The organism is Saccharopolyspora sp. NPDC002578 (assembly GCF_053592695.1).
The window spans coordinates 1-57,153 of record NZ_JBSFWJ010000041.1 but is presented as its reverse complement, the minus strand read 5'-3'; the positions used below and the strand labels follow the sequence as shown (position 1 = coordinate 57,153).

The 57,153-nt window shown below is 71.2% G+C and carries 48 protein-coding genes, 1 rRNA gene and 2 pseudogenes; 39 read left to right on the top strand and 12 right to left on the bottom strand.

Annotation, left to right across the window (positions count from 1 at the left end; translation table 11 throughout):
• From rrf to ACWD38_RS19605, 12 genes are all read left to right on the top strand, one after another.
• Positions 1-86, top strand: a 5S ribosomal RNA gene (gene rrf / locus ACWD38_RS19660); the annotation flags it as partial.
• A gap of 179 nt (positions 87-265) precedes the next feature.
• On the top strand, positions 266-2,347 hold the full coding sequence (locus ACWD38_RS19655) for a hypothetical protein (RefSeq protein WP_450124618.1): 2,082 nt from the start codon (positions 266-268) through the stop codon (positions 2,345-2,347).
• Positions 2,344-3,372 (top strand): HAD-IIA family hydrolase, encoded by a 1,029-nt coding sequence (locus tag ACWD38_RS19650; protein ID WP_184480550.1) that lies wholly within the window; start codon positions 2,344-2,346, stop codon positions 3,370-3,372. Before ACWD38_RS19655 ends, ACWD38_RS19650 begins: the two co-directional genes overlap by 4 nt.
• A 96-nt stretch (positions 3,373-3,468) precedes the next feature.
• On the top strand, positions 3,469-3,705 hold the full coding sequence (locus ACWD38_RS19645) for a hypothetical protein (RefSeq protein ID WP_343071485.1): 237 nt from the start codon (positions 3,469-3,471) through the stop codon (positions 3,703-3,705).
• Positions 3,706-3,710: 5 nt separating this feature from the next.
• On the top strand, positions 3,711-4,598 hold the full coding sequence (locus ACWD38_RS19640) for a TlyA family RNA methyltransferase (protein WP_184480548.1): 888 nt from the start codon (positions 3,711-3,713) through the stop codon (positions 4,596-4,598).
• A complete protein-coding gene (locus ACWD38_RS19635) occupies positions 4,595-5,488 on the top strand; it encodes an NAD kinase (RefSeq protein ID WP_184480546.1) in 894 nt (297 codons plus the stop codon). The genes ACWD38_RS19640 and ACWD38_RS19635 overlap by 4 nt, the downstream gene beginning before the upstream one ends.
• A 114-nt stretch (positions 5,489-5,602) precedes the next feature.
• Entirely contained in the window at positions 5,603-7,411 is a 1,809-nt protein-coding gene (recN, locus tag ACWD38_RS19630) for a DNA repair protein RecN (RefSeq protein ID WP_184480544.1), read from the top strand.
• A gap of 99 nt (positions 7,412-7,510) precedes the next feature.
• Positions 7,511-8,695 (top strand): putative cytokinetic ring protein SteA, encoded by a 1,185-nt coding sequence (steA, locus tag ACWD38_RS19625; RefSeq protein WP_184480542.1) that lies wholly within the window; start codon positions 7,511-7,513, stop codon positions 8,693-8,695.
• Complete coding sequence (locus tag ACWD38_RS19620; protein ID WP_450124617.1) at positions 8,692-9,630, top strand: copper transporter; 939 nt, start codon at positions 8,692-8,694, stop codon at positions 9,628-9,630. Before steA ends, ACWD38_RS19620 begins: the two co-directional genes overlap by 4 nt.
• Positions 9,631-9,877: 247 nt before the next feature.
• Entirely contained in the window at positions 9,878-10,864 is a 987-nt protein-coding gene (locus ACWD38_RS19615; RefSeq protein WP_450124616.1) for a helix-turn-helix domain-containing protein, read from the top strand.
• 215 nt (positions 10,865-11,079) lie between these two features.
• Complete coding sequence (locus ACWD38_RS19610) at positions 11,080-12,777, top strand: CTP synthase (protein WP_416309482.1); 1,698 nt, start codon at positions 11,080-11,082, stop codon at positions 12,775-12,777.
• Positions 12,778-12,799: 22 nt separating this feature from the next.
• Positions 12,800-13,465 (top strand): NUDIX domain-containing protein, encoded by a 666-nt coding sequence (locus tag ACWD38_RS19605; RefSeq protein WP_425503565.1) that lies wholly within the window; start codon positions 12,800-12,802, stop codon positions 13,463-13,465.
• Between the two features lie 102 nt (positions 13,466-13,567).
• Here ACWD38_RS19605 and ACWD38_RS19600 read toward each other — a convergent pair whose 3' ends face one another.
• Positions 13,568-14,089, bottom strand: a complete 522-nt coding sequence (locus ACWD38_RS19600; RefSeq protein ID WP_184480535.1) for a DUF1707 domain-containing protein — start codon at positions 14,087-14,089, stop codon at positions 13,568-13,570.
• A gap of 211 nt (positions 14,090-14,300) precedes the next feature.
• Here ACWD38_RS19600 and xerD point away from each other — a divergent pair, with 211 nt between their 5' ends.
• From xerD to ACWD38_RS19570, 6 genes are all read left to right on the top strand, one after another.
• Complete coding sequence (gene xerD / locus ACWD38_RS19595) at positions 14,301-15,251, top strand: site-specific tyrosine recombinase XerD (protein WP_343071484.1); 951 nt, start codon at positions 14,301-14,303, stop codon at positions 15,249-15,251.
• A gap of 128 nt (positions 15,252-15,379) precedes the next feature.
• Positions 15,380-16,321 (top strand): ParA family protein, encoded by a 942-nt coding sequence (locus tag ACWD38_RS19590; RefSeq protein ID WP_184480532.1) that lies wholly within the window; start codon positions 15,380-15,382, stop codon positions 16,319-16,321.
• Positions 16,322-16,355: 34 nt separating this feature from the next.
• Complete coding sequence (locus tag ACWD38_RS19585; protein WP_184480530.1) at positions 16,356-16,697, top strand: hypothetical protein; 342 nt, start codon at positions 16,356-16,358, stop codon at positions 16,695-16,697.
• Positions 16,698-16,732: 35 nt separating this feature from the next.
• Positions 16,733-17,608 carry a segregation and condensation protein A gene (locus tag ACWD38_RS19580; RefSeq protein ID WP_184485486.1) on the top strand — a complete coding sequence of 292 codons (876 nt, stop codon included), beginning with the start codon at positions 16,733-16,735 and terminating at the stop codon, positions 17,606-17,608.
• Positions 17,605-18,333: an SMC-Scp complex subunit ScpB gene (scpB, locus tag ACWD38_RS19575; protein WP_425503564.1), complete on the top strand. Its 729-nt coding sequence runs from the start codon at positions 17,605-17,607 to the stop codon at positions 18,331-18,333. Before ACWD38_RS19580 ends, scpB begins: the two co-directional genes overlap by 4 nt.
• Complete coding sequence (locus ACWD38_RS19570) at positions 18,326-19,099, top strand: pseudouridine synthase (RefSeq protein WP_184480528.1); 774 nt, start codon at positions 18,326-18,328, stop codon at positions 19,097-19,099. Before scpB ends, ACWD38_RS19570 begins: the two co-directional genes overlap by 8 nt.
• 212 nt (positions 19,100-19,311) lie before the next feature.
• Here the strand turns inward: ACWD38_RS19570 and ACWD38_RS19565 are convergent, their stop codons facing one another.
• A complete protein-coding gene (locus ACWD38_RS19565) occupies positions 19,312-20,490 on the bottom strand; it encodes a cation:proton antiporter domain-containing protein (RefSeq protein ID WP_184480526.1) in 1,179 nt (392 codons plus the stop codon).
• A gap of 135 nt (positions 20,491-20,625) precedes the next feature.
• Positions 20,626-21,108 (bottom strand): cation:proton antiporter regulatory subunit, encoded by a 483-nt coding sequence (locus ACWD38_RS19560; RefSeq protein ID WP_450124615.1) that lies wholly within the window; start codon positions 21,106-21,108, stop codon positions 20,626-20,628.
• A gap of 211 nt (positions 21,109-21,319) precedes the next feature.
• Here ACWD38_RS19560 and cmk point away from each other — a divergent pair, with 211 nt between their 5' ends.
• The 5 genes from cmk (at position 21,320) to ACWD38_RS19535 (ending at position 26,082) form a co-directional block, all read left to right on the top strand.
• Complete coding sequence (gene cmk / locus ACWD38_RS19555) at positions 21,320-22,042, top strand: (d)CMP kinase (RefSeq protein ID WP_184480522.1); 723 nt, start codon at positions 21,320-21,322, stop codon at positions 22,040-22,042.
• Positions 22,039-22,716: a lysophospholipid acyltransferase family protein gene (locus ACWD38_RS19550; protein ID WP_184480520.1), complete on the top strand. Its 678-nt coding sequence runs from the start codon at positions 22,039-22,041 to the stop codon at positions 22,714-22,716. Before cmk ends, ACWD38_RS19550 begins: the two co-directional genes overlap by 4 nt.
• The gene (gene der / locus ACWD38_RS19545) at positions 22,713-24,179 is read left to right on the top strand and encodes a ribosome biogenesis GTPase Der (RefSeq protein WP_343071482.1); all 1,467 of its coding nucleotides are present in this window, start codon (positions 22,713-22,715) and stop codon (positions 24,177-24,179) included. The genes ACWD38_RS19550 and der overlap by 4 nt, the downstream gene beginning before the upstream one ends.
• A gap of 89 nt (positions 24,180-24,268) precedes the next feature.
• A complete protein-coding gene (locus tag ACWD38_RS19540; RefSeq protein WP_184480518.1) occupies positions 24,269-24,967 on the top strand; it encodes a response regulator in 699 nt (232 codons plus the stop codon).
• On the top strand, positions 24,964-26,082 hold the full coding sequence (locus tag ACWD38_RS19535; protein WP_184480516.1) for a sensor histidine kinase: 1,119 nt from the start codon (positions 24,964-24,966) through the stop codon (positions 26,080-26,082). Before ACWD38_RS19540 ends, ACWD38_RS19535 begins: the two co-directional genes overlap by 4 nt.
• 368 nt (positions 26,083-26,450) lie before the next feature.
• On the opposite strand, the gene ACWD38_RS19530 is transcribed toward ACWD38_RS19535, so the two are convergent.
• The gene (locus ACWD38_RS19530; protein WP_184480514.1) at positions 26,451-28,550 is read right to left on the bottom strand and encodes a S9 family peptidase; all 2,100 of its coding nucleotides are present in this window, start codon (positions 28,548-28,550) and stop codon (positions 26,451-26,453) included.
• A gap of 151 nt (positions 28,551-28,701) precedes the next feature.
• Between ACWD38_RS19530 and ACWD38_RS19525 the strand changes: the two genes are divergently transcribed.
• From ACWD38_RS19525 to ACWD38_RS19505, 5 genes and pseudogenes are all read left to right on the top strand, one after another.
• Positions 28,702-30,768 (top strand): glycoside hydrolase family 43 protein, encoded by a 2,067-nt coding sequence (locus tag ACWD38_RS19525; protein ID WP_450124614.1) that lies wholly within the window; start codon positions 28,702-28,704, stop codon positions 30,766-30,768.
• A 214-nt stretch (positions 30,769-30,982) separates the two neighbouring features.
• A complete protein-coding gene (locus ACWD38_RS19520; protein WP_184480510.1) occupies positions 30,983-31,948 on the top strand; it encodes a glycosyltransferase family 2 protein in 966 nt (321 codons plus the stop codon).
• A 3-nt stretch (positions 31,949-31,951) separates the two neighbouring features.
• Positions 31,952-32,353 (top strand): GtrA family protein, encoded by a 402-nt coding sequence (locus ACWD38_RS19515; protein WP_246456972.1) that lies wholly within the window; start codon positions 31,952-31,954, stop codon positions 32,351-32,353.
• A complete protein-coding gene (locus ACWD38_RS19510; RefSeq protein WP_450124613.1) occupies positions 32,350-34,476 on the top strand; it encodes a GtrA family protein in 2,127 nt (708 codons plus the stop codon). The genes ACWD38_RS19515 and ACWD38_RS19510 overlap by 4 nt, the downstream gene beginning before the upstream one ends.
• Positions 34,476-35,147, top strand: a pseudogene (locus ACWD38_RS19505) (PIG-L family deacetylase); the annotation flags it as partial. The gene ACWD38_RS19510 and the pseudogene ACWD38_RS19505, both read left to right, overlap by 1 nt.
• 1,356 nt (positions 35,148-36,503) lie before the next feature.
• Here ACWD38_RS19505 and ACWD38_RS19500 read toward each other — a convergent pair.
• The gene (locus tag ACWD38_RS19500) at positions 36,504-37,292 is read right to left on the bottom strand and encodes a DeoR/GlpR family DNA-binding transcription regulator (RefSeq protein WP_450124620.1); all 789 of its coding nucleotides are present in this window, start codon (positions 37,290-37,292) and stop codon (positions 36,504-36,506) included.
• A gap of 135 nt (positions 37,293-37,427) precedes the next feature.
• Here ACWD38_RS19500 and ACWD38_RS19495 point away from each other — a divergent pair, with 135 nt between their 5' ends.
• From ACWD38_RS19495 to ACWD38_RS19470, 6 genes are read left to right on the top strand one after another with little or no spacing between them, the layout of a single operon-like run.
• On the top strand, positions 37,428-38,126 hold the full coding sequence (locus ACWD38_RS19495; protein ID WP_450124619.1) for an HAD family hydrolase: 699 nt from the start codon (positions 37,428-37,430) through the stop codon (positions 38,124-38,126).
• Between the two features lie 24 nt (positions 38,127-38,150).
• Positions 38,151-39,209, top strand: coding sequence for a 2-hydroxyacid dehydrogenase (locus ACWD38_RS19490; protein WP_450124612.1), 1,059 nt, complete (start codon positions 38,151-38,153; stop codon positions 39,207-39,209).
• Positions 39,206-40,672 (top strand): FGGY-family carbohydrate kinase, encoded by a 1,467-nt coding sequence (locus ACWD38_RS19485; protein WP_184480507.1) that lies wholly within the window; start codon positions 39,206-39,208, stop codon positions 40,670-40,672. Before ACWD38_RS19490 ends, ACWD38_RS19485 begins: the two co-directional genes overlap by 4 nt.
• Positions 40,669-42,420 carry a dihydroxyacetone kinase family protein gene (locus tag ACWD38_RS19480; RefSeq protein ID WP_184480505.1) on the top strand — a complete coding sequence of 584 codons (1,752 nt, stop codon included), beginning with the start codon at positions 40,669-40,671 and terminating at the stop codon, positions 42,418-42,420. The genes ACWD38_RS19485 and ACWD38_RS19480 overlap by 4 nt, the downstream gene beginning before the upstream one ends.
• A 5-nt stretch (positions 42,421-42,425) precedes the next feature.
• Positions 42,426-42,914 carry a ribose-5-phosphate isomerase gene (locus ACWD38_RS19475; RefSeq protein WP_184485476.1) on the top strand — a complete coding sequence of 163 codons (489 nt, stop codon included), beginning with the start codon at positions 42,426-42,428 and terminating at the stop codon, positions 42,912-42,914.
• The gene (locus ACWD38_RS19470; RefSeq protein ID WP_281398630.1) at positions 42,911-43,549 is read left to right on the top strand and encodes a class II aldolase/adducin family protein; all 639 of its coding nucleotides are present in this window, start codon (positions 42,911-42,913) and stop codon (positions 43,547-43,549) included. The genes ACWD38_RS19475 and ACWD38_RS19470 overlap by 4 nt, the downstream gene beginning before the upstream one ends.
• Before the next feature lie 379 nt (positions 43,550-43,928).
• Here ACWD38_RS19470 and ACWD38_RS19465 read toward each other — a convergent pair.
• Positions 43,929-44,846, bottom strand: a pseudogene (locus ACWD38_RS19465) (NAD(P)-dependent oxidoreductase); the annotation flags it as partial.
• A 304-nt stretch (positions 44,847-45,150) separates the two neighbouring features.
• Here ACWD38_RS19465 and ACWD38_RS19460 point away from each other — a divergent pair.
• Positions 45,151-45,981, top strand: coding sequence for an alpha/beta fold hydrolase (locus ACWD38_RS19460; RefSeq protein ID WP_450124611.1), 831 nt, complete (start codon positions 45,151-45,153; stop codon positions 45,979-45,981).
• 179 nt (positions 45,982-46,160) lie between these two features.
• On the opposite strand, the gene ACWD38_RS19455 is transcribed toward ACWD38_RS19460, so the two are convergent.
• Positions 46,161-47,204: a GlxA family transcriptional regulator gene (locus tag ACWD38_RS19455; protein ID WP_450124610.1), complete on the bottom strand. Its 1,044-nt coding sequence runs from the start codon at positions 47,202-47,204 to the stop codon at positions 46,161-46,163.
• Positions 47,205-47,319: 115 nt separating this feature from the next.
• Between ACWD38_RS19455 and ACWD38_RS19450 the strand changes: the two genes are divergently transcribed.
• Together ACWD38_RS19450 and ACWD38_RS19445 are read left to right on the top strand one after the other, a co-directional pair.
• Entirely contained in the window at positions 47,320-48,636 is a 1,317-nt protein-coding gene (locus tag ACWD38_RS19450; protein ID WP_450124609.1) for a GNAT family N-acetyltransferase, read from the top strand.
• Positions 48,637-48,682: 46 nt separating this feature from the next.
• Positions 48,683-49,015: a glyoxalase superfamily protein gene (locus tag ACWD38_RS19445; protein WP_184480493.1), complete on the top strand. Its 333-nt coding sequence runs from the start codon at positions 48,683-48,685 to the stop codon at positions 49,013-49,015.
• Positions 49,016-49,036: 21 nt separating this feature from the next.
• On the opposite strand, the gene ACWD38_RS19440 is transcribed toward ACWD38_RS19445, so the two are convergent.
• Both ACWD38_RS19440 and ACWD38_RS19435 read right to left on the bottom strand, forming a co-directional pair.
• Positions 49,037-50,143 carry a polyprenyl synthetase family protein gene (locus ACWD38_RS19440; protein ID WP_450124608.1) on the bottom strand — a complete coding sequence of 369 codons (1,107 nt, stop codon included), beginning with the start codon at positions 50,141-50,143 and terminating at the stop codon, positions 49,037-49,039.
• Positions 50,144-50,299: 156 nt separating this feature from the next.
• Positions 50,300-51,016 carry a TetR/AcrR family transcriptional regulator gene (locus ACWD38_RS19435; RefSeq protein ID WP_184480489.1) on the bottom strand — a complete coding sequence of 239 codons (717 nt, stop codon included), beginning with the start codon at positions 51,014-51,016 and terminating at the stop codon, positions 50,300-50,302.
• Positions 51,017-51,094: 78 nt separating this feature from the next.
• Here ACWD38_RS19435 and ACWD38_RS19430 point away from each other — a divergent pair, with 78 nt between their 5' ends.
• Positions 51,095-52,591, top strand: coding sequence for an FAD-dependent monooxygenase (locus tag ACWD38_RS19430; RefSeq protein ID WP_450124607.1), 1,497 nt, complete (start codon positions 51,095-51,097; stop codon positions 52,589-52,591).
• A gap of 54 nt (positions 52,592-52,645) precedes the next feature.
• Here the strand turns inward: ACWD38_RS19430 and ACWD38_RS19425 are convergent, their stop codons facing one another.
• The 3 genes from ACWD38_RS19425 to ACWD38_RS19415 all read right to left on the bottom strand — a co-directional run bounded on the left by ACWD38_RS19425 (position 52,646) and on the right by ACWD38_RS19415 (position 55,463).
• Entirely contained in the window at positions 52,646-54,019 is a 1,374-nt protein-coding gene (locus ACWD38_RS19425; protein WP_450124606.1) for a NupC/NupG family nucleoside CNT transporter, read from the bottom strand.
• 206 nt (positions 54,020-54,225) lie between these two features.
• Positions 54,226-55,047: an SAM-dependent methyltransferase gene (locus ACWD38_RS19420; RefSeq protein WP_246456969.1), complete on the bottom strand. Its 822-nt coding sequence runs from the start codon at positions 55,045-55,047 to the stop codon at positions 54,226-54,228.
• Between the two features lie 95 nt (positions 55,048-55,142).
• The gene (locus tag ACWD38_RS19415) at positions 55,143-55,463 is read right to left on the bottom strand and encodes a hypothetical protein (protein ID WP_184480483.1); all 321 of its coding nucleotides are present in this window, start codon (positions 55,461-55,463) and stop codon (positions 55,143-55,145) included.
• 164 nt (positions 55,464-55,627) lie between these two features.
• On the opposite strand from ACWD38_RS19415, the gene ACWD38_RS19410 reads away from it, so the two are divergent.
• Positions 55,628-56,830, top strand: a complete 1,203-nt coding sequence (locus ACWD38_RS19410; RefSeq protein WP_343071479.1) for a helix-turn-helix domain-containing protein — start codon at positions 55,628-55,630, stop codon at positions 56,828-56,830.
• The last annotated feature ends 323 nt before the right edge of the window (positions 56,831-57,153 follow it).

Here is a 57,153-nt window from a genome sequence, read left to right as displayed (position 1 = left end):
GTCCCATTCCGAACCCGGAAGCTAAGCCCTCCAGCGCCGATGGTACTGCACTCGATAGGGTGTGGGAGAGTAGGACACCGCCGACAATACTCATCAGAAGGGGCCGACCGGGCCCGTCCAACGGGACGGACCGGTCGGCCCCTTTTTTTCGTGCCGAGGACTGGTTCTGATCCGTCCCGCAGCGCACGCAGGCGCTCCCGACTGAGCGGGTGGCGCTGAGGTCTACGCTGGTAGTTAACCGAGTTGTACGTTTCCAGGAGGTCTGGTGTCCGGGTCCGACGACACACGTGGCGGCGGCGACCGCCGCGGAGCCGATTCCGGCCGTAGCGGCCAGGCCGGCAGGAACGGGTCGGCCGGACGCGGGTTCGGCGGCGCTAAGAACGACCGCGGCCGCGACGGTGGGTCCCGCGGCTCGGCGAACGATCGCGGACGCCAGGGTCGTGGTGGCGGCGACCGGTTCGGGAACAAGGATCGACGGGACGACCGTCGCAGCGGTCCTCGCATCGAGGATCGTCGTGCCGATGGTGGTCACCGCCAGCGCGCGTTCGGCCAAGGCCGCGATGAGCAGACCTGGGGCAGCCCTGGTGGCAAGGACGATTCGAAGTACCGCAAGGACGGCAAGGGCCGTCCTGGCGACAAGGGCGGATTCCGCCGGGACTCGAAGTTCGACGACCGCAAGGGCGGACGTCCGTCCGACCAGCGGCGTAGTGGTCCCCGCGACGACCGGCGCAACGACGGTGGCCGGGGTGCCGGTGGCGGTCCGCGCCGCTTCGACCGGCAGGACGACCGCGGCGGTCGGTTCGACCGCGATGACCGTCCGAGCCGGCCCCAGCGCGACGACCGCGGGCGGGACGACCGCACTCGCGGCGAGTTCCGCGGCGGTGACCGCAGGGACAAGCCCCGGTTCGATGACCGGCGGGACCGGCCCAACTCGAACTTCAAGCGCGACGACCGCCGACCGGACAACGGGCGCGACGACGACCGGCGTGGCGGCGGCCGCCCGGACGACAACCGGCAGGGTGGCAACCGCTACCAGGGCGGTGGACAGCGCCCTGACGATCGGCGACGCGACGACCGGCCGAGGACGGACCGTTCGTGGAACGACCGCAAGAACGAGGGTCGCGACCGCAATGACCGCCCTTGGGCGGACAAGCGTCGCGACGACCGCGGCGGGAATCGGCGGTACAACGACGACCGGCGCGACGACCGTGGTGGCCGCCCGCCGAACGACCGGCAGCGCGACGACCGCCGGAGTGCCCCTCGGCCGCAAGGCAAGCGCGAACGCTTCGACAACGACCGGCCGCGCCGGGACGACCGGCAGCGTCCGAATTCGAACGACCGCGGGCGGGGTGGTCCGCGGCGGGACGATCGCGGGGGCAACCCCCGGCAGGGGACGTCGGCGAACGAAGCCGTGGATGCGAAGCCGGTGGAGGTGGCTCCCGAACTGCCGGAGGACGTCGACGCTTCCGAACTGCACGGCGAGATCCGTCGCGACATGCGTTCGCTGCCGAAGGGCCTCGCGGACAAGGTCGCGGCCCACCTGGTCGCGGCCGGCAAGCTGATGGACACCGACCCGGAACAGGCCTTGGTGCACGCCCGCTACGCCCGGCACCGCGCGTCGCGGATCGGTGCGGCACGTGAAGCGAACGGTCTGTGCGCCTACCAGATGGGTGAGTGGACCGAGGCGCTGTCCGAGCTGCGCGCCGCCCGCCGCATGGGCGGCGGTCCCGGCCACATCGCGATCATGGCGGACTGCGAGCGCGCACTGGGCCGCCCGCAGCGCGCCCTCGAGCTGAGCCGGAGCGCCGAGGCGGCCGAACTGGTCGGCGGGGAAGCCGTTGAGCTGCGGATCGTTGCGGCCGGTGCCCGCCGGGATCTCGGTGAGATCGAGGCGTCGGTGGTGAGCCTGCAGATCCCCGAACTCGACCCGAAGCAGCAGGAGCCTTGGAGCGCCCGGCTGTTCTACGCGTACGCGGACAACCTGCTCGCGGCCGACCGGGTTCAGGAGTCGTTCACGTGGTTCGTGCATGCGGCCCACGCGGACGACGACGGTGACACCGACGCGCCGGAGCGTCTGGACGAACTGGTCGCCCAGCTCGGTGGTGACGTCGATGCGGAAGAGCTCGTGGCAGAGGCGACGGCAGCGGGTCCGGCCGCCGTCGTGGAGTCCGCTGAGATCGACGATGCCGAGGAGGACGACCAGCACCTCGATGAGACGCCCGCAGCGGTCGTCGACGATGAAGCGGACATTCCGGCCGCCGAGGTGTCGAAGGACGCCGATGACGAGGCGGCGCAGACCGACCGTGCAGTGAAGGCGAGTGACCCGCGAGGGGACGAATCGCAGTGACCGGCACCTTGCTCGATCACCACGACGTGGTGCTGCTCGATCTCGACGGCACCGTGTACCGCGGTGGGCAGCTCGCTCCCGGCGCTGACGAAGCCATCGCGGAGGTCCGTGCTCGAGGCGTTCTGGTCCGCTACGTGACCAACAACGCCTCGAAGCCGGCGCAGGCCGTGTCCGAGCACTTGAACTCGCTCGGCTTGAGCGCCACTCCCGACGAGGTGAGCACCAGTTCGCAAGCAGGTGCGGCACTGCTCGCCGAGCAGTTGCCCGCCGGGGCGAAGGTGCTGGTGGTCGGGTCGGCGGCGTTGGCGGACGAGGTCGCGCAGGTCGGGCTCACCCCGGTCCGGGAGAACGCGGACGAGCCGGTCGCGGTGGTGCAGGGGCATTCGCCCGACACCGGCTGGTGGAACCTCGCGGAGGCGTGCTTGGCGATCCGGGACGGGGCGCTGTGGGTCGCGTGCAATGCCGACGCCACCTTGCCGACCGAACGCGGCGAGCTGCCGGGCAACGGTTCGATGGTCGCTGCGCTTCGTGCGGCGACCAAGCAGGAGCCGCAGGTCGCGGGCAAACCGGAACGGCCGTTGCTGGCCCGCGCCGTGTCCTCGGCGCAGGCGAGCCGTCCGCTGATGGTGGGCGATCGACTGGACACCGACATCGGCGGAGCCGTCCGCTCGGGGATGCCGTCCCTGATGGTGCTGACCGGCGTCGGCACGGCCGCCGACGTGTTGTTCGCCCCCGTCGAGGAGCGTCCGGACCACGTCGCGGACGATCTGCGCGGGCTGAACCTGCCGCCGTCGGCCACGGTGGTCGGTGAACAGGCGGGCTGGAAGGTTCGCGTCGGCGAAGGAGTGCTGGAGCTGTCGGCGGACACCGCGCCGCAGCCGGACTCCGGCGAGGCACGGGTCGCCGCTCTCGGTGCGCTCCGCGCGTTGTGCGCGGCCTGGTGGCCGCTCGGTTCCGGCCCCGTCGAGGTTCGTGCGCAGGACGCCGCGTCCAGCGATGCGTTGCGCGAGTTGGCCCTGGGCTGAAGCGGCCAGGGTCCGCACACCGGTCGTCTTGGTCGGATAGCGTTGATGTAGTCGTCGTGACACGTCCGGCGACGTGGGCAACAGAAGCGGGAGACGATGACCTCTCCAGGACAGGGCGGCTCTCACGCCCCGAACCCGTCGATGTTGGCGAGACCGTCGGACGACGGGTCGGCGGCCGAGCACGCGATCGGTGAGGCCCTCGCACGGCTCGACGAGGTGCGCGAGCTGCCGGTGGCAGACCACGTCGAACGATTCGAAGCCGTGCACACGGCGCTGTCGGACGCGCTGAGCAAAGCCGAGAACATGCTGTCCGGCTCGACCGGCGGTGGGTGATCAGGATGCCGCGCAAGGCGCGTTTGGACGCTGAACTCGTACGACGTGGGCAGGCCAGGTCCCGCGAGCACGCCGCGGAACTGATCGCCGCGGGCCGGGTGACGGTGCGGGGCATGCTCGCCCGGAAATCCGCCACCGCCGTCGAGATCGACGCTCCGGTGGTCGTGACCGAAGACGTCGAAGATCCGCGGTGGGCCTCCCGCGGCGCGCACAAGCTGCTGGGTGCGCTGGACGTGTTCGGGGAGTCGGGCCTGTCCGTCGAAGGGCGTCGTTGCCTCGATGCCGGGGCGTCGACAGGTGGATTCACCGACGTCCTGCTGCGCCGAGGGGCACGTGAGGTCGTGGCCGTGGACGTGGGGTACGGCCAGCTGGTGTGGGCGCTGCAGACCGATGAGCGGGTTCGGATCCACGACCGCACCAACGTCCGCGCGCTCGAGCCGACCGACATCGACGGTCCGGTGGACCTCGTGGTCGCCGATCTGTCGTTCATCTCGCTGAAGTTGGTGCTGCCCGCGTTGCTGGCGTGCTCGAAGCCGGGCGCCGATCTGGTTCCGATGGTCAAACCGCAGTTCGAGGTGGGCAAGCAGCGGTTGGGGTCCGGCGGTGTGGTGCGCGATCCTGAATTGCGCGCCGAGGCCGTGCTCGATGTCGTGCGCTTCGCCGCCGACGCCGGGATGGGTGTGCAGGGCGTCGAAGCCAGTCCCCTGCCGGGTCCGTCGGGCAACGTCGAGTTCTTCGTCTGGCTGCGGGCGGGGGCGAGCACGGAACCAGCCGTGGCCTCGGAACTCGTCGAGGACGCGGTGCGCCGAGGCCCGCAGACGACGGGGAAGAACGGCGGAGCCGGGGAGGCTCCAGCCGGAACGACCGAGCACCGACAAGGGAGCCGGAGTTGACCCGAGAGGTGCTGCTGGTGGTCCACACCGGTAAACAGCACAATCTGCGCACGGCGGAGAAGGTCGCCGGGCAGCTGGTCGGAGCCGGGGTGCGCGTTCGGGTGCTGGAGGACGAGGCGCGCGACCTCAGCCCCGGCTGCTACACCCAGGCCGTGTCCTCCGGGCCGCACGCGGCCGCGGGAACGGAGTTGGTGTTCGTCCTCGGCGGTGACGGCACGCTGCTGCGCGCCGCCGAGCTCGCCCGGTTGCCCGGAGTCCCGGTTTTCGGGGTCAACCTCGGGCGCGTCGGGTTCCTCGCCGGAGCCGACTCCGACGCGCTCGACCAAGCGGTGCTCGCGGTCGTCGAGGGGCGCTACCACGTCGAAGAACGCATGACCATCGACATCACCGCGATGCTCGACGGGCGGGTGCTGGCCACCACGTGGGCGTTGAACGAGGCCAGCGTCGAGAAGAGCAGCCGGGAGCGCATCCTCGACGTGGTCGTCGAGGTCGACGGTCATCCTGTGTCGGCGTTCGGATGCGACGGAGTGCTCTGCTCGACCCCGACCGGATCCACCGCCTACGCGTTCTCGGCGGGTGGCCCGGTCGTCTGGCCCGAGGTGGAGGCTCTGCTGGTGGTGCCGAGCAACGCGCACGCGTTGTTCGCCCGCCCGTTGGTCGTGTCGCGGAATTCGACGGTCGCGCTGGAGATCGACCACGGTGGCCACGACGCGGTGCTGTGCTGCGACGGGCAACGGCACTTCGACCTGCCCGCGGGCGCCAGGGTCGAGGTCATCGCCGGGGCGAACCCGTTGCGGCTGGTTCGGTTGTACGACGCGTCCTTCACCGACCGTCTGGTGCGGAAGTTCGAATTGCCGGTGCAAGGGTGGCGCGGCCCGGCAGCCGACTGACCGGCCATGATCGGCCTGCCGGAGCGTCCGGGAGGCACGTCCCCGCTCGGATCGGTGGCATTGATCGGGCTGGCGGGGCTCGGGCGGTCGGGGCCGACCGCTAGGGTGCTTGATGTGTTGGCTGAGATGCGCATCCAAGGATTGGGAGTCATCGACGATGCCACGCTGGAGCTGCACCCTGGCCTGACCGTGGTGACCGGTGAGACCGGAGCTGGCAAGACGATGGTGGTCACGGGGCTGCATCTGCTCAGCGGTGGGCGCGCCGATGCTTCGCGAGTCCGATCCGATAGTCCTCGGGCTCTGGTGGAAGGGCGGTTCGAGGTCGCCCCTGAGACGGGGGCGGCGAAGGTCGCCAGGGACGCCGGTGCCGAACCGGACGATGACGGCAGCCTCATCGCGCTGCGCAGCGTGAACAACGATGGTCGTTCCCGCGCGCACCTGGGCGGTCGGGCGGTGCCGAACGCGGTGCTCTCCGAGCTGTCCGAGCAGCTGCTGGCGGTGCACGGGCAGAACGATCAGCTCCGGCTGCTGCGCGCCGGTGAGCAGCGGGCGGTGCTGGACCGGTTCGCCGGAGATCCGGTGGCCGACGTGCTCGCCCAGTACCAGCGGGTGCGTGCCGAATGGGCTGACGCGGTGCGGGAGCTGACCGAACGCACCGAGCGCGCTCGCGAATGGGCTCGTGAGGCCGAGATGCTCCGGCACGGAGTGGACGAGATCGAGGCCGTCGCCCCCGAGCAGGGCGAGGACACCGCCTTGGTCGATGAGGCGCGCCGGCTCTCCGACGTGGACCAGTTGCGCGAGATCGCCGCGGGCGCTCAGCACGCGGTGAGCGGAGCGGCGGACGGCGATCCTGAGTCTCCCGGCGCGATGGGATTGCTCGGTGATGCGCGCCGTCGGCTCGGCGGAGCCGAGGACCCCGTGCTGCGCGAGCTGGACTCGAGGGTCGCGGAAGCCACCGCGGTGCTGGCCGATGTCGGCGCCGAGCTCGGCGGTTACCTGGACCGGTTGGACGCCGATCCGGGGCGGCTGGAGCAGGTGCTGGCTCGGCAGGCCGAGTTGAAGAACTTGACCAAGAAGTACGCCGCCGACGTCGACGGCGTCCTCGCATGGGCGGCCGACGCGCGTGAACGCCTGGCGGGGATGGACACTTCGGACGAGGCGCTCGCCGCGCTCGCGCAGCGCCGCGATGAGCTCGCAGTCGAACTCGCCGAGCACGCCCAGGTGCTGTCCAAGGAGCGGCAGGAAGCCGCCGTTGGACTCGCGGCGGCGGTGTCCGAGGAGCTCACCGGACTGGCCATGGCGCAGGCCCGGTTGGAGGTCGTGGTCGAGCCCAAGGAGATCGACGAGTCCGACTCGTCCGCCCTGCGGGTGGGCGACCGGACCCTGGCCGCGGGCCCGGAAGGGACCGACGAGGTCGAGCTCCGCCTGATCGCGCATTCCGGAGCGCCGTCGCTGCCGATCCACAAGGGAGCTTCGGGCGGTGAGCTCTCGCGGGTGATGCTCGGGCTGGAAGTGGTGCTGGCGGACGCCGACACGGTGCCGACGCTGGTGTTCGACGAGGTCGATGCCGGGGTGGGTGGACGCGCGGCCGTCGAGATCGGTCGTCGGCTGGCGCGGCTGGCCCGCACCCACCAGGTCGTGGTGGTGACCCACCTCGCCCAGGTCGCCGCGTACGCCGACCGGCACCTGGTGGTCGACAAGGGATCGAACGACACCGGGCTGACCCGTAGCGACGTGCGCACGGTCGCCGCCGGGAAGCGGGTCGCCGAGCTGGCCCGAATGCTGGCCGGTTTGGACTCCACGGCCACGGGGCGCGCCCATGCCGAGGAATTGTTGGCGACCGCCGCCTCCCACAAGTCGATGGCCGAGCCCGGCCGCGGGCAGGGCCGCGGCAAGAAGAAGGACGCCGCTGGACGCCACTGACCGGATTGGTCCATTTGGATCAATTAAGATGGACTGATCGGACCTACGGCTACGGCGTGGCGGCCGCTCGGACGGTGATCCCTTTGTCACCATCGGTCCATGAAGCTCAGTGGTCTGCTCGCACGCCAGGAGGAAGTTCGGCCGGGAGTGACCGGAACGGCGCGCGTTCCACGTCGTTCCGGCGAGCTGCCGCAGCGGCTCGGCCCCGGTGACATCGTTCTGCTGGATCAGGTCGACCTCGATCGTCGGACGGCGGACGCCTTGGTGGCGGCCGGTGTCGTCGCCGTGGTCAACGCCGCGCCGTCGATCTCGGGCCGGTTCCCCAACTTGGGGCCGGAAGTGTTGTCCGCCGCCGGGGTCACCTTGATCGACCGCGTCGGGAGGGATCCGATGCGAATGATCAAGGACGGAGCTCGGCTGCGGCTGCACGAGGGGCGGGTGTACTCCGGTGACCGCGAGCTCGCGTCCGGAACCGACCAGGACGCCGACTCGATCGCGGACCAGCTGATCGAGGCGAAGACCGGGATGACCGCTCAGCTCGAAGCGTTCTCGGCCGACACCATCGAGTTCCTGCGCACCGAGCGGATGCTCATCCTCGACGGCGTGGGCGTCCCCGCGGTCACGGTGCCGATCGAGGGGCGCCACGTGCTGGTGCTGGTGCCCGGTTACGGGCACGCCGACGACCTGAAGCGCCTCAAGCGCTACATCAAGCACTACCGGCCGGTGCTGATCGGCGTGGACGCTGGGGCCGACACGCTGCTGCGCGCCGGCTACCACCCCGACGTGATCGTCGGTGACCCCAGCGGCATCGCGACCGACACGCTGAAGCGGGCGACGGAGGTGGTCGTGCCCGCCCACCTCGACGGCCATGCGCCGGGGATCGAGCGCATCCAAGATCTCGGCATCGGTGCGCTGACGTTCCCCGCCTCCGGGAATCCGGAGGACCTCGCCTTGCTGATCGCTGATGCTCACAACGCCCGCCTCGTGGTGACGGTCGGGTTCCAGGCGACGTTGCACGAATTCCTCGATCGCGGTCGGTCCGGCTCGAACCCGTCCACCTTCCTGACGCGGTTGCGGCTGGGCAGCAGGCTCGTCGACGGTGCGGCGGTCGCGTCGTTGCAGCGGGCCGCGGGATCGAACGGTGCGCTCGCCATGCTCCTGGTGGCCGCGCTCGTGGTGTTGGGCGTGGCGTTGGCGGTGTCCGGCTTCGGCGCCTCCTTCCTCGCGGTGCTCGTCGACTTCGCCCGTTCGGCCTTCGGTCGGCTGGGGGAGTGGTTCGCATGATCTCGCTGCGGCACCACGTGATCTCCCTGATCGCGGTTTTGCTGGCGCTGGCCGTGGGCATCGTGCTCGGGTCGACGTCGCTGAGCGAACGGCTGCTTTCGCACGTCGGACAGGAACGCGACTCCCTGGGACGCCAGGTGGAGGAGCTGGAGGCCGACCGGGCCGCGTTGCGCGGGGAACTCGACGGCGCGCACCGGTTCAGCGCGGCGACCGCGCCGCTGGCCGTGCAGGGTCGGCTCGCGGACCGCGGCGTCGTCCTCTTCAGCTCCTGGGACGTGCCGGAACAGGACAGGGCGGCGATGCGCGGGATGGTCGAAGCCTCTGGCGCGCAAGTCACCGGCGAGGTGCGCCTGTCCGAGACCGTGGCGGATCCGGACCGCTCCGACCAGGTACGCCGATTGGTGACCCGGCTGCTGCCCGCAGGGGTGCAGCTGCCCACCGCTACCGACGTCGGCACGCTCACCGGTGGGCTGCTCGGGCCGCTGACCCTGGTCGACCAGCGGACGGGTGCACCCCAGGTCTCCCCGGAGGAACGCGCGGCCGCGATGTCCGGGCTGACCGAGGGGGGCTTCGCCACGGCGGTGGGTGATGTGCGTTCCGCGCCGCTCGCGCTCGTGCTGACCGGCCAAGGGCGTGGTGGAGCCGGCGCCGCGGATCGGGCGGCGTTCTTGGCCCGCTTCGCGTCCCAGCTGGACCGCTCCGGTGGTGGTGCGGTGCTCGCAGGTGGCCGCGGGTCCGCGGCCGGTGACGGGCCGGTCGGGTTCGCGCGGGCCGACACGGCGGTCTCGTCGGCGCTGTCGACGGTGGACAACGCCGACACACCCCAGGGCGAGGTCGCCGCGGTGCTGGCGCTGCGGGAACAGCTCGACCGCCGGGCCGGGCATTACGGCACGGCCAGCAGCGCAGAGGGCATGGTGCCCGGTACGCGCGACTGAGCAGAGCCGTGCCCGGCCCGGCGGTGCGGCCGCGCCGGGCGGCGCATACGCGAGTGCGCCGCCCGGCTGGGCGGCCCGGCGCTCCGGCCGCGTCCGGGGGAGGGGCAGGACGCGGACGGAGGGGGCGGCGCCGGGCCGGGTGGTGAGGTCCATGCCATCGATGATGTTCGAGAATTATTCGATTCGCGATAATTCGATGGAGTGACGTTCCTGGACCGCGCGGTGCGGCGTGATCAGACTTGAGTCCATGAGCGAGACGCGATCCACCCAGCACGGCCGTGCCGACGACTTCGGCTCCGGTCGGTCCGCGTCGGACGACGGCAGGGACGTTCCAGCCGGAATCCGGCGGGAAGACCTCGGTCGGGACCTCGAAAGCCCACCAGGTCACGCGTCGGGCAGTCCGATGGTCCGCCGCCACCTGCTCGCCGGAGAGCTGCGGAGGTTGCGGCATGCGGCCCGGCTGACCCACGCCGACGTCGCCGCCCGGCTGGACTGGCCCCAAGCGAAGATCAGCAAGATCGAGGGGGCTCGGCAGCACGTCGGGGTCGACGCGGTCATCGCGCTCGCGGACATCTGCCACGCCGCCGCGGAGCACCGAGATCGGCTGGTGGCCCTGGCGCACTCCGCTCGGCGTCGCGGGTGGTGGGAGTCCTACCGGGACGTGCTGCCCCCGGATGCGCGCCAGCACATCGGGTTCGAGGCGGAGGCCGCGGCGGTGCAGGTGTTCGCCACCGAGTCGGTGCCTGAGCTGGTGCAGACCGCCGAGTACGCGGCGGCCGTCAAGGCGGTGCGGCTGGCGGACCGGTCCGCGGCGGAGGTCGAACGGTCGCTCGAAGTGCTCCGCCGCCGCCAGCAGCGGGTGGAATCCGGTGAGCTCCGGCTGGACTTGACGCTCGCCGAATCATCGTTGCGCCGCGAGGTCGGTGGGCGAGGCGTGCTGGAGCGGCAGCTCGGACGGTTGCGAGAGCTGGCGCAGCGGGAGGCCGTGACGGTCCGGGTGCTGCCGTTCAGCGCGGGAGCGTTGGCGGCCGATGAACCGTTCTCACTGCTGTCGTTCGACTTGGAGCTGCCCGAAGCGGTGGTGAGCACGTTCGGTTCGAGTACCAGCCTGATCGACGATCCGGTGGCGGTGCAGAACCACCGCGAGCTGGTGGAGCGGATGCGGGCGGCCGCGCTGCCGCCCGAGGACTCGGTTCGCTGGCTCGAGGTGGCGGGAACGCCACCGGTCCGGTGACGCGAGAGGCGGGTGGGGCGGTGGTGATCAGAGTGACGCGTGCACCAACGGCGGTTGACCTGGAGCTCCGCATCGTGTTCCAAGCCATGCGGGTCGCCGTGTACCGGCGGTTCATCGTGCGTTAGGCTGAAATCCCGTGGGAGAGACGGAATCAGCCGTCCTGCCAGCGCAGATTCACTAGCCCGGCGACGGCTTGACCACGGGGAGCCTTCTTGGTGCCGCAAGCACGCACGATCAAGCACGTGTTCGTCACGGGAGGTGTCGCCTCCTCACTCGGCAAAGGCCTGACCGCGTCGAGTCTCGGCGAACTCCTGACCTCCCGCGGCCTGCGGGTGACGATGCAGAAGCTCGATCCTTACCTCAACGTCGACCCCGGAACGATGAACCCGTTCCAACACGGCGAGGTCTTCGTCACCGAGGACGGGGCGGAAACCGACCTCGACATCGGACACTACGAACGGTTCCTTGACCGGGACCTCACCAAGAACGCGAACGTGACGACCGGCCAGGTCTACTCGGCGGTCATCGCGAAGGAGCGTCGCGGCGAGTACCTGGGCGACACCGTCCAGGTCATCCCGCACATCACCGACCAGATCATCGCTCGCATCCGTGCGATGTCCGAGCCGGACGAGGACGGCCGGACGCCGGACGTGGTCATCACCGAGGTCGGTGGCACGGTCGGCGACATCGAATCCCTGCCGTTCCTGGAGGCCTGCCGCCAGATGCGGCACGACGTCGGCCGGGACAACTGCTTCTTCCTGCACGTGTCGCTGGTGCCGTACCTGGCTCCGTCGGGCGAGCTGAAGACGAAGCCCACCCAGCACTCGGTGGCGGCGCTGCGCAACATCGGCATCCAGCCCGACGCGCTGGTGTGCCGTGCCGACCGGGACCTCCCGGAGGACCTCAAGCGCAAGATCGCGCTGATGTGCGATGTGGACTCCGACGGGGTCGTCGCCTGCCCGGACGCCCCGTCGATCTACGACATCCCGCGGGTGCTGCACGGCGAAGGGCTGGACGCCTACCTGGTCCGGCGCCTCGGACTGCCGTTCCGGGACGTCGACTGGACGGTGTGGGGCGACCTGCTGGACCGGGTGCACAAGCCGACCGAGCGGGTGCGGATCGCACTGGTCGGCAAGTACGTGGACCTGCCCGACGCCTACCTGTCGGTCACCGAGGCGCTGCGCGCCGGTGGCTTCGCGCATCGCGCGAAGGTCGAGATCGCGTGGGTCCCGTCCGATGAATGCGAGACGGACGCGGGCGCCGCGCACGCTCTCGCCGGCATGGACGGCGTGCTGATTCCCGGTGGCTTCGGGGTTCGCGGGATCGAAGGGAAGCTGGGGGCGATCCGGTACACCCGGACCCACGGCATCCCCACCTTGGGCCTCTGCCTGGGCCTGCAGTGCATGGTGATCGAGGTGGCCCGCTCGCTGGCCGAGCTCAAGCGGGCGAATTCGGCGGAGTTCGAAGAACCCTGCCAGCACCCGGTGATCAGCACCATGGCGGACCAGCGCGACGTGCTCTCCGGGGATCGGGACATGGGCGGCACGATGCGGCTCGGTTCGTACCCGGCGAAGCTGGTCGAAGGGTCGGTGGTCGCCGAGGCGTACGGCACGACCGAGGTCGCCGAACGGCACCGGCACCGCTACGAGGTGAACAACGCCTACCGGGACCGGTTGGCCAAGGCGGGTCTGGTGTTCTCGGGCACCTCGCCCGACGACCGCCTGGTCGAGTTCGTGGAGCTCTCGACCGAGCAGCACCCGTTCTTCGTCGGGACCCAGGCGCACCCCGAGCTCAAGAGCCGTCCGACCCGTCCGCACCCGCTGTTCGCCGCCTTCGTCCGGGCCGCCGTCGACTACCGCGCGGCGGAACGGCTCCCGGTCGAGTTGACGGACAACGTGCAGGCAGGGGTCTGATCTCCACCCGTAGGGTGGCTCCGTGAGCGCAGACAACACGCACGACGGCGAGATCGAACGGACCGACGGCACGCACCGGTTCGCCACCGTCACGTCCCAGGACGTCTACGTCGGGAAGATCCTCGCGTTGCGGGCCGATGAGGTCGCGATGCCAGGTGGCGGCCAGGCCCGCCGCGAGGTCGTCGAGCACCTCGGCGCCGTGTCGGTGGTGGCGCTCGACGCGGACGATCAGGTGGTCCTGATCCACCAGTACCGCTACCCGGTGGGGCGGCGACTCTGGGAGCTCCCCGCGGGGCTGCTCGACATCGCAGGTGAGGACCCGCTGCGGACGGCGCAGCGGGAACTCGCCGAAGAAGTCGGCCTGGCCGCGGGAACCTGGTCGGTGCTGGCGGACATCGCCTCTTCACCGGGGTTCACCGATCAGAGCGAGCGCGTGTTCTTGGCGCGCGAGCTCACCGAGGTGGGGCGGCCGGCGGCGACCGGTGACGAAGAGGCCGACCTGGTCATCCGCCGGTTCCCGTTCGACGAGGCGCTGCGCATGGTCTTCGCCGGGGAGATCGTGAACGCTCCCGCGGTCGCTGGGCTGCTCGCGGTGCACGCGGTGCGGTCCGGCGCCGCCGAGCCGCGATCCGCTTCCGCGCAGTGGATCGACCGGCCGCACCGGATGAGCTCCCGGCTGCACGGGTGACGCGTCGTCGCGGAGTGTCGAACTCCGCGACGACCAACCCGCGCCGCGCAGCCGGGCGCTCCGCGAGGGACGACGCATTGCTCCGGCCGAGAGAACCCCTGTTCAGGACGACAGAACGCGCCCGTGCGCGTCGGTGCTCTCGGTGCTCAGGAGGACGATCCCGTCGATCACGCACCAGATCACCGCGGCGAAGGTTCCGAGCCCGCACGTGATCACTCCGCCGAGGAAGAACAGCAGCAGCTGGGCCACCGCGATGCCGGTGTGCCCGGTGTAGAACCGGCCGACCCCGAACGGCAGCAGGATCTGCAGGAGCCCCGCGGCGAGCCGTGACTTGTCGGACCTCGTCGCGCCCTCGTAGGGGTGCGGAGGCATGCCGTACGGCATCGGTGCGGGACCCATCGGCTGGGGGATCTGCGCGAAACCGGTCGGTCGTGGCGCGGGCAGGTCGCTGAACAGCTCCATCAGGTCGCCGCGGGTGACGGATCCCGTGGCGCGGTCGACGCGCTCTTCGTATTCGGTCAGGGACAGCCTGCTCAAGGCGTAGTGCTCGCCGAGCGCCTGGATCGCTTGAGCGCGTTCGTGATCGCCGATGCGCATCCTGCCGGGATCGTGCGGGGAGCTCACCTTGATCAGAATAGACGAGACCAGAGGTCTTGTGGTGGACGGCCGAACGGAGATGCATTCGTTCGGCCCAATGCTTCCTCCGCCATTCCCCTGCCCGAGGTACGCAATGATCAAGGATTTTCGGAATTGGGCACGATGGCGGGTGGCCGGAGCTCCGGCGGCGTGGCGTCCTAAGCTGCGACCTGTTCGTTTCGCGCAGAGGAGTCCGGCAGTGAAAGCCTTCGAGGACCTTCCCGAGGCATTGCGCTCCGCGTGCGCCGGTTTCCTGGACCACTTGGCCGTGGAACGCGGAAGTGCCCGCAGCACCCTGGACTCCTATTCGCGGGATCTGCGCCGGTACGGCCTGCACGTGGCGGAGTCGGGTGCGCGGACCTTGCGCGACGTCGACGCGCGGCACCTGGCCTCGTTCGCCGCGGAATTGCGCGAAGGTCGTGGTGAACACGCCCCGCTCGCACCGTCGTCGGCGGCGCGGGCGCTGGTCGCGGTGCGCGGACTCCACCGGTTCGCCCACGCCGAGGGGTGGGTCGACGTGGACGTGGCGCGAGAGGTCTCGCCGCCCAGCCCTGCCCGGCGGTTGCCGAAGGCGCTGCCGGTCGACGACGTGCTCCGGTTGCTCGACGGCGCCGACGGGCGGGACGTCCGCGGCCTGCGGGATCGCGCGCTGCTGGAGTTGCTGTACTCCTCGGGTGCTCGCATCTCGGAAGCAGTGGGCCTCGACGTCGACGACATCGACTCGGGTGAGCGCACCGTGCTGCTCAACGGCAAGGGCGGACGGCAGCGGCTGGTGCCGATCGGGCGCCCGGCGCTGGAAGCGCTGGACGCGTACCTGGTGCGGGCCCGCCCGGTGCTGGCGGCGCGGGGCAGAGGCGCTTCGGCGGTATTCCTCAATTCGCACGGCGGCCGGTTGTCCAGGCAGAGCGCGTGGAACGCGTTGAAATCCGCGGCGGGCCGAGCCGGGATCAGCAGTGCCGTGTCGCCGCACGTGCTGCGCCATTCGTTCGCCACGCATCTGCTGGAGGGCGGCGCGGACGTGCGGGTGGTGCAGGAATTGCTGGGCCACGCCTCGGTCACCACGACGCAGGTGTACACGCTGGTGACGGTGAACACGCTGCGCGAGGTGTATGCGACGGCCCATCCGCGGGCGCTCCGACGCGATACTTGAACTCGATGGAGTGGGGTGGCACGCATTTCGCCGGGACTCGGCGAGGCGCGTTGCCGCAGGTAGTGAATGCCACTTAGGCTGCGCTCGATCGGTATGATCGTCACCGGCAGACAAGGAGTCCTAGCGCCATGTCGACACCGCAGCCCTCCGCCGAAGGGCGGTCCCGGGGCGCGGTCGACCTGAGCATCGCCCCGCACAAGCCGTCGGCTTCGGGTGGTGAAGCCGAGTTGTCGCCCGACGGGAACGTCGGCCCGACCGGCAGGCCGCGCAGGCACATTCCGGAACCGCCGCTGCTGGACCGGCACGGTCCCGCTTCGGTGCTCGCCATGTGCAACCAGAAGGGCGGCGTCGGCAAGACGACGTCGACGATCAACCTGGGTGCCGCGCTCGCCGAGTACGGGCGCCGGGTGCTGCTGGTGGACTTCGACCCGCAGGGCGCGCTCTCGGTCGGCCTGGGAGTGCAGCCGCACCAGCTGGACCAGACGATCTACAACGTGATCATGGAACGGGCGGTGGACGTCCGCGACGTCGTGATGTCCACGACCGTCGAGGGCATGGACCTGCTGCCCAGCAACATCGACCTGTCGGCCGCCGAGGTGCAGCTGGTCGCCGAGGTCGGTCGTGAGCAGACGCTGCAGCGCGTGCTGTTCCCGGCGATGAAGGAGTACGACTTCATCCTGGTCGACTGCCAGCCGTCGCTGGGCTTGCTGACGGTGAACGCGCTCGCCGCCGCCGACGGCGTGATCATTCCGCTGGAGTGCGAGTTCTTCAGCCTCCGCGGCGTCGCCCTGCTGATCGACACGATCGAGAAGGTGCAGGAACGGCTGAATCCGAAGCTCGAGATCAGCGGCATCCTGGCGACGATGTTCGACCCGCGCACCCTGCACTCGCGCGAGGTGATGGCGCGGGTGGTGGAGGCGTTCGGCGATGTCGTGTTCGACAGCGTGATCAACCGGACGGTGCGGTTCCCGGAGACCACGGTGGCGGGTGAGCCGATCACCAGGTGGGCGCCGCGCTCGGCGGGGGCGCAGGCCTACCGCTCGCTGGCTCGTGAGGTGATCGCGCGGTGATCGTTCCCGTGCGGCTGGGCGCCGGGGAGGGCGTGTGAGGCGTCGTGCCGAGTTGCCCGGTGCGTCCGAGCTGTTCCGGACGACGGTGCGCACCCCGGAGGCGCCGGCCGAGCACCGTGCTGCTCCCGAGGCGCCGCGCCAGGACAGGTCGGGGTCGGGGCGCCGCAAGCACGATGCGAAAATCACCGTGTACGTCTCCGATGAGGAGTTGCTGGCGTTGGAACAGGCCCGGCTCGCCCTGCGCGCTGAGCACGGCATCGCGGTGGATCGCGGCAGGGTCGTGCGTGAAGGGGTGGCGATGCTGCTCGCAGATCTTGATGCGCGAGGCGCGGACTCGGTGCTGGTGCGCAGGCTGCTGGCGGAGTCCGGCGAGTGACCGATTCCGCCACCGGCGGGGTCGAAGCCGAACCGGTGCAGGACCGGGCCGAAGCCGAGACCGCGCCCGTCGAACCGGGTCCCGCCGGTGCGCCGGACGAGGCGCAGCCCTCCGGTCGCTTCACGGTGCGGCTGGACAACTTCGAGGGCCCGTTCGACCTGCTGCTGCAGTTGATCTCCCAGCACCAGATGGACGTCACCGAGGTCGCACTGCACAAGGTGACCGATGAGTTCATCGCCTACACCAAGGCCTTAGGGGAGCACTGGAACCTCGACGAGACCACCGAGTTCTTGGTCGTAGCGGCGACGTTGCTGGACCTGAAGGCCGCGCGGTTGCTGCCTGCCGCGGAGGTGGAGGACGAGGACGACCTGGCGTTGCTGGAGGCGCGCGACCTGCTGTTCGCGCGGTTGTTGCAGTACCGGGCGTACAAGCAGGTCGCGGCGCTGTTCAGCGAGCTGGAGGCCGGAGCGCTGCGGCGCTATCCGCGGTCGGTGGCGCTCGAACCGCGCTTCGAGGGGTTGTTGCCCGAGGTGATGATCGGGGTCGGCCCGCAGCGGCTGGCCGAGATCGCCGCCGCGGTCTTCCGGCCGAAACCACCGCCTTCGGTGTCGCTGGACCACATCCACCAGCACCAGGTGTCGGTGCGGGAACACGCGGCGATGTTGCGGGTGCGGCTGGCGGAGCTGGGCGCCGCGGACTTCTCGACGCTGGTGGAGGACTGCGAGCACACGGTGGAGATCGTGGCTCGTTTCCTGGCGTTGCTGGAGTTGTTCCGGGAGAAGGTGCTCGCCTTCGAGCAGGAGGATCCGCTGGGGGATCTGCTGGTGCGGTGGGTCGGCGGCAGCCTGGAAGAGGCGCGGGCGACGGCCGAGGCGGACCGGCGGAGTGCGGACGACGAGGAATACGGGTGAGGGCAGTGAACGACGACGCTTCCGGCGCGGAGCCCCAGGTCGAGCAGGAACGGGCTGCGGAGGACCTCGCCGAGTCCGGCACCGCCGTGCCCGAGGCGGCCGGGCAGGAGCCCGCGGCTGAGGCGGCCGAGCAGCCTCGCGCGGATGCGCCGGGCGCCCCGGTGTCGCGCACGCCGCCGGACCTGACCGCGGACGAGGCCTTGGACTCGGCGTTGGAGGCGCTGCTGCTCGTGGTCGACGTTCCGGCTGGGGAGGAGCTGCTGGCCGACACCTTGGAGCAGCCGGTCGCCCGGATCCGCACTGCGCTGCAGCGGCTGGCGCAGGGCTACGAGCAGTCCGAGCGGGGCATCGACCTGCGCCGAGTCGGTGAGGGCTGGCGCTTCTACACCCGCGAGACCTACGCGCCGTACGTCGAGCGGTACCTGCTGGACGGGCAACGGGCGAAGCTGACCCGGGCGGCTTTGGAGACGCTCGCGGTGATCTCGTACCGGCAGCCGGTGACCCGTGCGCGGGTGGCGGCGGTACGCGGTGTCAACGTCGACGGCGTCATCCGTACCCTGGTGGGGCGCGGCCTTGTCGAGGAGGCCGGTACCGACCCGGAGACCGGCGGGTTCCTGTACTGCACGACGGAGCTGTTCTTGGAACGGCTCGGACTGTCGTCGCTGAAGGATCTTCCGCCGCTGGCTCCCTTGTTGCCTGAAGTGGATACGATCGACGATGTCTGAACACCGTGCCCCGGCTTCTTCGTCCGCTGCGGATTCGCAGCCGGAGGGCATCCGGCTGCAGAAGGTGCTGTCCCGCGCGGGGGTGGCTTCGCGTCGCGCCGCGGAGGGCATGATCACCCAAGGCCGCATCGAGGTGGACGGCGAGGTCGTCACCGAGCTCGGACGCCGGGTGGACCCGCAGACGTCGGTGATCCACGTGGACGGTTCCAGGGTGGTCGTCAACGAGGACGTGCAGCACCTGCTGCTGAACAAGCCGCAGGGCATCCTGTGCTCCATGTCCGATGACAAGGGGCGGCCCTGCATCGGCGACTACCTGCGGGAGCGCGACGGCAAGCTGTTCCACGTGGGGCGGCTGGACGTCGACACCGAGGGCCTGCTGCTGATCACGAACGACGGCGAGCTGGCGCACCGGCTGATGCACCCGTCGTACCAGGTGCTCAAGACGTACCTGGCGGAGGTGCCGGGGCCGATCGCGAAGGACCTGGGCAAGCAGCTGCGCTCCGGGGTGCAGCTCGAGGACGGTCCGGTGAAGGTCGACAAGTTCCGGCTGGTCGACGTCAACGAGGGTCGTGCGCTGGTCGAGGTCGTCCTGCACGAGGGGCGCAAGCACGTGGTGCGGCGGATGTTGGAGCAGGTCGGGCACCCGGTGCGGCGCCTGGTGCGCACCGCGATCGACGAGGTGAAGCTGACGAGCGAGCGTCCCGGCGCGATCCGCAAGCTGGACCGCAAGGAGGTCGGCGCGCTCTACCGGGCCGTCGGCATGTGATCTTCGGAAGTGATCCTGTTCGGATCGCTTCATGCCCGACCTGTTCGATTGACGCGATTTGTTCAGTGTCGAGTGAAATTTTTCCTGGGTTCGGCGCAGTTCGAGTTGAACGGTGAAAACCCGCAATGAGGTCGGGCCGGGGACGCGGACGTTCGATCAGCGGATCGTCCGGCGTCCCCGGCCCGACCTCGTGCCCAGGGGTGCGGTGCGGCTCAGGACTGGGTCTGCGGCTTCCGCGAGACGAGCAGCCGGGCGACGGGCTCGACGACGCGAGCCGCGACCGGACCCAGGATGGCCATGAGCAGGACGTACGCGGTGGCCAGGGCGGCGAGTTCGCCGGAGACGGCGCCGGAACCGACGGCGAGCCCGGCGATGACGATCGAGAACTCACCGCGGGCGACGAGCGCCGCGCCGGCCCGGGCGCGGCCCATCTTGCCGATGCCCTGGGAACGGGCGGCGAACCAGCCGGTACCGATCTTCGTGATCGCGGTGACCACGGCCAGCAGCAGGGCGAACCCGAGCACCGGCGGGATCTGCGACGGATCGGTGTTGAGCCCGAAGACCACGAAGAACACCGCGGCGAACAGGTCGCGCAGCGGCTCCAGCATCCGGGTCGCGTTCTGCGCGGTGGAACCGGAGATCGCGATGCCGAGCAGGAACGAACCGACCGCGGCCGAGACCTGCAACTCAGAGGCGATGCCCGCGACCAGCAGGGCCGAACCCAGCAGCCGCAGCAGGAACACCTCCGGATCGGGGCTGTCGATCAGCGCGGAGACGTAGCGGCCGAACTTCAAAGCGACGACGAGCACGATCGAGATCACGATCAGCGAGACGCCGACGGCGGTCAGCCCGCCGAGCAGGCTCACCCCGCCCAGGACCGCCGTGAGGATCGGGAGGTAGAGCGCCATCGCCAAGTCCTCGAAAACCAGGATCGACAGCACGACCGGCGTTTCGCGGTTACCGAGCCGGCCGAGGTCGCCGAGGACTTTCGCGATGATGCCGGAAGAAGAGATGTAGGTGACGCCCGCCATGGTCAGCGCGCCGATCGGACCCCAGCCCAGCAGCAGGGCGACGATCGCGCCGGGGGCCGAGTTCAGCACCAGATCGACCAGACCGGCAAGCCAGGAACGCCGGAGCCCCGTGACGAGTTCGCCAGCCGAGTACTCCAGCCCGAGTAGGAGCAAGAGCAGCACCACGCCTATTTCGGAGGCTAGATGCGTGAACGGTTCGATCCCGTGCAGCGGTATCAGTCCGCCGGTGCCGAAAGCGATTCCACCTATGAGGTAAAGCGGGATCGGCGAGATGCCGATTTTCCAGGCGAGGCGGCCTAATACCCCGAGACCGAAGAACACCGCTCCCAGTTCGATGAGGGAGATCGCCGTGTCGTGCACCGTGTTTCCTCTCGCCCCTGTCCGAGTACCTATTCAGTTGTCCCGCTGCTTGAGCGCACGGGGTTTCCGCCCAAGAGCGCGGTGCTCTTGGGCGGGTGCGGACGACCTTGTCCTCTGCGGGGCTCGGCTCTGCGCCTAGCCCCGTTCGAGGATTTCGCCGGCGGCGCGGAGTCCGTCGGCGGTGCCGACTACGACCACCAGGTCGCCGGCGCTGAACTCGAAGTCCGGGCGCGGCGACGGGTGCACGGTCCCCTCGCGGACGACGGCGACGATCGACGCCGAGGTGCGGGTGCGCATCTCGGTGTCACCGAGGGCCCGTCCGTCGTACGGCGAGCCCTGGTTGACCGGGAGCTGCCAGGTGTTGATCCCGGCGACCTCGCGCTGCTGCTCGCTCAAGCGCGCCACCAGTTGAGGGGCGCCGAGCAGGTTGGCGAGGGTGTTGGTCTCCTCGGAGGTCAACCCGGCCGAGGCGGCGACCTTGTCCGGGTCGTCGTGGCCGGAGACGATCAGCTCGAAGCGTCCGTCGCGATACGTGATCACACCGATCCTGTGCCCGGAACGAGTGACGAAGTCCTGTTGGGTCCCGAGTCCCGGAAGCGGGGTCACTGTGACGTCCACGTGTTCGAGCCTAATACAAGAACGCGTGCGCGTGAGCAGCGCCTGGGACGAACCGGTGAGAACCGGACTCGGACGGGGCGCGGTGGGCGCGCGCCGTGAGCGGTGTGCCGTCGATCGTGGACGCAAGTGGGGAACCCATCGGTGGAGCAGGCACAATGAGTGGTTGGTCCGGCGTTTCCTCGGCCGGTGGTGACTAAGGAGGAGACTCGACGTGGCACACGCCGAGCTTCGTGGGGTGGTGGCCCTCGACGGCCCCTCGGGCACTGGGAAGTCGACGGTGGCCCGGAAGCTGGCCGCGGCGCTGTCTGCGTCGTACCTCGACACGGGCGCGATGTACCGGGCGGTCACGCTCGCCGTGCTGCGCGCGGAGGTGTCGGTCGCCGATGAGGCAGCGGTAGCCGAGGTGGCCGCCTCGGCGCTGCCGGTGATGGGCACGAACCCGCTGCTGCCGACGGTGACCCTCGCCGGCGAGGACATCGGGCAGGAGATCCGCGGCGCCGCGGTGACCGGTGCGGTCTCGGCGGTTTCGGCGGTCGCGCGCGTGCGCGAGCTGCTGGTCGACGAGCAGCGCAGGCTCATCCGGGAGGCGCTGGGCGAACCTGGTGGTGTGGTGGTCGAGGGCCGCGACATCGGCACGGTCGTCGCGCGCGAGGCCGAGTTGAAGGTGTACTTGACCGCTTCGTCGCAGGCGCGGGCGCGCCGCCGCAGCGATCAGGACTCCGCGGCAGGCCGGGTCTCCGATCTGGAGAGCACGCATGCCGACGTGCAGCGGCGGGACGCGTTCGACTCCGGTCGCGCGGTGTCGCCGCTGCGGATGGCCGACGACGCCGTCGAGCTCGACACTACCGAGCTGGACGTGGCGGGCGTGCTGGAGCAGCTGCGGACGCTGGTGGACGCCAGGGGACTGTTCGCCGGGGTGGAGTCGAGGCGATGAGCGCCGGGGATCTGCCGGAAGGCGCGTCGTGGCGGCTGCACCGGGTGGGGCGCTGGATCGGCAAGACCTTCGTGCGGTTGCCGTACCGGCTGCGGGTGCACCACCTCGATCGGGTTCCGCGCACCGGGCCGCTGGTGCTGGTGGCCAACCACAGTTCGCTGCTGGAAGCACCGCTGCTGTTCGGAATCTTGCCGCGCAACGTGGTGTTCCTGGTGAAGCACGAGTTGTTCCGAGGGCCGCTCGGCTGGTTCTTGCGCCGGATCGGGCAGATCCCGGTTCGCCGCGGGGAACCGGACCGCACTCCGCTGCTGGCGGCGGTGCGGGTGTTGCGGGCGGACGGGTTGGTGGGCGTGTTCCCGGAGGGAACTCGCGGTGATGGTGAGGTGTCCAACGCGCAGCACGGTGCCGCGTGGTTGGCGAGGACTTCCGGTGCGCGGCTGCTGCCGGTGGCCTGCCGGGGCACGCACCGTCCGGCTGGGCAGGGCCGTAGGCTGTTGCCCAGGGTGGATGTGCTGTTCGGCGAGCCGGTGACGTTGCCGGTGGCCAAGGGGCGCGCCGGGTTGACGGCAGCGACCGAGCAGGTCCGCAATGAACTGGTCGGGCTGATCGCCGAATTGGACGGGCTGATCGCCGAGACCTCCGAAAGCGACGATGCGAGAGGGAAACGAGCGTGACCGAAGAGTCGGTGGGCCGCCCGGAAGATGTGGGTGCGCCGCTCGACGGCGGCCTGGACGGTACGTGGTCGGACGAGGCCGAATGGTCCGAGTTCGACGGGGTCGAGGGCGCCGAGGACGCCGCTGACGGCGGGCCGCAGCCGGTGCTGGCAGTCGTGGGCAGGCCGAACGTGGGCAAGTCGACGCTGGTGAACAGGTTGCTGGGGCGCCGCGAGGCGGTCGTGCAGGACCAGCCTGGCGTGACGCGGGACCGCGTGTCCTACGACGCGTTGTGGAACGGCAGGCGTTTCACGGTGGTCGACACGGGCGGCTGGGAGCCGAGTGCGAAGGGCCTGCAGGCGGCCGTGGCCCAGCAGGCGGAAATGGCGATGTCCACGGCGGACGCGGTGCTGCTCGTGGTGGACGCCCAGGTCGGCGCGACCGCGACGGAAGAGGCCGTGGCCCGGGTGCTGCGCCGTTCGAAGCGTCCGGTGCTGCTGGCGGCGAACAAGGTCGACGACGAGCGCACCCACGCCGACGCGGCGGCCCTATGGTCGCTCGGGCTGGGGGAGCCCCGGCCGATCAGCGGTCTGCACGGACGTGGTTCCGGTGACCTGCTGGACGCGATCCTGGACGTCTTCCCGGACGTGCCGCACGAGCAGTTCGGCGTCACCGGCGGGCCGCGCCGGGTCGCTCTGGTGGGCAAGCCGAACGTGGGCAAGTCGAGCCTGCTCAACAGGCTGACCGGCGAGCAGCGTTCGGTGGTGCACGACGTCGCGGGGACCACGGTCGACCCGGTCGACTCGCTGGTCGAGCTCGACGGCGAGGTGTGGCGGTTCGTCGACACGGCGGGGCTGCGCAAGCGGGTCCGGACCGCGAGCGGCACCGAGTACTACGCGTCGCTGCGGACGAAGGCCGCGATCGAGGCGGCGGAGGTGGCGGTCGTGCTGATCGACGCCTCCGAGCCGTTGACCGAGCAGGACCTGCGGGTGATCAGCATGGTCATCGAGGCGGGGCGTGCGCTGGTGCTGCTGTGCAACAAGTGGGACCTGGTCGACGACGACCGCAGGCGGCGGCTGGACAACGAGCTGGACCGCGAGATGGTGCGGGCCCGGTGGGCGGAGCGGGTGAACGTCTCCGCGGAGACGGGGCGTTCGGTGGCGAAGCTGGCGCCGGTGCTGCGCACCGCGCTGGAGTCCTGGGACACGCGGGTGCCGACCGGCCGGCTCAACTCCTGGCTCTCGGACCTGGTCGCGGCGAGCCCGCCGCCGGTGCGCGGCGGCAAGCAGCCGAAGATCCTGTTCGCGACGCAGGCGCATCCCCGCCCGCCGACACTGGTGCTGTTCACCACCGGGTTCCTGGAGGCCGGGTACCGGCGGTTCGTGGAGCGCAAGTTCCGCGAGGAGTTCGGGTTCACCGGCAGCCCGGTTCGGATCTCGGTTCGGGTTCGGGAACGCAAGGACGGGCGCAAAGCACGCCGCTGATCGGACTAGTGTCCGGGTACTGCACGCAGACCAAGAATGCCTTGCCGATAACCTTCGGTCGGCCCTTTGCACAGGGGAGGTGACCCAGGGTGCGTGCTGATTCCGCCGCGGAGGGTTCCGCGGCGCGGCCGATCCGGCTGGTGTTGGCCGATGACGAGGTGATGTTGCGGCGGGGCCTGCGGGTCCTGCTGGAGCATGACGGCCTGATCCGGGTGGTCGCGGAGGCGGGCACCGGCGATGAGCTGCTGTCGGTGGTGCGGACGCACCAACCGGACGTGGCGTTGATCGACGTGCAGATGCCGGGCAAGGACGGGCTGGCCGCGTTACGGGAGTTGCGCGGGCTGCCGCGTCCTCCGGTGTGCGCGGTGCTCACGACCTTCGACTTGGACGACTACGTCGCGGAGGCGTTGCGCCTGGGGGCGCACGGTTTTTTGCTGAAGGACGCGGAACCGGAGGCGTTGGTCCGCGCGGTGCAGGACCTGGCCGCCGGCGGCGCGGTGCTGGATCCGCGGATCGCGGTGCGGTTGTTGCCGCGGTTCCGCTCGCTGGGCGACTCGGCGCACGAGGTCCGGTTGGTGCGGAGCTTGTCGGCGCGGGAACGCCAGGTGCTGGAGCTGCTCGGGGCCGGGCGTTCCAACGCGCACATCGGTGAGCAGCTGGGGTTGACCGAGGCCACGGTGAAAAGTTATGTCTCAACGGTGTTGAGCAAGCTGGGGGCCGAGAACCGCGTGCAGGCCGCGTTGATCGCGCAGCGCGTCGCGGGGACGGGTGAGGGCGAGCGGCGTTGAGCGGGCTCGCCGAGTCACGTCCGCGGCGGGTGCTGTTGGACGTGCTCGCGGTGCTGCTTCCCGCGGTGGCGGTGTTGCTGGCGCAGAACGGGTCGACGTGGGCCTTGGTGACGGGGTTGATCGCGTCCGCCGGTCTGGTCTTGCGGCATTGGTCGCCGCGGGTGGCGCTTGTGCTGTGCCTTCCGGGTTTGGCGGGCGGTCTCGGCTGGGCGGCCGCGTTCGTGGCGTTGTTCCGGTTGGGGCGCGCTCGGGCGCACACGTGGTGGCTGGTCGGCTGGGTGTCGCTGGCCGCGGCGAGCGCGTTGGCGCCGGTGCTGATCTGGCAGTCGTTGCCGCCGTCGGACGTGGCCCTGACGGTGACGGTGGTGCTGATCGCGGCGGGGAGTCCGACGGTGATCGGCACGTTGATCGCGACGCGGGCGCAGTTGACGACCAGCATGCGCCGTCTGCAGGCCGCGACCGATGCGGAGCTGTCCGCGAAGGCCGACACCGCTCGTGCCGAGGAGCGGGCCCGGATCGCCCGTGAGATCCACGATGCGGTGGGCCATCACGTCACGCTGATCGCGGTGGAGGCGGCGGCGCTGGCGGCGACGAGCGCGGAGCCCGACGTCCGGGAATCGGCGATCCGGGTGCGGGGTTTGGCGAAGGAAGCGCTGGGCGAGATGCGTTCGACGTTGGGCCTGGCGGCCGAAGAGCGGGATTCGACGAGCGCGCGGGCCATTCCGGAGCTGGTGGCGCGGGCCCAGCGGTCGGGCGTCCGGGTGACGCTCAGCGATGAGTGCTCGCAGGCGGTGCAGCTGTCGTCCGGGGTGAGCAGGGCCGTGTACCGGGTGGTGCAGGAGGCGCTGACGAACGTCTCGAAGCACGCGCCCGGTGCGGAGGTCCTGGTGGAGCTGACCGGGGACGACGACCTGCTGCGGGTCGTGGTGCGCAACGGTGCTCCGATGCTGAGCGCTCGCGCCGTGTCGGTGGGCAACGCGCCGGACGTGGGCCGTGGCGGTTCGGGGCTGGCGGGGTTGTCGGAGCGGGTGCGGATGCTGGGCGGCACGTTGGACGCGGCGCCGTCCGACGAGGGTTTCGAGCTCAGGGCGGAACTTCCGCTGACCCGGTCCTAGTCTGGTCCCCGCTGTGGTGGAACCTCACTGCTCTTTTTCTTGGTATGGCTGCGATTTCTCAGGTGGCAAGCCCTGCACCACGAAATCGCTGTCCTCGCGAGGAATCCGCGGAGAGCCCTGTCGGCTTGCTCTGGCCCGTCGCTGAGCAGACACGGAGACGGCCCGCTGTTCGCCTGAAAAGGCAAGATCAAAGGCAGGCGGCCCGTGCTCGCCGCGTCGCAGGATCGTCCGCCGCGCGCAGAAACGCCCTCCTCGCACGAGAACCCGCCGGTCGTCGCGCTCTGGTAGAACGACGACGCGGTGCGGTCGGATCGTGCGGGTTCCGGGCGGGGGCGGCTCGGCGGGCCGCCCCCGCGTGGTCGTTCCGGTCAGGCCGAAGAGGTGCGGTCGGAGCCGCCCAGTGCCGCGCGCAGGAATTCGATCTGGAGCAGCAGCAGGTTCTCCGACGTGGTCTCGTCGGTGGGCATGTGACTCACGCCGGGCAGCGACAGCATGGTGTGCGGGCGTGCCGCCGCCTGCAGCGCCGCCGACAGGCGCAGCGAATGCGCGGGGAAGACGTTGTCGTCGACGGTGCCGTGCAGCAGCAGCAGCGGTCGGCGCAGGTTCTCCGCGTCGTCGGCGAGCGAACTCGCGGCGTAGTCGCGCGGGTTCCGCGCGGGGTCGCCGAGGTAGCGCTCGGTGTAGTGGGTGTCGTAGAGCCGCCAGTCGGTGACGGGGGCGCCCGCGATGGCGGCGTGGAACACGTCGGGACGGCGCAGCACCGCGAGCGCGGCCAGGTAGCCGCCGAAGGACCAGCCGCGGATCGCGACCCGATTCAGGTCGATCTCGGGGCGCTGCTCGGCCAGCGCGTGCAGCGCGTCGACCTGGTCCTGCAGCGGCGGTTCCGCCAGGTCGCCGCTGATCGCGCGATCCCAGGAGGGACCGCGGCCGGTCATGCCGCGGCCGTCGACGACGACCACCGCGTAACCCTGGTCGGCGAACCACTGGGAGGTCAGATAACCCTGCCGCCGGGCGAGCACGCGCTGCGCCTGCGGCCCGCCGTAGGGATCGAGCAGCACCGGCAGCGGCCCGTCGGCGGCGGTGTGGCCCTGCGGCAGCAGCAGCGCGGTCCGGAGCTCGCGATCACCGAGCCGCAGCAGCTCCACGTTGGGCGTGATCGACGGGGTCTCCGGGTGGGAGCGGATCTCGCCGAGGGTGCGTTCGCCGTCGGCCACGCGGAAGCGGGAGTGCTGGGACTCCAGACCGGCGTGGGCGAGCAGGGTGGTCGTCCCGGTGCGGACTGCGCTGTGCACGCCGGGTTCGGTGCTGACGCGCTCGGCGCCGTCGGCGGTGCAGCGGTACAGGTGGATCTCGGCGGGGTCCTCGGCGGAGGCGGAGATCAGGACGTCGTCGCCGATGTCGATGATCGACCGCACTTGCAGCGACTCCGGAGTCCACGGCACGTCGCCGACGAACAGGCGGTAGCTGTCGCCGTCGACGCCGATGCGGACGAGCTCGCCGCCGGGGTGCCAGGCCGGCCAGCCGGGCTTGATCTCGATCCAGTGCTCGTCGGTGTCGCGGTGCACTTCGCGAGTGCGTCCGGTGGCGGGGTCGACCGCCAGCACCAGCTGGACTCGCTGGTCCCGGCTCTGCACCGCGATCAGCGGTGGCCCGCCGCGGGACCAGTGCGCGGTGACCAGGTACGGGTGGGCTTCGCGGTCCCATTCGACGTCGACGGGCGCGGTGTCCACGCCGAGCACGGCGAGGCGGACCTCGGCGTTTGCGGTGCCCGCCGCGGGGTAGCGCAGGGTTCGGGGTGGTTTCGCGGGGTCTGCCGGGTCGGCGAGGTACCAGTGCTGCACGGGTTCTTCGTCCACGCGGGCCGCGAGCACCGCGGTGCCTTCCGGGGACCACCAGTAGCCGCGGTAGCGGGCCATCTCCTCGGCCGCGATGAACTCGGCGGCTCCCCAGCTGATGGTGTCGGTCTCGGGTTCGGCCAAGGCCCGGTCACCGCTGCCGTCGGTGCCGATCAGGCGCAGCGCCCCGCCGGAGAGGTAGGCGACCCACCGGCCGTGCGGGTCCGGCCGCGGATCGGCGACGGGCTGCTGAGCGGGCAGTTCGCGGACGGCCGCGGTGCTCAGGTCGGCGTGGAACAGCCTGCCGGACAGGGTGAACGCCACTTGGGTCCCGGTGCTGTCGGTGGCGTAGCCGGTGATGCCGGTGGCGCGTTCCCGGGACCGTTCGCGACGGGCCTGCTCCTCGTCGGAGACCTCGTCGTCGATGAGCAGCGTGGCCGGATCGGCGACCAGCGCCTCGGTGCCGGTCGTGACGTCCCAGCGCCAGAGGGCGTTGCTGCGGTCCGTTCCGCTGGCGGAGCGCAGGAACAGCACTGTCTTGCCATCGGGGGTGATGGTGAAGGTCCGCGGCACGCCGAGGGTGAAGCCCTGGGTGCGCGCGCTGTGGCGGGGGAACGACGGAACGGACGGCATACCTGCACTTTGCCAGCTTTCAGGGCAGGAGCGGGAGCCAGGTCGCGTCGGCGTGTCGGCTCTTGATCAAAGTATTGACAACCTACGTTGGCCGACGGAATCGTTCACGGCGGGTGTTCGTGCGAGTTCGGTGCGTGTCGAGGAGGACCGAGTGGCGATCCGGTGGTCCCGAGTGCGGGGAATCCTGTTCGCGCTGCCGATCCTGCTGGCCGCCACGGCATCCGGCTCCGCCGCCGCACCGCGGCCCGCCAGTGACGCGACCTACTACAACGACGCGGCGCTGCCCGCGGCCGACCCGTTCGTGCTGCGGGATCCGAGCAGCGGCGACTACTTCGCCTACTCGACCGACGGCGCCGACCCCGGTCACGAATTCGCGATCTACCGGTCGCCGGATCTGGTGACGTGGCAACGACTTCCCGGTGGCGCGCTGGACATGAGCGACGGCGACCAGTGGGGCCGGGACTGGTTCTGGGCGCCGGAGGTCTACCACAACCCCGCCACGGGCCGGTACTTCCTGTTCTACTCGGCGCGGTTGCGCGACGGCGTCGCCGAGCACTTCGGCTACGCCGACTTCGAGGAACCCAGCAAGGTGGGCGTCGCGGTGTCCGACTCGCCCGCCGGACCCTTCCACAACATCACGCCGGGGCCGATCGACTACCACCCCTACGATCCCGATTACCACGACGTGAACCTCATCATGGACGCCGAGCAGAAGAAGCCGCCGGCGACCCTGGAGGAGGGCCGGACGGCGCCGCTGGGCACCTACATCCCGTTCATCGACCCGAACGTGTTCTTCGACGACGGGCGGATCTTCCTGTACTACTCCCGCAACGCCTACCGGAACTGGGTGTGGGACCACGAGCTCGGGAAGTACGTCGAGGAGTCCAACGTCCTGGTCGTGGAACTGACCTCGGAGTGGTGGAACGACCCTTCGGGCACGACGATGCCGCAGATCACGCCGGGCTACCGCGACACCAACCGGGCGCCGGACGATCCGCCGGGGGTGCGCAAGGACGGGTTCACCCCGATCATCGACTACGGCTCCGACCCGCAGCAGTGGGAGAACGCGCACGTCGACGACTACGCCGAGACCGGCGGCGCGGAGAAGGACCGGCGGTGGTCGGAGGGCTCCACGGTGGTCCGGACGACGACCCGGGAGGGCAAGCCGCGCTACTTCCTGACGTATTCGGCGAACAACTTCGCCAACAGCTTCTACGGCGTGGGCTACGCGGTGGCCGACGATCCGCTCGGGCCGTGGCGCAAGAGCCCGGCGAATCCGGTGCTGTCGCAGGACGAACAGCTGGGCATGTACTCCACCGGGCACGGCAGCGTGATCTCCTCGCCGGACGCGGCAGAGCTGTACTACGTCCACCACGGGCGGCCTTCCGCGGAGATCGACCGCAGGCTCTACACGTCGCGGTTGCGCCTCGACCCGGACCGGTCGTCGCTGCGCATCGACGGGACGACCCAGGATCGGCCGGTTCCGTCCGGGGTCGCGCCGTATTCGCTGATCGCGGATCGGCCGCTGGTCGACGTCAGCGGTGGCCGGGGTGAGGTCGGCTGGCGCGTCGACACCGCGTCCGGGACGGCGATGCCGTTGGGGAACTCGCTGAACCGGGTGGAGCCCCAGGTCGATCCGGCGAGCGGGCTGACGGTGGAACCCGCCGGGGACGGGGCCGTGGTGCTCGGTTCGCCGGACGGGGTGGTCCCGTTGCGGTTGAGCTACCAGCGCCGGCTCGCCGCCGGTCCGCACGCCGAGGTGAACCAGGACGCGGGGCCGGTGGCGATCACGGTCCCGGTCGCGGACTGCGCGACGACGGTGACCGGGGAGCAGGCGGACGTCGTGGTCTCCGAGGGCGTGACGTGTCTCGTGGACGCGCGGGTCCGCGGCTCGGTGCGGGTCGCCGCAGGGGCGTCGTTGATCGCGGTGAACTCGACGGTCGACGGGGCGGTGCGCGCCGAATCGCCCGGTGCGGTGTGGCTTTCGGGAGGATCGATCGGCGGGCCGGTCCGGGTGCGCGGTGCGGTGGGGCCGGTGCGGGTCGACGGTGTCGAGGTGACGGGTTCGGTGACGTTGACCGGCAACGCCGGTCCGGTCGTCGCGGGCTCCTCCATCGGAGGGGCGTTGCGCTGCTGGCGCAACGAGCCCGCGCCGGTCGACGAGGGCCGGGCCAACGAGGTGCGCGGGGCAGTCCGGGGGCAGTGCGGCGAGCTGTAGTTCTCCTTGCTGCGCGGTGGATTCCGCTGATGTCCGCCAGTCGGTATCCGCGTCGATGGCGCGTGCGCGATGCCGGGTTTTTCTCCCCCGCAGGAGTTATTCGCCGGTGTGTCGGACGGGGGTGCGGGGCGGCGGGTTCCTACGTTCGCGGTGCCCGAAACGCCCCTCGCACCGCGTCGCCCCGGCGGTGGTGCCGTCCGGATGAGAGCTGTCCATGGATCTCACGGTCGTCGTTCCCTGCTTCAACGAACAAGACGGAATTCCCCGCCTGCACGCGGAATTGCTGCGGGTGCTGCCCGGCGTAGCCCCCGACTACGAGGTGGTCGCCGTCGATGACGGCAGCACCGACCGGACCCTGCCGAGGCTGCGCGAACTCGCTGCGTCCGATCCGCGGTTCCGGTACCTGTCGTTGAGCCGCAACTTCGGCAAGGAGGCCGCGGTGCTGGCCGGGCTGCGGCGCGCGCACGGCCGACGTGTCGTGATCATGGACGCGGATCTGCAGCATCCACCGGAATTGCTGGGGCGGATGCTGGCGGTGCTGGACTCCGGCCACGACCAGGTCGTGGCCTGCCGGGACCGCTCCGGTGAGCCGTTGTCGCGACGGCTGCCCGCGCGGTTCTTCTACCGGCTGCTCAACAGGTTCTGCGAGGTCCGGGTGCCCGATGGCGCCGGTGATTTCCGGATGCTGACCCGGCGGGCGGTGCAGGCGCTGCTCGCGCTGCCCGAACAGCACCGGTTCTCCAAGGGCCTGTTCGCGTGGATCGGGTTCGACACCGCGCACGTGCCGTTCCGGGGCGGTGCCCGGCAGGGCGGGCGGTCGCGGTGGACGTGGCGGGCGCTCGTCGAGCACGGCGCGGACGGCTTGTTCTCCTTCCACCGCAAGCCGTTGCGCGGTGCGGGCTGCGTCGGCGCGCTCGTCGCCACGGCGGGCGCGGTCCAGGCGTTGCGAGAGCTGGCGGGCGGCGGGCCGCTGCTGGCGCCGGTGCTGCTGTGCGCGGCCGGGGTGCAGATGCTGCTGCTCGGCGTGGTCGGGGAGTACCTGGGCCGGATCCACCTGGAAACGATGGGGCGGCCGCACTTCCTGGTGAAGGAGTCCGGCGGTCTCGCGCGCGGGATCGGTGGCTCGGCGGGCGATCGCGGGTACGACGCGCTGTGCGCGGCGTCCGCCGAGCGGGTGTAGGCGATGTCGGCGAACACGGGTGGGCGGCCCCTGCTGCGCTTCGCCGGTGTGGGCGGGGTGAACACCGCCGTGCACTACGGCGTCTACAGCGGACTGTCCGCGGTGACGCCGGTGCTGTCGGCGCACGTGGCCGCGACCGTCACCGCGATGGGCTGCTCGTACCTGCTGAACTGCCGGTTCACCTTCGGTGTGGCGCCGAGCGCGCGGTCATTGCTGTGGTATCCGTTGTCGCACCTGGGAGATCTCGTCGCCGGTACGGCCGCGATGGCGGCGCTGACCGGGGTGGCGGGGATCGACGCGCGGGTGGCGACGGTCGCGGCTGGCGTGGTCGCGATGCCCGCCACCTTCCTGATCACCCGTGCCGTGCTGATCCGCGGCGCGCGGGGCGACGGGAGACCGCGATGAGGGCGCCGATCGTGGCAGTCCCGTGGCGGCGGGATCTCGGCGCCGCGTGCGGGGTGGCGGTGGTCGTGGCGCTGCTGGCGCAGTTGCCGGTGCTGGTGAATCCGGCGTTCTACTTCTGGGACGACAGCGCCGCGCAGTTCCTGCCGATGTGGCACCGGCTGGGCGAGCGGCTGCTCGCCGGGCAGTGGCCGCCGCTGCTGGAACCGGACTCGTGGATGGGCGGAGACCTCGCGGCGGAGGCGTTGTTCGGCGTGTGGAATCCCGTGCACCTGGCGGAATTCGTGCTCGTCGTGGCCCTCGGCGACCTGGCGGTCGCGGCCGTCGTGGTCAAGACGCAGTTCCTGGTGCTGCTGGGAGTGGGTGCGCACGTGCTGTGCCGGGAGTACGGGGCTTCCCGCCCGGTGGCCGCGGTGTTCGGTGTGGCACTGCCGGTGTCCGGTTTTGTGCTGTACTTCCAGGCGGCCACCTGGGCGGGCGGGTTGATGGGCTTGGCCTGGGTGCCGTGGGCGTGGTGGGCGCTGCGGCGGGCCGGTCGCGATCGCGCACCGGTGTGGGCGGCGTTCGCGTTCGGCTACCTGTGCGTGTCGGCCGGTGATCCGTACGCGGTGCTCGCGCTGGTGCTGATCGGCGCAGGGTTGCTGCTGGAGCTCAGGTTCGCGCGGATCGGGGTGCGGCGGTTGCTGCTCGCGATCGCGTCGGTGGCGATGGTGGTGCCGCTGGTGTTCGCGCCGGTGCTGGCGACCGCGCCCGTCGGCTGGCGCACGGGACTGCTGCTGTTCAACGCGGGACTGCTGGCTCCGGACCCGGGTGATCTGCTGAACCTGAGCGTCGCCGGGTTCGTGCCGCAGATCCGCTCGTTCGGCTCGTTCCGGATGACGGTGCCAGCGCTGTACTTCACCTGGTTCGCGCTGCCGTTGGCCCCGTGGCTGGACTGGCGGGCGGTGCGGGCGCGGCGGTGCGCGGGCGTGTTCGTCGTCGCCGGTGCGGGCGTGCTGCTGTGCCTCGGTCCGTCGCAGGTGGGGATGCTGCGGTGGCCGCTCCGGTACCTCCCCGTCGTGTACCTGGCGCTGGCGGTCGTGCTCGCGGTGGCGTTGAGCGCGGGATTGCGGACCGATCACCGCCGGACCCGGACGCTGATCACGTTGCTCGCCGTGTCGCTGTGCGGGTACTTGTCGTTCGCGGCGTGGCCTTCGCTGTGGGCTCGGCACGCCGTGTCGGTGGTGCTGATGGCCTCGGTGCTCGGCTTGGCGGCGCTGGGACGTCGTGCGCTCGTGCCGTGGGGTTTGCAGCTGGGCACGGTCGTCGCGCTGGTGTTCCAGGTGTGCTGGTTCCCGGCGAACCACGACGTCGCCGTGTACTCCTTCCCCTCCGACGTGCGGCGGATCCGCGCGGACTTCGCGCACCTGCGTTCGGGAACGGTCGTGCAGATCGCCGACCGGTCGCGCATCGCGGCGCGGGACGTCGAGTCGGGTGCGGCGTGGCGGCAGCTGCTGTTCGGGAACATGCACGCGGTGGCCGGGGTGCCGAGCCTGGTGTCCTACACCGGGATCGGATTCCGCGCGCTGCACGAACGGCTGTGCCTGGGGTACTTCGGAGCGCAGTGCCCGGACGCGTACCGCCGGTTGTGGGAGGCGGACGAGGTCGGTGCGCCGTTGGCGGACCAGTTGCGGGTGCGCCACGTCGTGGTGCAGCGCCGCTCCCTCGACCTCCCGGTCGCGCCGCCCGGCTGGCGGGTGGTGCACCGGGACGCGGACGTCACCCGCTTGCAGCGGTCGGAGCCGATGCCGTGGCCGGCGGGCCGGCTGAGCGTGGCCTCCGACGTGCGCGTGCTCGCCGACCACGAACGCTCGGCGCGGTCCGAACAGGTGCGCTTCGACCGCGCGGGGCCGCGGGCGCAGCTCGTGTTCGCCCGCTTGGCCTGGCCCGGATATCGCGCCACCGCGGGCGGTGCGGAGTTGCCGGTCCGCGCGACCTCCGCGGGGCTCGTGCGCGTCGAGCTTCCCGAAGGAACCCGCGCGGGCACGGTGCGGCTGGAGTGGAGCCCGCCGGGATACCGAGCGGGGATCGTGCTGGCACTCGCCGGGGCGCTGCTGGCGTCGTTGGCCGGTAGGAGGTGGGTCTGATGCGGGGAGGCCTTCGTGGTGCGGTCCTGGCGGTGGCGGCGTGTGTGCTGCTGTCGTTCGCCCCGACGCCCGGAGCGGCGGAGACAGGCGGGGCGCGGTACGTGCAGGTGGTGGCGCATCCCGACGACGACATCCTGTTCATGAACCCGGACCTCCGCACGGCCGTGCGCTCCGGGGCGCCGGTGACCACGGTGTACCTGACGGCGGGGGAGAGCGATGTGCGGCCCGCCGAACCGTACGCCGCCGGTCGGCAGGCCGGGAGCCGCGCCGCGTTCGCGGCGATGGCGGCGGTGCCCGACGAGTGGGAACGCACGGCCATCGAGCTCCTGCCCGGCCGGTTCGCCGAGGTGCACGTGCTGCGGGCGCGCCCGGCGATCCGGTTGGTGTTCTTGAACCTGCCGGACGACAACGATCCGCTCGCAGTGGGCGGAAAGCACGCGTTGAGTCGATTGTGGACGGACGGGGGCTCGGTGCGCACCGTGGTGCCGGCGGGTGCCACGCTGCCCGGCCCGTCCGAGTACGGCCGGGAGCGGTTGATCAGCGCGTTGGCCGAGTTGCTGCGCCGGTACGACCCGACGGTCCTGCGGACGCAGGACCCGTTGCCGGACCCCCGGTACCAAGCGCACTGGGACGCCCACGACCACCCGGACCACGTGGCGACCACCCGGTTCGCGACGGCGGCAGCGGCGCGGCACGACGGGCCGGTGCGCGTGGTGCACTACCGCGGTTACAACGTCGCCGACGCCGCGCCGAACCTCTCACCCGACGTCGTGGAGACCAAGCGGCGGACCTTCGCGCGCTACGCGCCGCACGATCCGCTGGTCGGGCTCGGCGAACCGTACGGGACTTGGTTGCGCAGCATGCGCTACCGCTGGCCCGCGAGCGCGCACCAGGTCGAGCGGGACGGGCTCGGACGCCTGCACTTCGCCGACGTGCGCCGTGGACGACTGCTGCTCGGCGAACGGGCCGGGTCGCGGATCGAGCCGGTTCCGCTGCCCGCGCCTCCGGTGGGGCCCGGTGACGTCGCGTTCGCGCCGGACGGGGACGGGCTCCGCGTGGTGGTGCGGGACTTCCGGAGCGGGGCCTCGTACTCGACGAGCCAGGACTCGGACGGGCGCTGGAGGCCGCGGTGGCGGACCGTGGCACCACCAGGAGACGGGGCGGCGCTGGGAAGAGCGGCCATCACGTCCACAGTGGACGGTCGAATGGTGGTGGCGCGTACGGACGCGCGATCCGGAGTGCACGCCCGGATCGGCGACGGACCGTGGATTCGGCTCCACGCCGAGGACGTCGGCGATGTCGCGGTGGTCCGCGGGCGAGGCGGGATCGTGCACGTCTTCGCCGCCACACCCGACGGCATGGCGCACTGGGAGTCCGCCGGGGACGATTTCGCGCCCGCGCAGGTCCCGCTCGGGCTGCGCCCGGCCGGGCCGATCGAGGCCACGGCCGCCCCGGACGGCACGGCGCTGCTCGCGTTCCGGCAGGCCGAGGACGGCGTGGTCGTGGTGCTCGCCGAATCGGATGAGCCCGGAGGTGGCTGGCGGGTCCGGGCGCGGCTGCGCTCCTCCGGTGGCGGATCCGGCCCGGCACTGGCCGCGCCGAGCCCGACGAACCTGGTGCTGGCCGTGCGCACCGGCCTCGGCGGCACGGAGGTGTTCAGCCTGAGCCCGCGTGGAGTGCGCCGGACCGTGCTCGGTGGGGCGGTGGCGGACCGGCCGTCGCTTAGCGCCGACGGCACGCTGGCGGCCACCGCCGACGACGGCGCACTGCTGGTGAGCGAGCCCGGGGCCGACGGCGGGTACCGGCAGTGGGAACGGCTCGCGGCACCCGGTCCGGCCGGGCGGCCGGGACGAGGCGAGCGCACCAGCCGGAACGGCGCGACCGGTGACCGCCGCCTCCGCGGGCGGCTCCGGCTCGGGAACACCGCGCAGTGTGGTCCTGCGGTATCGGAAAATACCAATATCAATGTTAAAGATGCCAGGTCGACTGTGAACGCCGGTGCCGGGCGCGGCCGTGCGAGCGCGGGATCAGCCCAGTGCGACGAGGCGCACCTCGGAGTGCTCGCGCATCGACTCCACGAGCGCCGGATCGAACTCCCCGGCCAGCAGCACGTGGTCGAAGTCGGCGACCGGGGCGAGCCGGTGCAGCGCGGCGCGGCCGACCTTGCTCGCATCCATCAGCAGCACCCGCGTGCTGGCGCTGCTGATCATCGCCCGCTTCACCAGCACGATCTCCTGTTCCTGGTGGAAGGTCATCTCGGCGTTCATCGCCGAGGTGGACAGGAACATCAGGTCCACCGACAGCCCGCTGATCATCTCCTGGCAGGGCAGTCCGATGAACGAGTCGTGCGTGCGGGAGTACTCGCCGCCGATGCTGATCAACCGGATGTCCGGAGCCTCCCGCAGCGTCTCGTGCACCTGTCGGTAATTGCTGACCACGGTCAGCGGGCCGACATCGGGCAGCAGGCGGGCCAGGGCGAGCGCCGTCGTCGAGTCGTCCAGCAGCACCGACATGCCCGGAGCGATCAGGGGCAGCGCGGCGGCGGCCAGCGCTTCCTTCTCCTTGGTGTGGGTGTGCAGGCGGAAGTCCGAGCTGCTCTCGAACACGGTGGAGGGTTGCGCGGAGACGCCGCCGTGGAACTTGCGCAGCAGTCCGCGGCTGACCAGGTCGTCGATGTCGCGGTGCACCGTCATCAGGCTGACCCCGGTCAGCGCGGACAGCTCCGCGGCGCTGGCGAAGCCGCCCTCGACGACGTGGTCGATGATCTGCTGCTGGCGCAGGAGCCGGGGGGACTGCTTCTTGGGTGCGGACGCCATGGCCGCCATCTTGCCTCCTTGCTGCACTGGACCGTGGGACCGGCTGAAAGTCGGCCAAGTATCATCGATGTAGTGACATTTAACTACCCCGGTGTTAATTTGAGCGCCGTCGCCGAACGGGTGGGAGGTACACCGATGACGCAGCCCGACCGCGCGCCGGGCGCGCACCGAGCGGTCGTCTTCGACATGGACGGCGTCCTGGTCGACAGCGAACACCTGTGGGAGCGGATGTGGGCGCGCTTCGCCGCCGCCCGCGGCCAGACCTGGACGGCGGAGCAGACCCGCCAGGTGCAGGGCATGAGCGCTCCGGAGTGGTCGGCGTTCCTGGCCCGGTTCAGCCTCGCCGAAGAACCCGCCTCGGAGACCGAGCGCATCGTGGTCGACGACATGATCGCTGCCCTGGAGGCGGGAGAGATCGAGCTGCTGCCCGGTGCCGAACGCATGGTGCTGGAGGTGTCGGACCGAGTGGTGATCGGCCTGGCCTCATCGGCTCCGCGCAGGCTCATCGACGCAGTGCTCGACCTGCACGCGCTGAGCGACTGCTTCAGCGCGACCGTGTCCAGCGCCGAGGTGCCGCGCGGGAAACCGAGCCCCGACGTGTACCTGGCTGCGGCGAACAAGCTGGGCAGGCACCCGCGAGAATGCTTGGCCGTGGAGGACTCCAGCAACGGCCTGCGCTCCGCCGCGGCGGCCGAGATGACGGTCGTGGCCATCCCCAGCGCCGACTACCCACCTGCCGAGGACGCGTTGACCGGCGCGTCCTTCGTGGCCGCGGACCTCGACGAAGTGCGCGTCCGGCTGCTCGAATCGTTGACGACGCCCGTTGCGGGCTGACCGACCGGACGGAGGAGTCTGGACATGACGAAGGTTCTCGCCGCGGGTGACCGCTTCGTGGACCCGCAGCTGTTCGTGAGCGCGCTGACCGAACAGGCGGTCGGGCACGACCTGAGCTTCAGCACGATGAAGACGGGTTGGCCGGTGGAGCCGTTCGGCCCGGTCGGCGGCGTGCGCGAAGCCAGCGGAACCGAGCAGCAGGTGCTCGAAGCGCTGGGCGACGCCGAGATCCTCGCCACCCAGATGGCTCCGGTGACCGCGGACGTGCTGGGCAAGAGCCCGAACCTGCGGTTCGTCGGCGTCGCCCGCGGCGGCCCGGTCAACGTCGACCTCGCCGCGGCCACCGAGGCGGGCGTGATCGTCAGCTACACCCCCGCGCGCAACGCGGCGGCGGCGGCGGAGTTCGCGGTCGGCCTGATCCTGGCGGCGATGCGGCGCATCGCCGACTCGAACGCGGAGCTGAAGAACGGCAACTGGCGCGGCGACTACTACGCCTACGAGCAGGCGGGGCTCGAACTCGAAGGCGCCACGGTCGGTCTGGTCGGCTACGGCGCGATCGGGCGCATCGTGGCGCGGGTGCTGTCCGCGTTCGGCGCGCACGTCCTGGTCTCCGACCCGTTCGTCGGCCGGGAGGAAGCGGACCGGGACGGCGTGCGGCTGGTCGAGCTCGACGACCTGATGCGCGCGAGTTCCGTGGTGAGCCTGCACGCGCGGCTCACCCCGGAGACCGAGCACCTGATCAACGCCGCGAACTTGGCGCTGCTGCCGGAGGGCGCGGTGCTGGTGAACTCCGCGCGCGGCGGGCTGCTGGACTACGCGCCGCTGCCGGACCTGCTCGCGTCGGGCCGGTTGGGCGGCCTGGCGCTCGACGTGTACGACGTCGAGCCGCCGCCGCGGGACTGGCCGCTGTTCGACGCGCCGAACGTGATCACCACCCCGCACCTGGCCGGGGCGACCCGCCGGACCGCCGACCGGGCCGCGGCCATCGTGGCGGGCGACGCGGCGCTGTTCCTCGACGGCCGACGGCCGCGCCACGTGGCCAACCCCGAGGTCCTGGGGCGGCTGGAGGACCTGAGTCCATGATCATCGGAGTCGATGTCGGCACCTCGGTGACGAAGGCGTCGCTGCTGGGCCGGGACGGCTCGGCCCGGGTCACCCACAGCGTGCGCAGCACCCTGCACCGCTCGGCGGGCGGACGGGTGGAGCAGGACCTCGACGAGGTCGTGGCCTCGGTGATCAGCGTGGTCCGCTCGGTCGCGGCCGAGGCGGACTCGCCGGTGCAGGCCCTGGCCATCACCGGCCAGGGCGACGGCCTGTGGCTGCGCGACGCCGCGGGCGCCCAGGTCGGCCCCGGGCTGTCCTGGTTGGATGCCAGGTCGGCGCCGGTGCTGGAGCGCTGGGAGTCGGAGGGCGTGCTGCGCAGGGTGTACGGCTTGACGGGCTCGGGCATGTTCCCGGGTTCGGCGGCGCCGCTGCTGGCGCACGTGGCCGAGCACGAACCGCAGCGGCTGGAACGGGCGGAGGTCGCCGGCTACTGCGTGGACGCGATAGTGCAGCGGCTCACCGGCGAGGTCACGGTGGACGCCTCCGACGCGTCGCTGCCGTTCCTCGACGTGCCCACCCGCGCCTACAACGCGGCGGTGCTCGAAGCCTGCGGGCTCAGCGGATTCCGCGCGCTGCTGGCGGAACCGGCGCCGCCGGGCAAGCTGTTCGCGCTGGACTCGCGCAGCGCCGCCGAACTCGGATTGTCTCCGGGCCTGCCCGTATCGGCGGGTCCCTTCGACCTGCCTGCGTGCGCGTTCGGTTCCGGGGTGCGCGCCGACGGAGACGCCGCTCTGGTGATAGGTACGACGCTGGGCTGCCAGGTGCTGCGCGACGAGGTCACCATCGATCCGGACGCCGACGCCGCGGGCATGTGGCTGGCCACCCCGGATCCGGACCGGTACCTGCGGGTGATGCCGGCGATGGTCGGCACCGCGAACCTGGATTGGGTGCTGCGGATGGTCGGCGCGGGCGTGCAGGACCTGGAGGCGCTGCTGGCGGCGAGCCCGGCCGGGGCCAACGGGGTCTCGGCGTTGTCGTTCCTGTCCTCCTCCGGTGAACGAGCCCCGTTCGTCGAGCCGCACGCCCGCGGCCAGTTCACCGGGTTGTCGTTGGAGACGACCCCGGCGGACCTGGTGCGGGCGTTGTGCGAGGCGGTCGCGTACGCGGCGCGGCACAACCTGGAGTCCGCCGGATTGACGGGAGAGGTCGCCGCCTGCGGAGGCGGCGCGCGGTCGGCGGCGTGGAGCCGGATCTTCGCCAGCGTGCTGGGACGGCCGCTGCACGTGCCGCACGAGGAAGGCGTCGGCGCGCGCGGGGCGGCGATGACCGCGTGGGATTCGCTGGGTGAGCCGGTGGATCGCGAGCTGTGGTCGAACGCCCGGCACACGGTGCAGCCGGACGCGGCGGCGGTGGAGTTCTACGAGCGCGGATATCGCGCATACCTGGAATCGATCGATCGGGCCCGGCCGGTGTGGCGGTCGGGGGGAGGAGTATCCGGATGACTCGTCTGTACGACGATCCGGCGACGTTCACCGAGGACATGGTGGCCGGTTTCGTGGCCGCCAACCCCGGTTACGTGCGCGAGGTGCGCGGCGGCGTGGTGCGGGCGCGGCGCGCGCGCCGCGGCAAGGTCGCCGTGGTCACCGGCGGCGGATCCGGGCACTACCCGGCGTTCTGCGGGGTGGTCGGTCCTGGTTTCGCCGACGGCGCGGTGATCGGCAACATCTTCACGTCCCCGTCGGCGGAGGACGCCTATTCGGTGGCGAAGGCCGCCGACACCGGTGCGGGCGTGGTGTTCTCGTTCGGCAACTACGCCGGGGACAACATGAACTTCGGGCTGGCGGTGGAGCGGCTGCGCCGGGAGGGGGTCGCCGCGCACAACGTGGTCGTCACCGACGACGTGGCGAGCGCGTCGGCGCAGGACATCGGCAAGCGCCGTGGCGTGGTGGGCGATTTCGTGGTGTTCAAGGTCGCCTCCGCCGCCGCGGAGGAGGGCTACTCGTTCGACGAGGTGGTGCGGGTCGCCGAGCACGCCAACGACCGCACTCGCAGCCTGGGCGTGGCCTTCGACGGCTGCACGTTGCCGGGCAGCCCGCAGCCGCTGTTCGAGGTTCCGGACGGCCGGATGGGCCTGGGACTGGGCATCCACGGCGAACCCGGTGTGTCCGAAGTGGACATGCCGAGCGCGGCGGAACTCGCCCGCACGCTCGTCGACGGGGTGCTCGCCGAAGCACCCGAGGGGACGGGAACGCGTCGGGTGGCGGCGATCCTCAACGGGCTGGGCGCCACGAAGTACGAGGAACTGTTCGTGGTGTGGAAGACCGCGTCCCGGCTGCTGGCCGAGGCCGGTGTCGAGGTGGTGCAGCCGGAGGTCGGGGAACTGGTCACCAGCCTCGACATGGCCGGTTGCTCGCTGACGCTGACCTGGCTGGACCCGGAGCTGGAGCGGCTGTGGAGCGCGCCCGCCGATTCCCCCGCCTACCGCAAGGGGAGCATCGTCGAGTCCGATGTGGACGACGAGGTGGTGGAGGAGGCCGCCGAGGTGGTCGCGGCGGCGACCGCGGTCGCCCCGCAGGTCGGGCAGGACACCGCGCGGCTCGTGGTCGCGGGACTGCGGTCGCTCAGCGAGCTGCTGCACGAGTCCGAGGACGAGCTCGGCAGGCTGGACGCGGTGGCCGGCGACGGTGACCACGGCCGGGGCATGTCGCGCGGCAGCGGTGCCGCGCTGGAGGCCGCGGAACCCGCCGCCGCAGCGGGCGCCGGTCCCGCCGCCGTGCTGATGGCCGCCGGTGACGAGTGGGCGGCGAAGGCGGGCGGCACCTCGGGCGCGTTGTGGGGAGCGGGGCTGCGCTCGTTCGGAGACCTGCTGCCCGACGACCGGGAGGTCACGGCCGCCGACCTGCTCGCCGGGTCGCGAGCCGCGCTGGAAGCCGTGCAGCGGCTCGGCCGTGCCGAACCCGGCGACAAGACGCTGGTGGACGCGCTGATCCCGTTCGTCGACGAGCTGGCCGCGGCGGTCGGGGACGGAGCCGGAACGGGCGAGGCGATCCGGCGGGCGGCGCGGGAGGCGACCGCCGCCGCGGAGCGGACGGCCGAGCTCACCCCGCGCACCGGGCGGGCGCGGCCGCTGGCGGAACGCAGCGTCGGCACTCCCGACCCGGGGGCGACGTCGCTGGCGATGGCGCTGAACCGAGCAGCGGAAGTCCTCGGTGGACGGAACCCGGAACTCGACACGACTGAGGTGAAGTGACGATCATGGCGGACGAGCAGGCCGGCTGGCGCGTCGTCGTCGGCTCCGATGACGCGGGGCTGGACTACAAGGACGTGCTCAAGGCTGATTTGGCGAAGGACCCCCGGGTGGCCTCGGTGGTCGACGTGGGCGTCGGTTCCGACGAGCACACCGACTACCCGCACGTCGCCGTCAACGCCGCGCGCAAGGTCGCCGCGGGCGAGGCGGACCGGGCGCTGCTGGTGTGCGGTACCGGGCTCGGCGTGGCGATCAGCGCGAACAAGGTGCCGGGGGTGCGCGCGGTGACCGCGCACGACAGCTACTCGGTGCAGCGCTCCGTGCTGAGCAACAACGCCCAGGTGCTGTGCTTCGGGCAGCGCGTGGTGGGCCTGGAGCTCGCGCGGCTGCTCGCGGCGGAGTGGCTGGACCTGCGCTTCGACGAGAACTCGGCGTCGGCGCAGAAGGTCGCGGCCATCGGCGAGTACGAGGGCGGCTCCACCGGCGGGGCGTGTTGAGCCCGTCGCTGGTCGAGGAGCGCGCGGAGGTCATCCGCATCGCCCAGAAGATGATCACCGACGATCTGGTGGTGGGCACCTCCGGCAACGTGTCGGTGCGCAGCGGCGAGCTGGTCGCGGTGACACCGTCCGGAGTGGACTACGACGGCCTGACCGTCGGTGACATCGCGGTGGTCCGGCTCGACGGCACCGTGGTCGAGGGCGACCTGCCCCCGACCTCGGAGCTGCCGATGCACTTGACGGCGTACGTCGAGCACGGTGTGCAGGCGGTGGTGCACACGCATTCGTTGCACGCCACGGCGTTGTCGTTGCTGCGCGACGACGTTCCCGCGGTGCACTACCAGCTGGCGGAGATGGGCGGTGTGGTGCGGGTCGCGGAGTACGCGACCTTCGGCACCGATCAGCTGGCTCGCAACATGTCGGTCGCGTTGGAGGGCCGGGGTGCCTGCGTTCTGCGCAACCACGGCACGGTCGCGGTCGGTTCGACGCCGGCCGCGGCGTACAACCGCGCCCGGCAGCTGGAATGGCTCTGCGAGCTGTGGCTCACGGCCCGCCGGGCAGGCGAACCGAGCCTGCTCGACGACGAGGAGCTGTCCCGCTGCGCAGCCCAGTTCCACCACTACAGCACCCGCTGACCCCAGTGCGGCGACGCTCCCACCCCCGAGCGTCGCCGCACCAAGGTTCGCCACAGCCACGGCGAACCCGACCCAGACCCGGCGAAGCAAACCTGCTCAAGCCGAAGCCGACCTTCAGACGGCCGAAGCCCGTGCCTCGCGGCGAAGCCGTGCCTTTGCGGCGAAGCCGTGCCTTGGGCTGCGGAGCAAGCCTGCCTGGCGGCCGTAGGCCGTGCCTGTATTCGCGCAGCGAATAGCCCACGTCGAGAAGCCGACCACCGGCGGGTTCTCAGGTGTCTTCTCGCGAGGACAACTTTTTCCCTCGTGGCGGAGCCACTTGGGAAAAAGATCCCGCAGCGAGAAGACACCTGAGGTTCCGCCACCCGACCACCCAAGCAAATCACCCCGATTCCCCAGCGAAAGAAGCGAAGTAAGCCGCCGCCATGTCTTCGTTGGCGTGGCCTGCTTCTGCTGCTCGACGGAAGCGTTCGCGCACGGCTTCGGCCACGTCGAGCCGCAGCTCACCGGCTGCTTCGGCGATGAGGCTGGCGTCCTTGTGCGCGCCGCTCACGGTGAACGAGGGGGTGTAGTCCCCGGACACGATGGCGCCGCCTTTGATGTGGGCGTACGGGGAGTCGACGGCGCCGCCGGAGATGGCGTCGAGGAACAGTTGTGGCCGCACGCCGAGGGTTTCGGCGAGCGCGATCGATTCGCCGACGGCGTTGGTCAACGACAGCACCCAGTTGTTCGCGGCGAGCTTGAGCCGGGTCCCGTCGCCGTGCGCCGCGTCGGAGCCGAGCCACAGGGTGCGGGCGCCGACGGCGTCGAACACTTCTGCCGCCTGGTCGCGGATCTGTTCCGGTCCGGCGGCGAGCACGGTCAGCGTGCCTTGCACGGCGGGGCCGCGGGTGCCGAGCACGGGCGCGTCCACGAGGGTCAGCTCGCCCGCGATCTCGGCGATCTCGGTGATGCCCGCGAGCCCGATCGTCGCCATCTGCAGCCACGGGGCGCCTGCGGGCAGTTCGGGGGCGGCGGCGCGTCCTGCTGCGGCGGTCGATTCCGCGTCGAGCAGCATCGTGACGAGCACGTCCGCGCCGCGCGCCGCGTCGGCCGGGCTGTCGGCGATGGTGGCGCCGTCTGCGGCGAGTTCTTCGGCGCGGGACCGGGTCCGGTTCCAGGCGCGCACCGCGAAGCCGCGCGCGAGCAGGTTGCGCGCCATCGGCGCGCCCATCGTGCCGGTTCCGAGGAAGGCCACGGTTGTCATCGTTCGCGTCCCAACATGTCGCTGATCGTCGGAGCGGGGGCCGCCCGCCCTTCGCCGATTGTGCGCGTCCGCCCGGTCCGCGCCCGCCGGGGCAGGGGCTCACGACCTTGGCCGGATCTTGTCGGTAAATGGCGTTGCCGCCACTCGAATCGGCGCCCGGCGCGCCGCATGCTGGTGGCAGCGCGCGGCGCCGCCGCTGGTGGAACACCTGGTGCGATCTCGTGCGGGCAGCGGTTCATCGAGTGCGTCGCCCACGCGGTATGGCATCGGAATGATCGGCGATGCGCGTTCCCGCAGGGGGCACGTGCTATCCGGCCGAATCGCACCGTCGATCCGGAGAAGTTGACGAGGAGCTTTCGTGCAGGAGTGGGAACTCGGTCGAGTCCACCGCAGCAGCATCGGCGATGTTCGCTGGGATCGCCTCGGCGAAGAGGAGGAGGAACCGGTCGTGCTCTTGCACGGCACGCCCTTCTCCTCTTTCGTCTGGCGGGGCGTCGCCCGTGCGTTGGCGCCGCATTTCCGGGTGTACGTCTGGGACATGCCGGGCTACGGCGCGTCGGACAAGCACGACGGCCAGGACGTGTCGCTGGCCGCGCAAGGACGGGTGTTCGCGGAACTGCTCCAGCACTGGGAACTGGACCGCCCCGCCGTGATCGCGCACGACTTCGGCGGTGCCGTCGCGCTGCGCGCGCACCTGCTGCACGGGGCGCGGTACGAGCGGATCGCCGTCGTCGACCCGGTCGCGCTCGCCCCGTGGGGATCGCCGTTCTTCCGGCTGATCGGGCAGCACGTCGAGGTCTTCGAGCAGCTGCCCCCGGCCATGCACCGTGCGCTGGTGCGCGAGTACATCAGGTCCGCCAGCCACCGCGGCCTCGACGACTCCCTGGTCGACGCGCTGACCGAGCCGTGGCTGGGGGAGTCCGGCCAGCCCGCCTTCTACCGCCAGATCGCCCAAGCGGATCAGCGCTACACCGACGAGGTGCAGCACTCCTACGGCGAACTCGACCTGCCCGCGCTGGTGTGCTGGGGCGCGGAGGACACCTGGATCCCGGTGCAGAAGGGCCACGAGTTCGCCGGACTCGTCCCAGGAGCGCAGCTGCGGGTGATCCCGGGTGCCGGGCACCTGGTGCAGGAGGACGCGCCCGCAGAACTGGCGGCGGCCCTTTTCGCATTCCTCCGCGACCGCTGACGATTTCCTCGGTCGTTCTCCGAGGTGGTCGGGTGCCGGAACCTCAGCGTTCTTCTCGCTGCGGGATCAATTTTTCGTGGCTCCACACACGATTGCTGTCCTCGCGAGAAGAACGCTGAGAACCCGCTGGGGGGTTCGTCTGCTCTGGTGGTGGCCGCTCGCCTGCGCCGCCGACAGGATCACAAGGGACCGGATTTCGGGCCCGTGCAGGCGCTACGCGGTTCGGCGGGGGGTGGGGCGGTTTGCGGGGCGTGGAACATCCGGCGGTACGCCGACGGAGAGGTCCGCATGATCCTGCTGAAGTGGTACCGGTAGGTCACCACGGATTCGAAGCCCACCGTTCCGGCGACCTCGTCCACCGAGTCGCGGGTCTTCTCCAGCAGCGGCAGGCTCGCGCGGACGCGCTGCGAGGTGAGCCAGCGCATCGGTGAACTTCCCGTGGTGTGCGCGAAGTGGCGCAGGTAGCTGCGTTCGGACATGTGCGCCGCGCCCGCCATCAGCTCCACCGTCAGCGGTTCCTTCAGGTGCTCCAGCGCCCAGCTCATGCTCCGCGCCACCCCGTCGTTCTCCGGTGATCCCGCCACCGGCGACTCGACGTACTGCGCCTGACCGCCTTCCCGGTGCGGCGGGATGACGAGCCTGCGGGCGACGGTGTTGGCGAGGTCGGCGCCGAGGTCTTTGCGCACCAGGTGCAGGCACAGGTCGAGGCTCGCCGCGCTGCCCGCGCCGGTCAGCACGTCCTCCTCGTCGATGTAGAGCGGTGCCGGATCGACCTCGACCAGCGGGAAGCGGCTGCGCAGCAGGTCGGCGTAGCGCCAGTGCGTGGTGGCCCGGCGCCCGTCCAGCATTCCGGCGGCGGCGAGGGCGAACGCTCCGGTGCAGGTCGACACGAGCCGGGCACCGCGCCGGTGGGCCGAGTGCAGCGCTTCCACGAGCGCGGCCGACGGGTGCTCGTGCGGATCGGCGCGACTGGTGACGATCACCGTGTCGGCGGCGGCGAGGTCGTCGAGTCCGTGCGGCGTGCTCATCACCGCACCGCCGTCCAGCGGCACCGCCCCGGGGTCTTCGGAGCACACCGTCAGCTCGTACCGGCTCGGGATCAGGTCGAGCAGGTAGCGGCCGAACACGGCGGAGATCACGCCCAGTTCGAAGGGGGCCGTGCCGGTGGTCGGCAGCACCGCCACCCGGTGCCGCCGCTCCTGCTGTTCACCCGAAGTCGCCATGGCGTGATCTTATCGATACGAGTGGTTACCGCCAGTTCTGTTCGGGGGAAGGACCGTTAACGAGAAGGTCATGGCAGGTCGACGCGGGGAAACATCCGGCCCGCACCGTGGAGCCATGACAGCTGGAGGCGGGAACGCGGCGGAGCCCACCGGCGTGCGCGGCCGGGCAACGTGGACGCGCGAAATGGTCGAGCTCGCCGCGCTGTGCGCGGTCGCCGGGATCGTGCACCTGATCGGCGCCGGGCCGCGCTCCGCCGACCCGGCGGCCTGGGCGCTCGTCGCGTTCGGCGCGCTGCTCGTGGCGGGTGCGGCGGTGCGCTCGACCCGGCCGCGCGGCGCCGGGCACCCGGCGGCCGAGCCCGTCGCCGAACGGGGGCCGGATGCGGAGCTCGTGAGCGGCGGGCGCGCGTTGTGGCGGTTGCGCGCCTCGGTGTCCGACAGCCCCGGACGGCTCGCGGACGTGGCCTCGGGCCTCGCCGGACTGGGCGGCGACATCCGCACCCTGCACGTGCACCCGGTCGCCGACGGAGCGGTGGACGACGTGCTGGTGCACGTGCCCGCGACGGTGGGGGAGACCGATCTGGTCCGGGCGGTCGCAGCCGCGGGCGGACGCGACGTCACGGCCCGCCGCGCGGAGGTCCGCGAGCTCGACGACGTCCCGACTCGGACGCTGAACCTGGCCGCGAACCTGGTCGACGGGCGTGGCGACGTGGAGCGGGCGTTGCGCGGCACGCTCGGCGAGATCGAGGTGCGCTGGCAGGAGGAACCGCACCCCGCGGCCGGGCTCGACGGCGTGGCGGACGGTGTGATCTGCCTGGCCGCGCCGGGCGGCGGCGCGCTGGTGCTGGAGCGGACCGGTGCCGCGTTCACCCCGGCCGAGTTCGCGCGGGCGCGGGCGATGGCGGGTCTGGCCGCGGCCTGCCGCAGGCGGCTGCGCCCGGAGGTGCGGGAGCTGACCAGCAACGACGGGGCGCGGCTCACCGTGCGCGCGGCCGACCGCGAGGACCTGGACCTGGTCACCGAGTTCCACGCCCGGTGCTCGTCGGCCGCGCGGTACCGCCGCTACTGCGGCGCGAGCCCGCCGGACGGCGAGCACATGCTGCGCCTGCTGACGCCCGCGTTGGGCGGTTCGCTGCTGGTGCAGGGGCCGGACGGTGCGGTCGTGGCGGTCGGCAACCTGGTGCGCGAGGGGCGGGTCGCGGAGGTCGCCCTGCTGGTCCGCGACGACTGGCAGCGACGCGGCATCGGCACCCGGCTGGCCGCGGAGCTGGTGGAACAGGCACGGGCCGCGGGGCTGGACACCGTCCAGGCCCACACCCACGTCGACGACACCGCGATCGCCCGCACCCTGCGAGCGGCCGGGCTCAAGCTCGTCGGCGTCCCCGAACCGGGCGAGTGGAGCTGGTCGCGCTCGCTGACCGGCGCTCGCTGACGCGCGCGGCGCGCAGGTTCGCGGCGGTGGCTGTCACGATGGGCCGATGGACGAGGACGTCATCCCGATCATCCGGGTGGAAGCGGCCGACGTGGCGCTGAAGTGGTACGAGCTGCTCGGCTTCACCGCGCAGTGGGAGCACCGGTTCGAGCCGCACCTGCCCGCCTTCGTCGAGGTCATGCGCGGGGGAGTGCGCCTGTTCTTGTCCGAGCACGAAGGCGATGCCCGTCCCGGCGCGCTGATCTACTTGCGGGTCAGCGACGTGGACGAGATCGCCGAGCGCTTCGGGATGCGCCCGGAGCCGACCCCTTGGGCGCGGGAGATCGAACTGCACGACCCCGACGGCAACCGCCTCCGCATCGGCACCCCGCTGGGGTGAGCGACCGGGCTCGCCGAGCGGTCACCACGCCCGGTCGGTGGCGGCGGTGAGCAGTTCGGTGAGCATCCCGTGCACGTGGTCCGGGACGTGCATCGCGGCGAGCGCGTCGCGGGCCTCCTCGGCGCGGCGGGTGATGAGGCGTTCGCACTCGGCGAGCGCGCCGCTGTCCACGACGATCGACTGGATGCGCCGCACCTGCTCGTCGTCGAGGTCGCCCGCGGCGAAGGCGCGGTCGATCTCGTCCAGCTGCGCGGCGTCGGCGCGGCGCCGGGTGGTGGCCAGCAGCACGGTGGGCTTGCGGGTCCGCAGGTCGTCGCCGACGGGCTTGCCGGTGATCGCGGCGTCGCCGAACACGCCGAGCACGTCGTCGCGCAGCTGGAACGCCTCGCCCAGCGGCAGAGCGTAGGCGGTGTAGGAGTCGAGCAGCGCCGCGTCGGCCCCGGCGAGCAGCCCGCCCAGGTGCAGCGGGCGCTCGATGGTGTACTTCGCGGTCTTGTAGTGGATGATCGTGCACGCCCGCTCCACGGAGTGCGTGGACCGGGCCTGTTCGGCGACGTCGAGGTACTGGCCGAGCACGAGCTCCGCGAACGACTGCGCCACCATCGGCTGCACCGCCGCGAGCCGGTGCTGCGGGAGCCCGCTGGAGCCGAGCAGCTCGTGGAACCACGCCAGGCACAGGTCGCCCAGCAGCAGCGCCACCGAGGTGCCGAACAGCTCCGAGGAGCCGCGCATCCGCTCGGTGTGGTGCAGGTCCGCGTGCTGGCGGTGCAACGACGGGGCGCCGCGGCGGGTGTCGCTCTCGTCGATGATGTCGTCGTGGATCAGCGCGAACGCGTGCAGCAGTTCCAGGGCCGCGGCGGCGGCGATGATCCCCTCGTCGTCGCCGTCGCCACCCGCGCCGCGCCAGCCCCAGTAGCAGAACGCCGGTCGCAGCCGCTTGCCGCCGATCAGGAAGGTCCGCAGCGTGTCGATCGCCGCTGCCCACTGCGCCCGCCCGGTGTCGTCGGCGGCCATCGCGCGGTAGCGGTCCTCCTGCATGTCGAGGAACCGGGAGAGGGCCGCGTCGACCCGTTCGCGGACCCCGTCGACGTCCACTGCATGGGTCGGGGCGGGGAACGTGGTGGTCATCTGCACTCCCTGGAGCGGCGAACCTGTCGGCTCATGTGGATCGGTCGTCCACAAAACTAGGGTTCGCGGGGGTGCGGGGACATCGGCCGTTGCGCCCGTGATGATCTCCGCCGAACGGTCGGCCGAACGGTCATTTCCAGGCCGTTCGGCCGAGGTTCAGATTCCGTAGCGGGCGGCGGCGCCGTCGAGCAGCGCGCGCAGCCCTTCCTCGAAGCGCTCCTCGGCGGTGGTCGTCGTGGCGATCCGAGCCCATTCGGCGTGCGGCGCCTCGGTTCCGAGCAGGGCGTGCAGTTGCGGGAGTTCGCCGTGTTCGAGCTGTTCCCGGAGGAATCGGGCGGCTTCGGCGGGAACGTCGCCGTCGTGCAGCGGTTCCCCGGTGCGCAGCACGTTGCCCTGCACGTAGTCATCGACGGCGGCCAGCAGGGCGAGCTTCGAGCCGGGGTCGAGGGAGGTGCCGGCGAGCGCGGCCAGCGACTGGTCGGCGTGGCGCAGCGCGTTCGGTCCCAACCGGGCGCCGCGCAGGCCTTGCAGCAGTCCGCGGTGGCGCAGCGACACCTCGCGGGTCCGGCGTGCGATGGCGGTGAGCGCGGCCCGCCATTCGGTGGGCAGCTCGTCCGCGGGGATCAGCACTGCGCCCATCAGCGCGTCGTCCATGAGCGCGACGAGGTCGTCCTTGGTGCGCACGTAGTGGTACAGGGTCATCGTCCCGGCGCCCAGCTCGGCGGCGACCCGGCGCATCGAGACCGCTTCGAAGCCTTCGGCGTCGGCCAGGGCGAGCGCGGCGGCGGCGATCTGCTCGCGGGTGAAGCGGGGTTTGCGGGTGCCCGGTGCGGGTTCGGCCCAGATCGGGGTGCCGCCGTGCTCGGTTGCCATGTGGTACACCGTACCGCTAACGTTGTTCGTGCGGTGTACGACTATCGAGTACGTCGTACCACTTGATGGAGGCGGAACATGCAGGAGACCGAAGTACTCATCGCGGGCGCCGGGCCGACCGGCCTGGTTCTGGCATGCGAACTGGCCAGGCGCGGCATCGGCTTCCGGATCATCGACAAGGCCACCGAGCACTTCGGCGGCTCGCGCGCCGACGGGATTCACCCGCGCACCCTGGAGGTGTTCGCCGACCTCGGCGTGCTCGACGAACTGCGCGCCGCGGGCGACGGCGGCATCCCGCTGCGCAAGTACGACGACGGCGAACTGGTCTGGGAAGGCAGGCCCAGCGAACCGACGCCTCCGGCTCCCGGCGTCCCCCACCCCGACCCCTGGTTCGTCCCGCAGTTCCGCACCGAGGAGATCCTGCGCAAGGCGCTCGCCGGGTACGGCGGCCAGGTCGAGCTCGGAGTCGAACTGCGCGAGTTCCACCAGGACGATCGGCACGTCACCGCGATGCTCGCCGACGGCACCGAACTCCGAGCGCACTACCTCGTCGGAGCCGACGGCGGCGGCAGCACCGTGCGGCGCGCCCTCGGCATCGGCTTCCACGGCGAAACCGACGAGACGACCGGGGCGCTGATCGCCGACGTCCGGCTCAGCGGCCTCGACCGCGACCGGGCGCTGGCCTGGTCGCGGGGCGGGGAGATGGTGTCCGCGCAACCGCTGGCCGGGACGGAGCTGTTCACCGTGACCACGTCCCGCGACGACATCACCGCGACTCCCAGCGCGCTGCAGGAACGGCTCCGGTGGGCCAGCGGGCTCGACGTGCGGGTGCACGAGGTGCACTGGAACTCGACCTGGCGGGCCAACGCGCGCCTCGCCGAGCGCTACCGGGACGGCCGGGTGCTGATCGCCGGCGACGCGGCGCACGTCTGCCCGCCCACCGGTGGGCAGGGCATGAACACCGGGGTGCAGGACGCCTACAACCTGGGCTGGAAGATCGCCGCCGTGCTGCGCGGCGCGGACCCGGCGTTGCTGGAGACCTACGAGGCCGAGCGGCGCCCGGTGGCCCGGGGCGTGCTGGAGCTGAGCGGGCGGCTGCTGGACCTGCTGCGCGAGGACGATCCCGAAGCGCACGTGCGCGGTCCCGAGCTGAACCAGCTCGGACTGCACTACCGGGGAGGTCCGCTGTCGGCGGAGGAGCGCGGCGAGCCCGGCCCGCTCCGCGCGGGCGACCGGGCGCCGGACGCGCCGTGCGAGCGCGACGGTGCCGCGGTCCGGCTCTTCGAGCTGTTCGGCGGAACGCGGTGGACGCTGCTGGACTTCGGCGGCTCGCTCGGCGATCCGGGCATCGCCGACTTGGACGTGCACGCCGTCGTGCGCGGAGCGGGGCGCCCCGGTGACGTCGTGGACGTCCACGGCCACGCCCGCACCGGATACGGAGTGGGCGCCGCCGCCCTGTTCCTGATCAGGCCGGACGGCTACCTCGGCTGGTGCGGCGACGCCGGAGACCTCGCCGGTCTCCGGTCCTACCTGCTGCCGAAGCTGAACGCCCCCGCTCCCCGCGTGACCGGGTAGCGGAGGCGTTCACCTGGATCCGGCGGCGGGTCGTCCGCGGCCGTGCGGCTCGCGCTAGATGAGCATTCCCGCGATGGCCGCGCTCATCAGGTTCGCCAGCGTGCCGCCCGCGATCGCGCGCATCCCGAACTCGGCGATCAGCGGGCGGCGGGACGGCACCAGGCCGCCGAGACCGCCGAGCAGGATCGCCAGCGACGAGAAGTTCGCGAAACCGGTCAGCGCGAAGGTGATGATGATGGCGGTGTGCGGTTCGAAGCTCGCCGCCTGCGGACCGAAGTCGCTGAAGGCGACGAACTCGTTGAGCACCAGCTTCTGCCCGACGAAGCCGCCCGCGACCACGGCGTCGTCCCACGGCACGCCGATCAGCCACATCACCGGGGCGAACACGTAGCCGATGATCTGCTCGAAGGTGATGTCGCCCAGCCCGACCAGGCCGCCGAACGCGCCGAGGATCAGGTTCAGCAGGGCGATCAGCGAGACGAACGCGAACAGCATGGCGCCGACGTTGAGCGCGAGCTTCAACCCGTCGGAGGCACCGGCGGCTGCGGCGTCGATGACGTTGCGCGGCTTGGTCTCCAGAGCTTCGCTGTCGTCGACCGCCGTCGCGGTGTCCGCCTTCTCCGGCTCGCCGGTGTCCACAGTGGACCTGTCGGCTTCGGGCTCTTCGGCGGCGGGCTTCTCGGCGGCGGGCTTCGGGTTCTTCGAGAACCACGCCGCCAGGCCGCGCCGTTCGGTGCGCGCCGCGGCGGCGTGCTCGGCGTCGCCGGTGGCCTGCTCGGTCTCCGGCACGATGATCTTGGCCATCATCAGCCCGGCGGGGGCGGCCATGAAGCTCGCCGCGATGAGGTGGTCCAGGTTCGCGCCCAGCAACGCGTAGCCGACCATCACCGAACCGGCCACAGTGGACAGTCCGCCGACCATGACGGCGAAGAACTCGGACCGCGTCATGCCCGCCAGGTAGGGGCGCACCACCAGCGGCGCCTCGGTCTGCCCGAGGAAGATGTTGGCCGTCGCGTTCAGCGACTCCGCGCGCGTCGTGCCCAGCACCGCGCGCAGGCCGCCACCGACCACGCGCACCACCCACTGCAGCACGTTCCAGTGGTAGAGCACCGCCGTCAGCGAGGCCACGAACACGATGATCGGCAGCACCTGGAAGGCGACCACCGTCGCGCCGTTGGTCGGCATGACCGGCCCCAGCAGGAAGTCGATGCCCTCCTTCGACGAGTCGATCACGCGCTGCACCCCGGAGGACACCGCGCTCAACGCCTGCTTGCCGGCGTCCCACCGCAGCACGATGAAGGCGAACACCAGCTGGATCGCCAACGCCCCGAACACGGTGCGCGGCCGGATGGCCCGACGATCGGTGGACAACGCGAAAGCGATCAGCAAGAGCACCACCATGCCCGCTGCGCCCCAGAGCACCTGCACGTGACCCACCTTTCGTCGATGCGGTTCGCGGAATGCTCGCATCCCCGTCAATCAGGTGTGCGACCGGCCTCACCACGGGAAATGTGGCAACGCGACCCGTTCGTCCATCCGGACCGAGGCGGGCTTCGGGCGAACGGCGCAACGGCCGGTGCCGGTCCGGGCCGCTGCTCGCGCGCCGGACTCGGCGATCGGTCGCGGTTCGCCGTTCAGCGGAGCACGCCCACGCCGCCGTAGACCAGGGAGTCGACGGCATCCTCGTCGAGGCGTTCGTCGGGGCGCCACTCCGAGACGAAACCGGCTCCCGGCTCGACCATCTCGAAGTCGCCGAACAGGTCGGCGATCCACCGCGACGGGCGCGGCGTGGCGGGATTGGTGCTGGTGGCGAACAGCGCCGTCAGCTGGGCGAGCTCCTCGGGGCGGGCCTCGTCGGCGGCGTGGCTGATCGCGAGCATGCTGCCGGGGGCCAAGGCCCGCCGGTAGCGCGCGACGAGCTCGGCCGGGTGGTCCTCGTCCGGGATGAAGTGCAGCAGGGCCAGCATCAGCAGCATCACCGGCTGGTCGAAGTCCAGCAGCCGCCGCGTGTCGGGATGTCCCAGGATCACGTCCGGCCGGCGCGCGTCGGCCTGCACGATCGTCGCGTGCGCGTCGTCGTCGAGCAGCAGCCGGCTGTGCGCCACGGCGACGGATTCGTAGTCGACGTAGACCACGGGGCAGGACGGGTCGAGCTCGTGCACGATCTCGTGCACGTTGCCGACGGTGGGAATGCCGGAGCCGATGTCGAGGAACTGCCGCACCCCGGACTCCATCGCGTGCAGCACGGCGCGGCGCAGGAATTCGCGGTTGATGCGGCTGGACGCGGCGATGCCGGGGAAGATCCGCTCGGCCTCGCGGGCGAACCGGCGGTCCGATTCGAAGTTGTGGCCACCGCCGAGGAGCACGTCGTAGACCCGTGCCGCGCTCGGCTTGGTGATGTCGACGTCAGCCGGGATCCAGTCCTGCTCGCCCAATCCGCACCTCTTCGCGATCAACGATGTTCCCTCGAAGGATGCCGCAGGAAGGGCATCGGAGGGTCGCGAATCGATCACGGAACCAGGTGCGGTCGGGCGGGTCGCGCGGAGTTCGCTCAGCCGCCGTCGATGCCGCGCTGGTCGGGGTCGTCCGGACGTGCGCGCCGGGCGGCGATCCGGATGCAGCGCATGCACGGCATGCCCGTGGATTCCTCGACGAGCGAGGGATCCAGCGGCATCCCGCACAACGTGATCAGCACGTCGCGCGGCGTCCAGGTCGCGGCGTGCACGACACGAGCGCGTTCGCCGACGATTCCGGCGCGGTAGCGGACGTTGAGCACGGTGGGTTCGGGCGGCGGGCGCCCGTGGTCGGCGTCGACCATCTCGGGAAGTGCCACCGTTCCGGGTTCGGGTTGGCAGTCGTGAAAAGCAGGCATGTCTCTCACCTGACTAGCTCGCGGTGGGTGAGCGCTTGTCCTGTCAAGTTACGACCGTGCTGCACTATGGAGTGACAGCTATGTGACAGTGCAGCAATAAGGTGCTCACTCCAACGTGTGTCACCTAGTCTGGTGGTCTCATGGCCCCACGTGGAAGGAGTCCCGTGCCACGGCCCGAACAGGGACTGGCCCTCGGTGACCGCGTCGCGATGGCCCGCAAAGTCGCCGGACTCAACCAGCAGGCCCTAGCCCAGCGGGCCAATTACAGCATCAGCATGCTCCGAGCGGTCGAACAGGGACGTGAACCCGGATCGCCCGCGTTCGTCGCGGCCGTGGCCCGTGCGCTGGGCATAGAGGCCGAAGAGCTCTACGGCCAGCCCTACCGCGGCACGCTCGACGACGACGGTGGCGTGCCACCGGGGATGACCGAACTGCGCACGCTGTTCGCCGAAGGCCGCTACGCGCTCCCGCTGGATCCCGGCTCGCCCGAGGAGCTCGAAGCCGACCTGGGCAAGGCGCGGGAGCTCCGGCACTCCGACCGCGCCCGGCAGGCGATCGAGATGACGCCGTCGTTGCTGCGCAGGATGGCCGGCGCCATCCACCAGGCGAGCACCGACTCCGGTCGCGAACGGGGGTATCGGCACCTCGCGCAGGCTTATGGCAACACAGCGCAACTGGTCTACCGGTTCGGGTGGATTCCACTTGCGACACAGGCCGTGGACCTGATGGAACTTGCTGCGGAGCGTAGCGATGATCCGCTGTTGGCCGCTCACGCTGTGCAACACCGCGCGCTGATCCTGATGTCGTGCGCGGCGTACGACACCAGCACCCGTCTGGTGCAGCACTCGCTGGACCTGTTGGAGTCCAGACCGGACAGTGAGGAGGTGCTGGCGCTGCGCGGATCGGCGCACCTGCGCGGCGCGATGATCTCCGCGCGCGATTGCGAGCTGGACCGCGCCCGCGAGCACATCGCGGAGGCGCGGGTGATCGGCCGACGCCTCGGCCGGTCCTCCACCGCCTACGACACGAACTTCGGTCCCGGCAACGTGGAGATCCACGACGTGGCCGTCTCGCTGGAGGGCGGTGATCCCGGCAAGGCGGCGCGCGACGGCTCCGAGCTGCAACTGCCCGACGACATGCGGGCCAACCGGGTCGGCCACCACTGGCAGGACGTCGCCCGAGCCTGGGTGATCGTCAACGATCACACCAACGCACTGCGCGCCCTGAGCAACGCGCGCCGCGTCGCCCCGCAGCAGACCCGCTACCACCCGCAGGTCCGCGAAACGGCCCGAGCCATCGCCATGGCCGAACGCCGCAAATCCGACAGCATCGCCCACTTCACCAACTGGCTCGGCCTCAAAGTCTGACCCGCCCCGACAAGCACCGGCAGACCACAGCAGGACCACCAGCAAAGCCCACAAAAGCAAGCAAAGCCCCCGAACCAAAGCCCACCCCGTACGGCCGAAGGCCGTGGCCCTGCGGCCGAAGGCCGTGCCTCGGGCGGGCGAGAGCCCCGCCTGCTTCGCGGCCAAAGGCCGTGCCCCGCGGCGAAGCCGTGCAGTGGGCGGCGAAGCCAGCCTGCTTTGCGGCCGTAGGCCGTGCCTGTATTCGCGCAGCGAATAGCCCACGTCACAAAGCCGACCACCGGCGGGTTCTCAGTCGGTCTCTCGCGAGGACAGCTTTTTCCCTC

What these genes read in the sequence shown, in the direction of transcription:
- ACWD38_RS19640 (WP_184480548.1), top strand. Translation starts at nt 3,711, where the DNA reads ATGCCGCGCAAGGCGCGTTTGGACGCTGAACTCGTACGACGTGGGCAG.
- ACWD38_RS19475 (WP_184485476.1), top strand. Translation starts at nt 42,426, where the DNA reads ATGGCGGACGAGCAGGCCGGCTGGCGCGTCGTCGTCGGCTCCGATGAC.
- ACWD38_RS19430 (WP_450124607.1), top strand. Translation starts at nt 51,095, where the DNA reads ATGCAGGAGACCGAAGTACTCATCGCGGGCGCCGGGCCGACCGGCCTG.
- ACWD38_RS19645 (WP_343071485.1), top strand. Translation starts at nt 3,469, where the DNA reads ATGACCTCTCCAGGACAGGGCGGCTCTCACGCCCCGAACCCGTCGATG.
- ACWD38_RS19455 (WP_450124610.1), bottom strand. Translation starts at nt 47,204, where the DNA reads ATGGCGACTTCGGGTGAACAGCAGGAGCGGCGGCACCGGGTGGCGGTG.
- ACWD38_RS19590 (WP_184480532.1), top strand. Translation starts at nt 15,380, where the DNA reads ATGTCGACACCGCAGCCCTCCGCCGAAGGGCGGTCCCGGGGCGCGGTC.
- ACWD38_RS19440 (WP_450124608.1), bottom strand. Translation starts at nt 50,143, where the DNA reads ATGACCACCACGTTCCCCGCCCCGACCCATGCAGTGGACGTCGACGGG.
- ACWD38_RS19520 (WP_184480510.1), top strand. Translation starts at nt 30,983, where the DNA reads ATGGATCTCACGGTCGTCGTTCCCTGCTTCAACGAACAAGACGGAATT.
- ACWD38_RS19500 (WP_450124620.1), bottom strand. Translation starts at nt 37,292, where the DNA reads ATGGCGTCCGCACCCAAGAAGCAGTCCCCCCGGCTCCTGCGCCAGCAG.
- ACWD38_RS19435 (WP_184480489.1), bottom strand. Translation starts at nt 51,016, where the DNA reads ATGGCAACCGAGCACGGCGGCACCCCGATCTGGGCCGAACCCGCACCG.
- ACWD38_RS19445 (WP_184480493.1), top strand. Translation starts at nt 48,683, where the DNA reads ATGGACGAGGACGTCATCCCGATCATCCGGGTGGAAGCGGCCGACGTG.
- ACWD38_RS19570 (WP_184480528.1), top strand. Translation starts at nt 18,326, where the DNA reads ATGTCTGAACACCGTGCCCCGGCTTCTTCGTCCGCTGCGGATTCGCAG.
- ACWD38_RS19490 (WP_450124612.1), top strand. Translation starts at nt 38,151, where the DNA reads ATGACGAAGGTTCTCGCCGCGGGTGACCGCTTCGTGGACCCGCAGCTG.
- ACWD38_RS19515 (WP_246456972.1), top strand. Translation starts at nt 31,952, where the DNA reads ATGTCGGCGAACACGGGTGGGCGGCCCCTGCTGCGCTTCGCCGGTGTG.
- ACWD38_RS19415 (WP_184480483.1), bottom strand. Translation starts at nt 55,463, where the DNA reads ATGCCTGCTTTTCACGACTGCCAACCCGAACCCGGAACGGTGGCACTT.
- steA (WP_184480542.1), top strand. Translation starts at nt 7,511, where the DNA reads ATGAAGCTCAGTGGTCTGCTCGCACGCCAGGAGGAAGTTCGGCCGGGA.
- ACWD38_RS19530 (WP_184480514.1), bottom strand. Translation starts at nt 28,550, where the DNA reads ATGCCGTCCGTTCCGTCGTTCCCCCGCCACAGCGCGCGCACCCAGGGC.
- ACWD38_RS19550 (WP_184480520.1), top strand. Translation starts at nt 22,039, where the DNA reads ATGAGCGCCGGGGATCTGCCGGAAGGCGCGTCGTGGCGGCTGCACCGG.
- ACWD38_RS19620 (WP_450124617.1), top strand. Translation starts at nt 8,692, where the DNA reads ATGATCTCGCTGCGGCACCACGTGATCTCCCTGATCGCGGTTTTGCTG.
- ACWD38_RS19485 (WP_184480507.1), top strand. Translation starts at nt 39,206, where the DNA reads ATGATCATCGGAGTCGATGTCGGCACCTCGGTGACGAAGGCGTCGCTG.
- ACWD38_RS19495 (WP_450124619.1), top strand. Translation starts at nt 37,428, where the DNA reads ATGACGCAGCCCGACCGCGCGCCGGGCGCGCACCGAGCGGTCGTCTTC.
- ACWD38_RS19480 (WP_184480505.1), top strand. Translation starts at nt 40,669, where the DNA reads ATGACTCGTCTGTACGACGATCCGGCGACGTTCACCGAGGACATGGTG.
- ACWD38_RS19450 (WP_450124609.1), top strand. Translation starts at nt 47,320, where the DNA reads ATGACAGCTGGAGGCGGGAACGCGGCGGAGCCCACCGGCGTGCGCGGC.
- ACWD38_RS19615 (WP_450124616.1), top strand. Translation starts at nt 9,878, where the DNA reads ATGAGCGAGACGCGATCCACCCAGCACGGCCGTGCCGACGACTTCGGC.
- ACWD38_RS19510 (WP_450124613.1), top strand. Translation starts at nt 32,350, where the DNA reads ATGAGGGCGCCGATCGTGGCAGTCCCGTGGCGGCGGGATCTCGGCGCC.